Annotated in this window: 51 protein-coding genes and 1 tRNA gene (2 of these 52 only partly in view); 29 read left to right on the top strand and 23 right to left on the bottom strand. The window is 63.1% G+C overall.

Translation table 11 applies throughout. The annotated features are described in order from the left end of the window. The 3 genes in view from EOE18_RS08930 to EOE18_RS08920 are tightly spaced (each overlapping or abutting the next) and all read left to right on the top strand, a layout consistent with a single transcriptional unit that may run on beyond the window. Window positions 1-485, top strand: partial view of a fumarylacetoacetate hydrolase family protein gene (locus tag EOE18_RS08930; protein WP_127708532.1) — the 3' portion only. It extends 460 nt beyond the left edge of the window; only the last 485 of its 945 coding nucleotides appear in the window; its start codon lies off the left edge, out of view; its stop codon occupies window positions 483-485. Then, window positions 482-994: a cupin domain-containing protein gene (locus EOE18_RS08925; protein ID WP_127708529.1), complete on the top strand. Its 513-nt coding sequence runs from the start codon at window positions 482-484 to the stop codon at window positions 992-994. Before EOE18_RS08930 ends, EOE18_RS08925 begins: the two co-directional genes overlap by 4 nt. Further along, complete coding sequence (locus tag EOE18_RS08920) at window positions 991-1740, top strand: SDR family NAD(P)-dependent oxidoreductase (RefSeq protein WP_127708526.1); 750 nt, start codon at window positions 991-993, stop codon at window positions 1738-1740. The genes EOE18_RS08925 and EOE18_RS08920 overlap by 4 nt, the downstream gene beginning before the upstream one ends. 1 nt (window position 1741) lies before the next feature. Here the strand turns inward: EOE18_RS08920 and EOE18_RS08915 are convergent, their stop codons facing one another. The 3 genes from EOE18_RS08915 to alr form a co-directional block, all read right to left on the bottom strand. Then, on the bottom strand, window positions 1742-2455 hold the full coding sequence (locus EOE18_RS08915; RefSeq protein WP_127708523.1) for an SDR family NAD(P)-dependent oxidoreductase: 714 nt from the start codon (window positions 2453-2455) through the stop codon (window positions 1742-1744). After that, on the bottom strand, window positions 2448-3686 hold the full coding sequence (locus EOE18_RS08910) for an MFS transporter (protein ID WP_246027345.1): 1239 nt from the start codon (window positions 3684-3686) through the stop codon (window positions 2448-2450). Before EOE18_RS08910 ends, EOE18_RS08915 begins: the two co-directional genes overlap by 8 nt. A 77-nt stretch (window positions 3687-3763) precedes the next feature. Beyond that, window positions 3764-4891, bottom strand: a complete 1128-nt coding sequence (alr, locus tag EOE18_RS08905; protein ID WP_246027344.1) for an alanine racemase — start codon at window positions 4889-4891, stop codon at window positions 3764-3766. A 163-nt stretch (window positions 4892-5054) separates the two neighbouring features. Between alr and EOE18_RS08900 the strand changes: the two genes are divergently transcribed. The 3 genes from EOE18_RS08900 to EOE18_RS08890 are packed head-to-tail and all read left to right on the top strand — an operon-like array spanning window position 5055 to window position 11793. Then, complete coding sequence (locus EOE18_RS08900; protein ID WP_127708517.1) at window positions 5055-8405, top strand: transglutaminase family protein; 3351 nt, start codon at window positions 5055-5057, stop codon at window positions 8403-8405. 14 nt (window positions 8406-8419) lie between these two features. Next, the gene (locus EOE18_RS08895) at window positions 8420-10900 is read left to right on the top strand and encodes a circularly permuted type 2 ATP-grasp protein (protein WP_127708514.1); all 2481 of its coding nucleotides are present in this window, start codon (window positions 8420-8422) and stop codon (window positions 10898-10900) included. A gap of 8 nt (window positions 10901-10908) precedes the next feature. Next, window positions 10909-11793 (top strand): transglutaminase family protein, encoded by an 885-nt coding sequence (locus EOE18_RS08890; protein WP_127708511.1) that lies wholly within the window; start codon window positions 10909-10911, stop codon window positions 11791-11793. On the opposite strand, the gene EOE18_RS08885 is transcribed toward EOE18_RS08890, so the two are convergent. The 4 genes from EOE18_RS08885 to EOE18_RS08870 form a co-directional block, all read right to left on the bottom strand. Beyond that, window positions 11790-12413 (bottom strand): LysE family translocator, encoded by a 624-nt coding sequence (locus tag EOE18_RS08885; protein WP_127708509.1) that lies wholly within the window; start codon window positions 12411-12413, stop codon window positions 11790-11792. The genes EOE18_RS08890 and EOE18_RS08885 overlap by 4 nt on opposite strands. 25 nt (window positions 12414-12438) lie before the next feature. Further along, window positions 12439-12954 carry a DUF4337 family protein gene (locus EOE18_RS08880; protein ID WP_127708506.1) on the bottom strand — a complete coding sequence of 172 codons (516 nt, stop codon included), beginning with the start codon at window positions 12952-12954 and terminating at the stop codon, window positions 12439-12441. After that, on the bottom strand, window positions 12954-14321 hold the full coding sequence (locus EOE18_RS08875; RefSeq protein ID WP_127708502.1) for a class II 3-deoxy-7-phosphoheptulonate synthase: 1368 nt from the start codon (window positions 14319-14321) through the stop codon (window positions 12954-12956). The genes EOE18_RS08880 and EOE18_RS08875 overlap by 1 nt, the downstream gene beginning before the upstream one ends. 135 nt (window positions 14322-14456) lie before the next feature. Beyond that, window positions 14457-17270 (bottom strand): M16 family metallopeptidase, encoded by a 2814-nt coding sequence (locus tag EOE18_RS08870; RefSeq protein ID WP_246027343.1) that lies wholly within the window; start codon window positions 17268-17270, stop codon window positions 14457-14459. Between the two features lie 247 nt (window positions 17271-17517). Between EOE18_RS08870 and EOE18_RS08865 the strand changes: the two genes are divergently transcribed. The 5 genes from EOE18_RS08865 to EOE18_RS08845 all read left to right on the top strand — a co-directional run bounded on the left by EOE18_RS08865 (window position 17518) and on the right by EOE18_RS08845 (window position 20388). Beyond that, complete coding sequence (locus EOE18_RS08865; protein WP_127708497.1) at window positions 17518-18093, top strand: NifU family protein; 576 nt, start codon at window positions 17518-17520, stop codon at window positions 18091-18093. Continuing rightward, the gene (gene tsaB / locus EOE18_RS08860) at window positions 18090-18749 is read left to right on the top strand and encodes a tRNA (adenosine(37)-N6)-threonylcarbamoyltransferase complex dimerization subunit type 1 TsaB (protein WP_246027342.1); all 660 of its coding nucleotides are present in this window, start codon (window positions 18090-18092) and stop codon (window positions 18747-18749) included. The genes EOE18_RS08865 and tsaB overlap by 4 nt, the downstream gene beginning before the upstream one ends. Before the next feature lie 36 nt (window positions 18750-18785). Next, complete coding sequence (locus EOE18_RS08855) at window positions 18786-19226, top strand: GNAT family N-acetyltransferase (RefSeq protein ID WP_127708494.1); 441 nt, start codon at window positions 18786-18788, stop codon at window positions 19224-19226. A 179-nt stretch (window positions 19227-19405) separates the two neighbouring features. After that, a complete protein-coding gene (locus EOE18_RS08850; protein ID WP_127708491.1) occupies window positions 19406-19849 on the top strand; it encodes a Ros/MucR family transcriptional regulator in 444 nt (147 codons plus the stop codon). A 101-nt stretch (window positions 19850-19950) separates the two neighbouring features. Then, window positions 19951-20388 carry a Fur family transcriptional regulator gene (locus EOE18_RS08845; protein WP_127708488.1) on the top strand — a complete coding sequence of 146 codons (438 nt, stop codon included), beginning with the start codon at window positions 19951-19953 and terminating at the stop codon, window positions 20386-20388. A 65-nt stretch (window positions 20389-20453) separates the two neighbouring features. On the opposite strand, the gene EOE18_RS08840 is transcribed toward EOE18_RS08845, so the two are convergent. From EOE18_RS08840 to EOE18_RS08810, 7 genes are all read right to left on the bottom strand, one after another. Beyond that, a complete protein-coding gene (locus EOE18_RS08840) occupies window positions 20454-21467 on the bottom strand; it encodes an aldo/keto reductase (RefSeq protein ID WP_127708485.1) in 1014 nt (337 codons plus the stop codon). Window positions 21468-21740: 273 nt separating this feature from the next. Further along, entirely contained in the window at window positions 21741-22691 is a 951-nt protein-coding gene (locus EOE18_RS08835; RefSeq protein WP_127708483.1) for a Gfo/Idh/MocA family oxidoreductase, read from the bottom strand. 62 nt (window positions 22692-22753) lie between these two features. Next, window positions 22754-23596, bottom strand: a complete 843-nt coding sequence (locus EOE18_RS08830) for a class III extradiol dioxygenase subunit beta (protein WP_127708480.1) — start codon at window positions 23594-23596, stop codon at window positions 22754-22756. Between the two features lies 1 nt (window position 23597). After that, window positions 23598-24017 (bottom strand): protocatechuate 4,5-dioxygenase subunit alpha, encoded by a 420-nt coding sequence (gene ligA / locus EOE18_RS08825; protein ID WP_127708477.1) that lies wholly within the window; start codon window positions 24015-24017, stop codon window positions 23598-23600. 67 nt (window positions 24018-24084) lie between these two features. Further along, complete coding sequence (locus tag EOE18_RS08820) at window positions 24085-25104, bottom strand: amidohydrolase family protein (RefSeq protein ID WP_127708756.1); 1020 nt, start codon at window positions 25102-25104, stop codon at window positions 24085-24087. A gap of 24 nt (window positions 25105-25128) precedes the next feature. Then, on the bottom strand, window positions 25129-25959 hold the full coding sequence (locus EOE18_RS08815) for an NAD(P)-dependent oxidoreductase (RefSeq protein WP_127708474.1): 831 nt from the start codon (window positions 25957-25959) through the stop codon (window positions 25129-25131). Between the two features lie 108 nt (window positions 25960-26067). Continuing rightward, window positions 26068-27252 (bottom strand): LysR family transcriptional regulator, encoded by a 1185-nt coding sequence (locus EOE18_RS08810; protein ID WP_246027341.1) that lies wholly within the window; start codon window positions 27250-27252, stop codon window positions 26068-26070. Window positions 27253-27375: 123 nt separating this feature from the next. Between EOE18_RS08810 and ligK the strand changes: the two genes are divergently transcribed. The 9 genes from ligK to EOE18_RS08765 all read left to right on the top strand — a co-directional run bounded on the left by ligK (window position 27376) and on the right by EOE18_RS08765 (window position 36589). Beyond that, complete coding sequence (gene ligK, locus EOE18_RS08805) at window positions 27376-28050, top strand: 4-carboxy-4-hydroxy-2-oxoadipate aldolase/oxaloacetate decarboxylase (protein ID WP_127708470.1); 675 nt, start codon at window positions 27376-27378, stop codon at window positions 28048-28050. Window positions 28051-28246: 196 nt separating this feature from the next. Beyond that, window positions 28247-29308 (top strand): 4-oxalomesaconate tautomerase, encoded by a 1062-nt coding sequence (locus EOE18_RS08800; protein WP_127708467.1) that lies wholly within the window; start codon window positions 28247-28249, stop codon window positions 29306-29308. 21 nt (window positions 29309-29329) lie between these two features. Beyond that, window positions 29330-30205, top strand: coding sequence for an amidohydrolase family protein (locus tag EOE18_RS08795; RefSeq protein ID WP_127708464.1), 876 nt, complete (start codon window positions 29330-29332; stop codon window positions 30203-30205). Between the two features lie 70 nt (window positions 30206-30275). Continuing rightward, a complete protein-coding gene (locus EOE18_RS08790; protein WP_127708461.1) occupies window positions 30276-31205 on the top strand; it encodes a LysR family transcriptional regulator in 930 nt (309 codons plus the stop codon). A gap of 160 nt (window positions 31206-31365) precedes the next feature. Then, entirely contained in the window at window positions 31366-32802 is a 1437-nt protein-coding gene (locus EOE18_RS08785; RefSeq protein WP_127708458.1) for an efflux transporter outer membrane subunit, read from the top strand. Window positions 32803-32806: 4 nt separating this feature from the next. Further along, window positions 32807-33994 carry an HlyD/EmrA/EmrK family protein gene (locus tag EOE18_RS08780; protein WP_127708455.1) on the top strand — a complete coding sequence of 396 codons (1188 nt, stop codon included), beginning with the start codon at window positions 32807-32809 and terminating at the stop codon, window positions 33992-33994. Beyond that, a complete protein-coding gene (locus EOE18_RS08775) occupies window positions 33991-35544 on the top strand; it encodes a DHA2 family efflux MFS transporter permease subunit (protein ID WP_127708452.1) in 1554 nt (517 codons plus the stop codon). Before EOE18_RS08780 ends, EOE18_RS08775 begins: the two co-directional genes overlap by 4 nt. 67 nt (window positions 35545-35611) lie before the next feature. Further along, on the top strand, window positions 35612-36481 hold the full coding sequence (locus EOE18_RS08770) for a hypothetical protein (protein ID WP_127708449.1): 870 nt from the start codon (window positions 35612-35614) through the stop codon (window positions 36479-36481). A 32-nt stretch (window positions 36482-36513) separates the two neighbouring features. Then, window positions 36514-36589: transfer RNA gene (locus EOE18_RS08765), tRNA-Thr, on the top strand. Window positions 36590-36671: 82 nt separating this feature from the next. Here EOE18_RS08765 and EOE18_RS08760 read toward each other — a convergent pair. Beyond that, window positions 36672-37376, bottom strand: coding sequence for an NlpC/P60 family protein (locus EOE18_RS08760; protein ID WP_127708446.1), 705 nt, complete (start codon window positions 37374-37376; stop codon window positions 36672-36674). Between the two features lie 216 nt (window positions 37377-37592). On the opposite strand from EOE18_RS08760, the gene EOE18_RS08755 reads away from it, so the two are divergent. The 3 genes from EOE18_RS08755 (at window position 37593) to EOE18_RS08745 (ending at window position 41041) form a co-directional block, all read left to right on the top strand. Then, window positions 37593-38108, top strand: a complete 516-nt coding sequence (locus tag EOE18_RS08755; protein ID WP_127708443.1) for a hypothetical protein — start codon at window positions 37593-37595, stop codon at window positions 38106-38108. Window positions 38109-38278: 170 nt separating this feature from the next. After that, window positions 38279-39448, top strand: a complete 1170-nt coding sequence (locus EOE18_RS08750; protein WP_127708752.1) for a glycosyltransferase family 4 protein — start codon at window positions 38279-38281, stop codon at window positions 39446-39448. 264 nt (window positions 39449-39712) lie between these two features. Continuing rightward, the gene (locus EOE18_RS08745) at window positions 39713-41041 is read left to right on the top strand and encodes a replication-associated recombination protein A (RefSeq protein WP_127708440.1); all 1329 of its coding nucleotides are present in this window, start codon (window positions 39713-39715) and stop codon (window positions 41039-41041) included. Between the two features lie 17 nt (window positions 41042-41058). On the opposite strand, the gene clpB is transcribed toward EOE18_RS08745, so the two are convergent. Further along, complete coding sequence (gene clpB / locus EOE18_RS08740) at window positions 41059-43638, bottom strand: ATP-dependent chaperone ClpB (protein WP_127708437.1); 2580 nt, start codon at window positions 43636-43638, stop codon at window positions 41059-41061. 127 nt (window positions 43639-43765) lie between these two features. After that, complete coding sequence (locus EOE18_RS08735) at window positions 43766-45529, bottom strand: M28 family metallopeptidase (protein WP_127708434.1); 1764 nt, start codon at window positions 45527-45529, stop codon at window positions 43766-43768. A 144-nt stretch (window positions 45530-45673) separates the two neighbouring features. Here EOE18_RS08735 and EOE18_RS08730 point away from each other — a divergent pair, with 144 nt between their 5' ends. Continuing rightward, window positions 45674-48526 carry a M16 family metallopeptidase gene (locus EOE18_RS08730; protein ID WP_127708431.1) on the top strand — a complete coding sequence of 951 codons (2853 nt, stop codon included), beginning with the start codon at window positions 45674-45676 and terminating at the stop codon, window positions 48524-48526. A 258-nt stretch (window positions 48527-48784) separates the two neighbouring features. On the opposite strand, the gene gatB is transcribed toward EOE18_RS08730, so the two are convergent. The 5 genes from gatB to rpsU form a co-directional block, all read right to left on the bottom strand. Next, complete coding sequence (gatB, locus tag EOE18_RS08725; RefSeq protein WP_127708429.1) at window positions 48785-50281, bottom strand: Asp-tRNA(Asn)/Glu-tRNA(Gln) amidotransferase subunit GatB; 1497 nt, start codon at window positions 50279-50281, stop codon at window positions 48785-48787. Between the two features lies 1 nt (window position 50282). Beyond that, complete coding sequence (gatA, locus tag EOE18_RS08720; protein ID WP_127708426.1) at window positions 50283-51761, bottom strand: Asp-tRNA(Asn)/Glu-tRNA(Gln) amidotransferase subunit GatA; 1479 nt, start codon at window positions 51759-51761, stop codon at window positions 50283-50285. Beyond that, entirely contained in the window at window positions 51761-52063 is a 303-nt protein-coding gene (gatC, locus tag EOE18_RS08715) for an Asp-tRNA(Asn)/Glu-tRNA(Gln) amidotransferase subunit GatC (RefSeq protein ID WP_127708423.1), read from the bottom strand. The genes gatA and gatC overlap by 1 nt, the downstream gene beginning before the upstream one ends. 126 nt (window positions 52064-52189) lie before the next feature. Continuing rightward, window positions 52190-52735: an FKBP-type peptidyl-prolyl cis-trans isomerase gene (locus EOE18_RS08710; RefSeq protein WP_127708421.1), complete on the bottom strand. Its 546-nt coding sequence runs from the start codon at window positions 52733-52735 to the stop codon at window positions 52190-52192. Between the two features lie 269 nt (window positions 52736-53004). Next, window positions 53005-53211, bottom strand: a complete 207-nt coding sequence (rpsU, locus tag EOE18_RS08705; protein WP_127708418.1) for a 30S ribosomal protein S21 — start codon at window positions 53209-53211, stop codon at window positions 53005-53007. 232 nt (window positions 53212-53443) lie between these two features. Between rpsU and crcB the strand changes: the two genes are divergently transcribed. Genes crcB through EOE18_RS08680 form a run of 5 tightly spaced genes read left to right on the top strand, consistent with a single transcriptional unit; the run spans window position 53444 to window position 56690 of the window. After that, window positions 53444-53851, top strand: a complete 408-nt coding sequence (crcB, locus tag EOE18_RS08700; protein WP_127708415.1) for a fluoride efflux transporter CrcB — start codon at window positions 53444-53446, stop codon at window positions 53849-53851. Between the two features lie 10 nt (window positions 53852-53861). Continuing rightward, window positions 53862-55109: an RluA family pseudouridine synthase gene (locus EOE18_RS08695; protein WP_127708412.1), complete on the top strand. Its 1248-nt coding sequence runs from the start codon at window positions 53862-53864 to the stop codon at window positions 55107-55109. A gap of 5 nt (window positions 55110-55114) precedes the next feature. Further along, window positions 55115-55762 carry an HAD-IA family hydrolase gene (locus EOE18_RS08690; RefSeq protein WP_127708750.1) on the top strand — a complete coding sequence of 216 codons (648 nt, stop codon included), beginning with the start codon at window positions 55115-55117 and terminating at the stop codon, window positions 55760-55762. After that, a complete protein-coding gene (locus EOE18_RS08685) occupies window positions 55759-55989 on the top strand; it encodes a hypothetical protein (RefSeq protein WP_127708409.1) in 231 nt (76 codons plus the stop codon). The genes EOE18_RS08690 and EOE18_RS08685 overlap by 4 nt, the downstream gene beginning before the upstream one ends. Next, a complete protein-coding gene (locus EOE18_RS08680) occupies window positions 55986-56690 on the top strand; it encodes an ATP12 family chaperone protein (RefSeq protein WP_127708406.1) in 705 nt (234 codons plus the stop codon). Before EOE18_RS08685 ends, EOE18_RS08680 begins: the two co-directional genes overlap by 4 nt. On the opposite strand, the gene EOE18_RS08675 is transcribed toward EOE18_RS08680, so the two are convergent. Beyond that, on the bottom strand, window positions 56687-57193 hold the 3' portion of the coding sequence (locus EOE18_RS08675) for an ABC-type transport auxiliary lipoprotein family protein (protein ID WP_127708403.1). It continues 81 nt past the right edge of the window; only the last 507 of its 588 coding nucleotides appear in the window; its start codon lies off the right edge, out of view; its stop codon occupies window positions 56687-56689. The genes EOE18_RS08680 and EOE18_RS08675 overlap by 4 nt on opposite strands.

Here is a 57193-nt window from a genome sequence, read left to right as displayed (position 1 = left end):
TGGTGCAGATCAACGACTGGTCTCTGCGCAAGCTGGCCGGACCGGAAATGAAAACCGGTTTTGGCTGGATTCAGGCCAAGCCCCCCTGCGGCATGGCCCCCTTTGCCATCACGCCCGATGAATTGGGCGAATATTGGCGCAATTTCCGCCCCGCCCTGCATCTAAACGTGCAATGGAATGGCGCGCCATTCGGGAACGCCTATGGCGAACCAATGGCCTATGGCTTCCACGAGCTGGTCGCCCATGCCGCGCGCACCCGCCATCTGGTGGCAGGCACGGTGATCGGTTCGGGCACCGTCTCCAACGAAACCTACCGCGAGGTCGGCTCCTCCTGCATTGCCGAAAGGCGCGGGATCGAGATGGTCGATTATGGCGCCCCGCGCACCGAATTCATGAGCTATGGCGACAGCGTGCGGATGGAAGCCCGCCTGCCCGATGGCAGCGCCCCCTTTGGCGTTTTGGAACAAAAGGTAGTAAAAGCATGAGCGAGATGACCGATTCCGGCCTCCCCCCCGTCCAGCGCGTGGTGACCGGCCATGACGCCAATGGCCGCGCCATTTTCAAATCCGAAGATGAAACGCCCACCAGGCTGATCCCTTCGGGCGATGCGGCCATGTTGCTGGTATGGACCACCGCCACCGTGCCCGCCGACAATAATGACGAAACCGATGGCCGCGAACGCGAAGCGGGCGTGACGCTGGAAGGCGGATCGGTCATCCGCATTGTTGATATGCTGCCGGGCAAGGAAAGCCCGATGCATCGCACCAACAGCATCGATTACGGCATCGTGCTGGAAGGCGAGATCGAGCTGGAACTGGACGATGGGGCCAAGCGCACCGTGCGTCAGGGCGGGATCATCGTGCAGCGCGGGACAATCCATCTGTGGCGCAATACCACCGACAAGGTTTGCCGCATCGCCTTCATCCTGATCGAGGCACCGGCCTATCTGCATAATGGCCAGCCTCTGGTCGAAGACCGGCCTGAACATAAATGATGTTCTCTTTGCAGGGCCGCCGCGCGCTGATCACCGGATCGACGCGCGGCATCGGGCGCGCCATGGCCGAGGCGATGATCGCGGCGGGCGCGCAGGTGGTCATCTCCAGCGAGAATGAGGCCGACACTGCCGCAGCCGCTGCCGAACTGGGCCAAACGGGCATCGCCTGCGATGTGCGCGATGATGATGCTCTGGCCGCTTTGGTGTCGGGCACGGTGGAGGCGCTGGGCGGGCTGGATATTCTGGTCTGCAATGCGGGCATTACCGGCAAGGCGGGGCCCTTTGCCAGCATCGACATGGGCGATTACGCGCAGGTCATGGCGATCAACCTGCGTTCCCAAGTGGTGCTGGCCAATCTGGCCGCGCCGCATCTGGCGCAAAGGCAGGGCTGCGGCATTTTCATCGCCAGCCTGTCTGGCCTGCGCGGTAATGGCGCCATCAACGCCTATGCGCTGGCCAAGGCGGGCGTGGCGCAATTGGCGCGCAATCTGGCGGTGGAATGGGGGCCAAAGGGCGTGCGCGCCAATGCCATCTCCCCCGGCTTCATCGCCACCGAACTCTCCGCGCCCTTGCTGGCCAACGAGGCCTTCATGGCGCGGCGCATGACGATGACACCTTTGCGGCGCCCAGGCACGCCGCAGGAAGTGGCGGGCGCGGCGGTGTTTCTGGCCAGCGCGGCGGGCGGCTTTGTCACCGGCCATAATCTGGTGGTCGACGGCGGCACGCTGATTACCGACGGCTCTTAAATCACCAAGCCGTAGCGCCAGCATCCACCGCGATGTTGGCGCCGGTGACATAGCGGGCCTCGTCGCTGGCCAGCCACGTTGCGGCATGGGCAATATCCGATGGCTCGCCCAGCATTTTCAGCATATTCTTGGCCAGCACCTTGTCCTTGAATGCGGGATCGGCGGCCAGATGGGCGCGGGTTGCCTCTGTCTGGATAAAGCCGGGCGCGATCGTGTTGGCGCGTATGCCATGGGGCGCGCCCTCCATCGCCAATTGCCGCGTCATGGCCAAAACCCCGCCCTTGCCCGCGCAATGGGCCAAGGCGGGCGATCCTTCCAGCGCATGGGCGGCATTGGCGCTGGCAAAATTGACAATCGCCGCCCGCCCGCTGGCTTTCAGCCATCCCCAAGCCGCGCGCGTGGGCAGGAAGACAATATCCAGCTCGCCGGTCAAAGTGCGCTTCCACTGGGCATAGGTCATATCCTCGATCCATGCGAAAGTGGCAAAGGCCGCCGCATTGACCAGAATATCGATCCGCCCGAATTCCGCCCCCAGCATGGCGAACAAATGTTCGACCGCCGCCTCGTCCGTCAGATCGCAGTCGCAATCCGCGCCTTTCAGGTCGACGCCGATCACCCGCGCGCCCTGTCGCCGGAATTCCGCCGCGCATCCCGCGCCAATGCCATGGGCCGCGCCGGTCACTACGGCGATTTTTCCAGCCAACCGATCACCCATGCAGCGCCACCGTTCCGGCACCGGCCACAGGCCCGCCGCCACGCTTCATCAGCCCCAGCAAAGCCCCCAAAGCGCCCAGACCGGCCGCCGCCGACAGCAGGCCAAAGGCCCCCGACAAGCCGCCCAGATAGGTGCCCGAAAAAGTCACCACCACAGGGCACAGGAACTGGCCCAGCGAGAAGGCCCCCGTCCACATGCCCGCCGCACGGCTGCGGATGTCAAAAGGCAGTCCGTCCATCGCCCAGACCAGCAATGTGGGCAGCAACATGCCCGCGCCAAACTGGTTGATGAAACAGCCGCCAAGGAATGGCAGCCGCGCCCCCGCCTTACTCATCAGCAAGAAACCAAGCGTCAACAGGCCAAATTCCACCAGCAGCAGCCACGCCACGCGCACCCGCCCCACCCGCGAGTAGGCAAAGGTGCCCAGCGGCACCCCAATGCTGGCCAGCGAGGTAAGAAAGCCGATTTCGCCCGGATCGCGCAGGCCCAGCAAGGCCAGACCCTGCCCCGCCTGTATCTGTACCGTATAGAACAGCACCGAGCCATAGATGGTGATGGCAATGATCCCCGCCATGCGGCCCCAAGGGAAACCGGCCCAGCCACCATGGTGGGGCGCATGCTCGGCTTCATCTGCCGCGCAATCCTCCGCCGGTTCCCATGTAAAGGCCAGCACCAGCCCCAGCATCACCAGCGCCACGCCATAGACCCAGAAGGGCGCGCGCCAGCCAAAGCGGCCCAATTGCCCGCCAAGGTTGAAAAACAGCAGCGCCGACATCGAGGCAAATGCCGTCTGCCCCGCCAGCCATTTATCCCGCGCCGCACCTTTGAAATAATCGCCGATCATCGTGGTGGTCAGCACCATGATCAAGGCCTCGGCCACACCCACGCCCACGCGACTGATAATAATGGCCACCAGATCGGTCAGGAACACCGGCGCCACGCCCACCACGCCATAGGCCACCAAAGCGGCAATCAACAACCTGCGCCGCCCGAACCAATCCCCCAACATCCCCGCCACCGGCGAGAAGACCGCCACGCAAAGCGCGGGCACGGTCAGGATCATCGGCACCCAATATTCATGCCCCGCCACGCCCGAAAATTCCTGCAACAATGAAGGCAGAATCGGCGCCAGCAGCACAATCGCCATGGTGGACAAGGTGATGGGGATCAGCAGGGAAAGGCCGGTCATGAAACCGGGCTGATGATGGCGGCGCAAACTTGTGTCTCCCATAGCTGGCCGCTTGTTGCGGTCCTGATGCCACTAGCTAAACCGCCAGCCGCATCCGTGCTATGGCAAACCGTCGATGCCTATCTATCGACCGCCGAGATACATCCGCCTTTATAGACCCGCTGATAACGATGGCCCAATTGGGTCAGCAATTCATAGGCAATCGTGCCCGCCTCCTGCGCCACGGCTTCAATCGAGCGATGCGGGCCGATGATCTCCACCAGATCGCCTTCCGCCAAGGCGCCTGCGTGCAGCGCGGAAATATCCACTACCGTCACGTCCATCGACACGCGGCCCACAATCGGCAGCACATGCCCCCGCGCCCATGCCGCGCCACGGTTGGACAGGCTGCGCGGGAAACCATCGGCATAGCCAATGCTCAAAGTCGCAAGGCGGGTGGGCTTGGCCGCCTGCCAGCTATGGCCATAGCCCACCGGCGTTCCGGCGGAAATCTCGCGCGTCTGCACCACGCGGGCCTGCAATTGCACCACGGGGGCAAAGGGCTCGCCCCTGCCATCGGCGGGTTCCGCGCCATAAAGCGCAAGGCCGGGCCGCACCAGATCGCCATGGAAAGCCGCCCCCAGCAAAGCCCCGCCCGAATTGGCAAAACAGCGCGGCACATCGGGGAAGCCTTGCGCCAAGGCGGCAAAGGCCTTGGCCTGATCGGCATTGGCCTGATGGTCCGGCTCGTCCGAACAGGCCAGATGGCTCATCACCGCCACCAGCGGCACCGCGCGGCGGAAAGCCTCGTCCTGCGCCAGAGGCAACACTTCATCAGGCGCCAGCCCATGCCGCGCCATGCCGGTATCCACCTGCAACAGCGCAGGCAAGACCCGCCCCAACCGCTCGGCCTGCGCCTGCCAGCGCTGCGCCTGTCCCACAGAGTTGAGCACCGGCGTAATGCCCATGGCCGCCGCCGCAGCCTCGCCCCCCGCATGCAGGCCGTTGAGCACCGCCAGCAAGGCATCATCAGGCACCAAATCGCGGATCTTCTCGGCCTCACTCTGATGCGCGACAAAGAAATGCTGACAACCCGCCGCCACCAGCACCGGCACCACCTGCGCCGCGCCCAGCCCGTAAGCATCGGCCTTCACCACCGCCGCCGCGCTGGCCGGAGCCACCTCGCGCGCGATCCGCCGCCAATTGGCCACCACCGCGTCCAGATCGATGGTCAAAACCGCAGGCGCGGCAGGTTGGACTTCAAACACGCGGGAAACACCTCTTGAACATTCCCTGCCCTGCTGAACCAAGCGCGGCATTTGCGCAAGACTTGGCTTAGCCGGACGGGACGCTCGCTTTTTAGCGTAAAGCGCGCCCGTACAAAGCCTTTTCATATTGCGGCGCAACAGGCTTTCGCGCACACTCCCCTTTATGATCACAGCCGGCCTGCACCACCTCACCCGCTATCGTTACAGCAAGAAGGTCCGTTTGGGGCCGCAAGTGATAAGGCTGAGGCCAGCGCCGCATAGCCGCACCGAAATCCCCAATTACTCGCTGAAAATCAGTCCGGAAAACCATTTCCTCAACTGGCAGCAAGACCCGCATGGCAATTGGCTGGCCCGCATCGTCTTTCCCGATCCGGTGGACCATTTCAGCATAGAGGTCGATTTGCTGGCCGATATGGTGGTCATCAACCCGTTTGACTTCTTTGTCGAAGATTACGCCGAAACCGTCCCCTTCACCTATGATGAGGCGCTGAAGGAAGATCTGGCCGCTTATTTCGAGGTCGAACCACAGGGACCTTTGTTCGAGAAACTGTTCAAGCGTTTTGAAAAGACCGAATCCCGCACGGTCGATTTCCTCGTCGACGTCAACCGCGCGGTCTATGAGGCGGTCAATTATGTGATCCGCATGGAACCGGGGGTGCAAGAACCGGAGGAAACGCTGGAGATTGGCTCTGGCTCCTGCCGCGATTCGGCATGGCTGCTGGTCCATCTGCTGCGCCGCCTTGGCTTTGCCGCGCGTTTCGTGTCGGGCTATTCGATCCAACTCACCCCCGATGTGGTGCCGGTGGAAGGGCCCAAGGGCGTATCCCAGGACGTTTGCGACCTGCACGCATGGGCCGAGGCCTTTGTACCGGGCGCAGGCTGGATCGCGATGGATGCAACCAGCGGCATGTTGGCGGGCGAAGGGCATATTCCACTCTGCGCCACCCCGCATTACCGCTCCGCCGCGCCCATTTCCGGCCTTGCCGAACCGGCAGAGGTCGATTTCGAATTCGCCATGAACGTCCACCGCATCCATGAAGCGGTGCGCATCACCAAGCCTTTCACCGATGACCGCTGGGAAGCGGTGCTGGCGCTGGGCGACAAGGTGGAGGCCGATATTGTGGCGCAGGATATGCGCCTGACTTTGGGCGGCGAACCCACCTTCATTGCCGATGGCGATTTTGAAGCGCCAGAATGGAACAGCGATGCGGTTGGCCCCACCAAGGCCGCCTATGCCGACCGGTTGATCCGCCGCTTGCGTGACAAATTCGCGCCCGGTTCCCTGCTGCATCACGGACAGGGCAAATGGTATCCGGGAGAAAGCCTGCCGCGCTGGGGCTATTCGATCTATTGGCGCAAGGATGGTGTGCCGGTCTGGCGCGATGACAGCCTGATCGCGGGCGAGCGCCTGCCCGATGAGCCGCCCCCCGCTCCGGTGGCACCCAAGGCGGACGAGGCGCTGCTGCGCGAACTGGCGATCACTTTGGGCGTTGACCCCGATTTTGTGCAGCCGGTCTATGAAGATGCGGTGGACTGGATCGTGCGCGAGGCGCAATTGCCCGACAATGTAGCCCCCGACGATCCAAAGCTGGATGATCCCGAGGAACGCGCCCGCTTCATGCGTACCTTCCAGCGGGGGCTGAACAAGCCGGTGGGCTATGTCCTGCCCATCCAGCGTTGGTGGCAAAGCGCGCAGCAACCCTTGCCGCGCTGGCGATCGGAACGGTGGCGGTCGCGGCGCGGGGCGCTTTATGCCGTGCCGGGCGACAGCGTGCTGGGCTATCGCCTGCCGCTTGGCTCGCTGCCCTATGTCAGCGCCTCGGCCTATCCTTTCATCAACGCGCAGGACACCGCCGAGGAACGCGCGCCCTTGCCCGATTTTTACGGCCTTGCCGGCGAACGCGAGGCGGCCACCCGCACCCATGGTGCTTTTCAGCGCGTATCCGAAGGGATGTCCAACCCCGGCTATGTACCGCAAGTGGCCATCGAGGGCGTCGTTCGCACGGCCGTCACGATCGAGAGCAAGGGCGACCATCTTTGTGTCTTCATCCCGCCGGTGGAAAAGCTGGAGGATTACCTCGATCTGGTCGCCTCGATCGAGCGGGTGGCCGAGGATGTGCGCCTGCCGATCCGGATCGAGGGCTATCCCCCGCCGCCCGACCCGCGCCTGACGGTGTTGAAAATCACCCCCGATCCGGGCGTGATCGAGGTGAATATCCAGCCTGCACAAAATTGGCGGGAATCGGTGGAGATCACCGAAACGCTCTATGAAGTCGCGCGCGAGGAAGGGCTGACCGCCGACCGCTTCATGGTCGATGGCCGCGCCGTGGGCACGGGCGGGGGCAACCATATTGTGCTGGGGGGCCCAAGCCTGCTCGACAGCCCCTTCATCCGCCGCCCCGATCTGCTCAAAAGCTTTGTGATCTATTGGCAGCGTCACCCTTCGCTGTCCTATCTCTTCTCCGGCCTGTGCATCGGGCCAACCAGCCAGAGCCCGCGTATCGACGAAGCGCGCCATGACGGACTGTATGAGCTGGAAATCGCGCTGGCGCAGGTTCCCGGGCCGGATCAGCCGCAGCCTCTGGCATGGGTGGTGGATCGCCTGTTCCGCAACCTGCTGGTGGATGTGACGGGCAACACCCATCGCACCGAAATCTGCATCGATAAATTGTTCAGCCCCGATGGCCCCACCGGCCGCCTTGGTCTGGTGGAATTCCGTGGCTTTGAAATGCCGCCAGAAGCGCGCATGAGTCTGGTGCAGCAGTTGCTGATCCGCGCGCTGGCCGCGTGGTTCTGGCGTCAGCCGCAGGATGGGCCTCTGGTGCGCTGGGGCACGCAATTGCATGACCGGTTTATGCTGGGTCATCATGTCTGGGCCGACTTCATGGATGTGCTGGGCGATCTGCGCGGCGCGGGCTATGATTTTGACCCTGTGTGGTTTGAAGCGCAGCGCCAGTTCCGCTTCCCCATCCATGGCACAACCGAGGGCGGCGGGGTTCAGCTGGAGATCTCCCACGCGCTGGAACCTTGGAACGTGCTGGGCGAGACGGGAGCGATTGGCGGCACGGTGCGCTATGTCGATAGCTCCACCGAAAGGTTGCAAGTCCGCGCCACCGGCCTTGTCGAAGGGCGCCATATCATCACCTGCAATGGCCGCCGCGTACCCATGCTGCCCACGGGCGTTTCGGGCGAAGGGGTGGGCGGCGTGCGGTACAAGGCGTGGTGGCCCGCCAATTGCCTGCATCCCATGCTGCCGCCCCATGCGCCGCTGACCTTTGACATTTACGACACATGGAACCACCGCTCGCTGGGCGGGGCGGTGTATGATGTGGCCCATCCGGGCGGGCGCAATTACGATACCGTGCCCATCAACGCCTATGAGGCCGAGGCCCGCCGCAAGGCGCGCTTTGCCGATATTGGCCATACGCCCGGCTATCAACCGATGCCCCCGCGCGAATATGCCGGTGAATTCCCCGCCACGCTGGACTTGCGCCGACCGGCCTGGCTGGACTAACTTTGGCTGACATTATGTCTGCCAAAACGCCCGCCAAGCCCCAGCCGGAAAACCGGCTGAAGGATTATCCTGTCGACGTGGAAGCGGGCGACCTGTTCCGTCATGCCAGCCCCGATGTGGCGGAAAAATGGGTGGCTATGGCGGGTGGCCTGCTGGGTCTGGCGCAGGAATCGGGCTTGTCCGCTCAGGAACTGGTGTCACGCCAGATCACCGAACTGGGCATGAGTTTCCGCATGACCGGCGATGTGGAGGAGCGCCCATGGCCGCTGACCCCCATGCCGCTGCTGATCGGGGCTGCCGAATGGGCCAAGGTGGAAGCGGGGCTGATCCAGCGGGCGGAACTGCTCGAAGCCTTGGTGGCGGACATTTACGGCCCGCAAAAGCTGGTGCGCGAGGGCGATCTGCCCGCAGCTGTCGTGGCTGGCAGCCGCTATTTCACCCGCGCCATGGTCGGGCGGGAACGGAAAGAGCCTTACCTCCACGTCTATGCCGTGGACTTGGCACGCGGGCCGCATGGGCAATGGCGCGTGCTGAGCGACCGGCTGCGTCTGGCCAATGGCGTGGGCTATGCGTTAGAAAACCGGCTTGCGCTCTCGCGCGGAACGGGCGCTTTGCTGTCCGATATTCACGCCCGCCGTCTGGCGCAATTCTTCGGCCAATTGCGCGGGGGCCTTGCCGCAGGGTGCCAGCGCGAGGCCCCGCGCATCGCGCTGATGACGCCGGGGCGGTTCAACCAGTCCTATCCCGAACAGGCCCATCTGGCGCGCTATCTGGGCTTTCCGCTGGTGGAAGGCCGCGATCTGGCGGTGATTGACGACCGGCTCTATGTGCGCACCATTGCCGGTCCCAAAAGGGTGGACGCGCTATGGCGCTGGATCGACACCAATTCGCTCGATCCGCTGGCCTTTGATGCCCGCTCCACCATTGGCGTGCCCGATCTGTTTGACAGTTGGTCGGGCGGCAATCTGGCGCTGGCCAATGCGCCGGGGGTGGAAGTGGTGGAGGCCCCCGCCTTTGCCGCCTTCATCCCGCGCCTGTTCCGCGAATTGCTGGATGAAGAGCCTTTGCTGCCCAATGTGGCCACATGGTGGTGCGGGCAGGATGCCGAGCGAGATCTGGTGCGCGACAGGCTGGAACGGCTGATGATCGCACCCGCCTTTGGGGAAAAGGTCGATGGTCTGGCCAGCCGAAGCCCCACCCCCGGCGCACGCCTGTCGACCAAGGAACGCGAAAACCTGTTCATCGCGATGGCGCGGCGCCCGATGGATTATGTCGGGCAAGAGATCATCCAGCTATCGACCACGCCAGTGCTGGTGGGCGATGCGTTTGAACCGCGCGCCTTTACCCTGCGCGCTTTTGTGGCGCGCGGGGCGGATGGGCAATGGGTGGTGATGCCCGGTGGCTTTGCCCGCCTGTCCTCTTCAGGCGAGATGGCCAGCACCTTGATGGGCGAAGGCGATGTATCCGCCGATGTCTGCGTGGTGGATGACGCGCGCGAAAGCCGCTTTGGCGCGACCACCCTATCCGCCCCGCCCGCCATCCGGCGCGGGGGCGGCATTCTGGCGGCGCAGGCGGCGGATAATCTGTTCTGGTTTGGCCGCTATGGCGAAAGGGCAGAGCTGACCGTGCGCATGTTGCGCGCCATTCTGGGCAGCGGGATCGAAGTGGATGGCGGCGCGGTCAGTTCCCAACCCGTGCGCGACCGCTTGGTAACGCTGTTGATGGAATGGGGCGCGATCACGCCTGCCCAAGCTGCCCTGCCCGCGGCGCAAGCCTGCCGTGCGGCGCTGGGCGAGAAGGATATGCCTGGCGGTGTGGCGGCCCTGCTCGACACATTGCGGCGGGTGGGCCTGTCGCTGCGTGACCGTTTCGCGCCCGATTTCTGGCGCATTGCCAGCCGCCCCCTGCCCCCGCTCGATTCCCACCGCCCCGGCGCCTTGCTGCGCGTGGTGCGCGAATTGATCGAGCGTTTCTCGGCCATGTCCGGCCTTGGCGCCGAGGATATGATGCGCGGGCCAGCATGGTGCTTCCTCGATCTGGGGCGGCGCATCGAACGGGCGCTTTCCATCTGCCGCATCATCCGCCAATTGGGCGATGTGGGCGAGGAAGCGGACCGGCTGAGCCTGTTGCTCGACCTGTTTGACAGCCAGATCACCTATCGCTCGCGCTATCTGGCGGCGCCTTTGCGCGATCCGGTCTATGATCTGCTGCTGCTCGACCCGGATAATCCGCGCAGCCTTGCCTATCAGACTTTAGCGATCGAACGCGCGGTGGCCGCTTTGCCCGCCTTGGGCGAGGATGCCCTGCCCGAAGCGCCCCTGCGCGAGGCCCGCGCTCTGGCCGCGCCTTTGGCCAGCATGACGGTGCAGGAGGTGGATGGCGACTTGCTGAACCGGATGGAGGCGCGGTTGCTGTCTTTGTCGGATTCGCTCTCGGCCCGCTACTTCCTGCAATTTGAACGCACCGCGCCCGAACGCTCCAGCGTGCTGGGATAGGAAGCCTCATGCGCTATCGCATCCGCCATCAAACCAGCCTGACCTATGCGGGCCAAGTGCGCCTTGCCCGCCTGAACCTGCGCCTGCGGCCTGTGCCATGGCCGGGGCAAAGGCTGGAGCAATTCCTGCTGAGCGTAACCCCCACACCGGCCGAGATCGAAACCGGCAACGGGCCTTGGCTGGTGGAGCGGCACCGGATTACCCTGCGCGAGGGCTTGTCGCATTTGACCATCGAGAGCCGGATGGTGATCGAGGTGGAGGATGCCCCCTCGCTCGGCCTTGATCTGGCCGAAGCCCCCAGCCTTGATGCGGTGCGCGCCGCGGCGCTGGCCCTGCCCGATCTGTCGGCGCTGGGTCCGGCCAGCTATCTCTATGCCTCGCCCATGGCCGCGCCCGATGCCGATATTGCGCAATGGGCCGCGCCTTTGCTGGAGGATTGCGCCAGCGTGGTGGAGGCCGGCAAGACGCTGATGAGCGCGATCTTTGCCCAGTTCACCTATGATGGCAGCGCCACCAATGTGACCACCACGCCAGCGCAGGCCTTCGCCGCCAAGCGCGGCGTATGTCAGGATTTCGCGCAAGTGATGATTGTGGCCGCCCGCGCCCATGGCCTGCCCGCCGCCTATATCAGTGGCTATTTGCGCACCCGTCCGCCCGAGGGGCAGCCAAGGTTGGTAGGCGCGGATGCCATGCATGCATGGGTGGCGCTATGGTGCGGCGAAAATCTGGGCTGGGTAGGATTTGACCCCACCAATGATATGTTGGCGCAGGCCGACCATATTGTGATCGGCATGGGCCGCGATTATGCCGATGTGGCGCCGGTGGATGGCGTATTCCTTGGCGGCGGCGGGCAAAGCCTTGGCGTATCGGTGGATGTGGAGCCGCTGGATTAACGCGACTTCAGCAACAGCGCGCCAAATCCCACGAAGACCCCGCCGGTGATGCGGTTAAACAGGCGCTTGGCCGAAGGCTGCTCCAGCCAGCTGGCCAAACCACGCCCGCCCAGCGCATAGGTGAAATACCATGTGGTTTCGATCACCGCGAAAGTGGCGACCATGATGGCAAATTGCGGCAATTTGGGCAGGTTGGGATCGATGAATTGCGGCAGGAATGCCGCCACAAACAGCAAGGCCTTGGGGTTGGACAAGGCAATGGCAAAGCCCCCGCGATAGATGGCAAAGGGCGAGAGCTTGGGGTTAATCACCTCGGCCTCGGCGCTGCTTTCCTCCACCGGCGCGCGCCATGCCTTGATGCCCAAATACACCAGATAGGCCGTGCCGACATAGCGCAGCACATCAAACGCGCCGGGCAAAGCCATCAGGATCGCGGTCAGGCCAAGCGCGCTGGCCCCCATCATCACCACCAGCGCGCTCATGCAACCGGCCATGGCGGGGAAGCTGCGGCGCAGGCCCAGTTCGACGCTGCGGCTCATGATATGCAACATATTGGGGCCGGGCGTTGCCGAAACGAAAAACACCGCCACCGCAAACAACAGCCATTGATGCAAAGACATGCGCCCAACCCCTTTATGCCAAAATTCAGGCGGTCAGTAGCACGCCCACCACCGCCGCCAATACGCCACTTAGCGCCAAAGCACCGCCCAGCCAGACCAGCACCCGCCCGCCCAGCATTTGCGCAAAGGCCAGCAACAGAAGCGCCAAAACCACGCCGGTTTCGCCCAGCCCCAGCCAGCCCGAGCGATCCGCCGCCGCCTCGGCCTGCGCGCGCAATTGCTTCACACGGGCTTCCAGCTCGTCAATGCCCGCGCTGCGCATCCCCTGCCCGCCGACCGAACCCTGACGCAGGCGCTGCACTTGCGCCAGGGAATCGCTGCGCACATCGGCATCCAGCCCGCCCTGATTGGCATGGGCGATGAGCACCGTTTCGCGCGCGCTCATGCTCTGCACCATCGTGTTGGCGTCAGAAGCCGCCATCGATGCCTGCAGGCTTTCGCGCTGCGCCGCCACCGTGCCCAGATGCAGAATGACCAGCAAAACCGCCAGCCCCGCCACCATCAGCGGCAGGCGGGGCGCCTTGGTCGCTTGCTGCTCCATCAGCCCTTGCTACGCTCCTGCGCCTCGGCGTTCAGCTCCTCGGCCAGCAGGAATGCCAGCTCGATCGACTGCGCACCATTGAGACGCGGGTCGCAATGGGTGTGGTAACGGTCGGCCAGCGCGGCATCGGTAATGTCGATCAAGCCGCCGGTGCATTCGGTCACATTCTTGCCGGTCATCTCGATATGGATGCCGCCCGCATGGGTGCCCTCGGCGCGATGCACGGCAAAGAAGTCGCGCACTTCCTTCAAGATACGCTCGAAGGGGCGCGTCTTGTAGCCGCTGTCGGCCTTGATCACATTGCCATGCATCGGGTCGGACGACCACACCACCGGATGACCTTCGGCCTGCACGGCGCGGATCAGCTTGGGCAGATGGGCTTCCACCTTGTCATGGCCGAAACGGGCGATCAGCGTGATGCGGCCAGCTTCCCGCGCAGGGTTCAACTGGTCCAGCAGGCGGATCAGCAGTTCAGGGTCCAGCGAAGGCCCGCATTTTACACCAATCGGATTGCCCACCCCGCGCAGGAATTCGACATGGGCCGAATTGTCAAAGCGGGTGCGGTCGCCAATCCACAGCATATGGGCCGAGCAATCATACCAGTCGCCGGTCAGCGAATCCTGACGGGTCAGCGCCTGCTCATAAGGCAGCAGCAGCGCTTCATGGCTGGTGTAGAAATTGGTGCCCTGCAATTGCGGCACGCTCTGCGGGTCCACGCCGCAAGCGGCCATGAAGTCCAGCGCCTCGCCGATCTTGTCGGCCAATCCGCTGAAACGCTCGCCCCAGGGGTTGTGGTCCAGATGCTCCAGCGTCCATTTGTGGACCTGACGCAGATTGGCATAGCCACCGCTGGCAAAGGCGCGCAGCAGGTTGAGCGTCGAGGCCGACTGGCCATAGGCCTGCAACATGCGCTGGGGATCATTGCGGCGCGATTCCGGCGTGAAATCGCTGCCGTTGATAATGTCGCCGAAATAGCTGGGCAGTTCCAGATCGCCCTGCTTTTCGGTGGGCGCGCTGCGCGGCTTGGCGAACTGGCCTGCAATGCGGCCCACCTTCACCACCGGCTGCTTGCTGGCAAAAGTCAGCACAACGGCCATTTGCAGCAACACGCGGAACGTGTCGCGGATGGCATTGGGATGGAATTCGGCAAAGCTTTCCGCGCAATCGCCGCCCTGCAGCAGGAAGCCCTCGCCAGCGGCCACCTTGGCCAGATCGGCCTTCAGCGCGCGGGCTTCACCGGCAAACACCAGCGGGGGAAACTTGCCCAGCGTCTGCTCCACCCGGCCGAGTTCCTCGGCGTCTTGATAGACAGGAAGATGCCGCGCTTCGCAGTTCTTCCAGCTTTCGGGGGTCCAGTTGCTTGCCACTTTAATTGCCTTCCCATTATGCCGCGTTTCGCACGGCTCCATCTATAGGAGCCGTGCAGATAGCGACTGATGGACAGGAATCAAAGGGCGCGTTTGCAATTACTGTGATCGAAAAGCGGTTACATAGGCTTTTTATCAGTCCGCCTTGGCCGTTTTGCCCTTTGCCTCGGGCAGAACCTGCAGGCGGAAGGCGCGATCGGCCTGCAACCAATGGCGGGCCAAAGCCTGCAATTGCTCCGGCGTGACCTTGGTATAATCCTCCAGCAAACCGCGCGGCAATTTATAGCGGGCGCTATCCTGCGTGCCGCCTTCGACCAGCCCCATGAAGAAACCGGTGGCGGTGGAGGCCCGCGCAATCTGTTGGCGCAAAGGCTCGATCACCAGTGCCAACTCATCCGCGCCCACCGGCTTTGCGGCCAGATCAGCGGCAATGGCATCGGCGGTGGCAAAGAATTGCGGCACCATGTCCGGCTGCATCTGGGCCATGGCGGTAATCGTACCGCCATCGGGCACATCAATCGGCCAGTCTGCCGCCACTTGCGGCGCATAGGCGGCCCCTGCCTTTTCGCGCAGAGCCTCGAGCATGCGATTGGCAAAGATTTGCGACAGCACATCCAATTGGCGGCTCTCGCTCACCCCTGCCAGACCGCCCGAGGTGGGCCAGCTGATAACAGCGGCGGCCTGATTGGCGTCTCCGCGATGATAGCGCGACACCGGCTGCAGCGTGGGCGCGGCATTGGCGATAGAGCGGGACAGCACCTGCGGCGCAATCGGCGCACGCGGGGCAAGCGCGCCAAAGGTGGCCTTTAGCGCATCAATCCCCTTGGCGCGGTTGAAATCGCCATAGATCTGCACCTCGATTGGCCCCTGCGCCAAAATCGGCTCCCACATCTGGCGGAAACCTTCGGGCGTGGCCTTGGCCATTTGATCGGGCGTGGCCATGGCAAAGCGCGGATCATTGCCGCGTTGCAGGAAGCGCAGGTCGCGTTCCAGCACGCCACCGGGGCTGGAATTGAACGCTTCAAACTGGGTGCTGGCCGCCGCCTTTGCCCGCAAGACCGGCGCGGCATCCCAGCGCGGCATGGCGAATTTGGCGGCAAACAGGTAAAGCTGGTCGGCCAGATCCTCGTCGCGCGTATCGGCGGAGAATTGGAACACCCCATCCTCGATGCGGAATTCAAAGCCCATCTTGCGGCCATTGGAGATGCTCTCCAACTCCTCCTGCCCCAAGGGCCCCTCGCCCGAACTGACCAAAGCCATGCCGGCCAAGGCGGCATAGGCATTCTGCCCCGCCTCGATCGCGCGCCAGCCTGCGCCAAAGCGGACCTTCACCGTCACGCGCCCGGGATCATCCTTGGTTGGCCAGAGCTGCGCCTTAACCCCATTGGCAAAGGCCACTTCCTCAATGGCGAGCAGGCCGGTGGGCTTGACCTCCACCGGCTCCACCGGCTTTCCAATGGGCGGCAATTGGGCAAAGCTGATCGCCTTGGCCGAGGCGCGGGCGCGGGGATCGGGCACCACCTTCGCCGCCAGCGCCTTGCGAAGGGCATCGGAGGTCGCTTCCTTGTCCTGCGGCGTGATATACAGCCCGCGCAGCACCTTGCCCTCGAACAAGGCCTTGGCATGGTCATGCACCGCCTGCGGGGTGAACATGGGCAAAGACTTGCGGAAAATATCATGCACCACCGCAGGCGCGGCCACGGTTTCGTGAATATCCACCGCCTGCACCAGATCGTCGGCCAGCTTGCCGCCAGCCTGCAGCGCGCGCTGCTGCACCTGCGATTCAAAGATCACGTTGATCTCGGCCAGTTCGCGGGCGATTTCCTCCTCGCTGGGCGGGGCCTGCAACATATCGGCGATGATAGCGCGCACTTCGGTCAACGCCGCATCCCAGCGACCATCCAGCGGGGTGATGGTGACAAAGGTCCCCTCCACCGAACGCGCCTCGCTCTGTTGATCCACATGCGCCGACAGATAGGTCGCCCCCGACCGCGCCCGCGATTCCAACCGGCGGTTGACGATCATCTGCGCCACCTGATCCAGCATCAGCCCCTGATTATAGGCGACCGTATCCTGCTTTTCATGCCATGGACGCAACACGCCATAGAGCAGCGAGCGCGGCAGGCTGGGCTCGACCATCACCTGCGCATTGCCGACAGGGGCCAAGGGGTCATTGGCAGGCGGAGCCTTGGGCGCGCCAAAATCGGGGGCCGCCGTAATTGCCCCCTGCCCGCGCCAATCGCCGAACCAGCGCGTGATCAACGCCGCCATCAGGCGCGGATCAGCATCGCCCGCAATCACCACAACCGCATTTTCGGGCCGATACCAGCGCTGATGAAAGGCGCGGACGCTGGCCTCATGCGCGCCATTGATCGTCGCCTCGCTGCCAATCGTCGCATGGTCGGCCAAGGGCTGCCCCTCGGCCATCAGCTTGCGCATGGCCAGCATCAGCCGTTCCGACGTGCCGCCCCGCTCGCGCTTTTCGGCCAGCACAATCGGCGCCTCGGTGCGAATATCGCTTTCCGACAAGGTGGGCGCGATCACCATGCCCGACAGCAATTTCATGCTTTCATCAAGGCTGGCGTCACTGGCATTGGGCAGGTCGATCTTGAACGTCGTGGCGGTGGCGGTGGTTTCGGCATTGGTATCGCTGCCAAAACTGGCGCCCAGCCTTTGCCATGTGGGAATCGCCTGAGATTCGCCCAGATATTTCGACTGACGGAACACCAAATGCTCGATCAGATGGGCAAAGCCTGCCTCTTCGGGCTTTTCATGCATCGCGCCCGCGTCGATCCGCACGCGGATGGAAACCTGTCCCGGCGGCACCTGATTATACCGCACCGCCCAGCGCAAGCCATTGGGCAGCGTGCCAAAATACCATTCACGGTCATGGGGAACATCGCTGCCCTTATACAACCAAGGCGCATCCTGCTTGGGCAGTGGAGGCAAGCTGTTGGCAATATGGGACTTTTCCGGCTGTGCTAAAAGTGGCGCGGCAGGAACCGCCACCAATAATGCCAAAGCAAGTGCAAGGGTAATCGAAGAGCGGGGGCGCGCAATTGTTGTCATAAGACAAGCTATAAGGATGCTCTGGCTTAAAGGCTAGTGAACAGCCCATCGCAAATGGAGCAGCCCCAAGGGCAATTGTCCTACAATGTGCTTGACGGAGATATTGTCGGGATTACATGCGGAGCCCATGTTTATCGAAACCGAAACCACGCCTAATCCTGCCACGTTGAAATTCCTGCCCGGTCGGCAGGTGATGGTGGCGGGCACGCGCGAATTCACCGATGAAGAACAGGCCGAAAGCTCGCCGCTGGCCAGTGCGCTTTTCAGCCTTGGCGATGTAACCGGCGTATTTTTTGGCCGCGATTTCATTTCGGTAACCGCAGGGCCGGGTGTGGATTGGGCGCAGTTGAAGCCGCAAGTGGTGGCCATTCTGCTCGATCATTTCATTTCCGAAGCGCCTTTGTTCACGCAGGGCAGCGCTGCGGGAATCAGCGTTCCGGCCGAGGACGAAGACATGGGCGATGATCCGGCCGACGCCGATATTATCGACCAGATCAAGGACCTGATCGAAACCCGCATCCGCCCTGCGGTCGCCAATGATGGCGGCGACGTGGCCTATCGCGGCTATCGCGATGGCGTGGTGTTTCTGCAGATGCAGGGCGCCTGCTCGGGCTGCCCCTCGTCCAGCGCCACGTTGAAGAATGGTATTGAAAGCCTGATCAAATATTACGTGCCCGAGGTGACCGAGGTCCGCGCCGCGTGAGCGAGACGTCGAAGCCGGTGTTGAACGAAGGGCGTTGGCTGGCGATTGATGCCACGACGCAGGCCTGTTCGGTGGCGCTGTTTGAACAGGGCGCGCTGGTCGCTGGCGACTATCGCCTGCTGGGCCGTGGTCATGCCGAAGCCTTGGTGCCGATGATCGCGGGCCTTCCCGATCAGGGGCGCGCCGATGGCATTGTGGCGGGTCTTGGGCCGGGCAGCTTTACCGGCGTCCGCATTGGCCTTGCCGCCGCCCGCGCTTTGGGCGTGGCATGGGGCGTGCCGGTGCTGGGCTATCCCACCCTGTCGCTGATCGCCGCCATGGCGCAAGCGCGGCAGGCGGGCGAAGTTTTGATCGCCACCACGGGCGGGCATGGCGAATGGTTCACGCAAAGCTTTGATGCAATGGGCGCCGCCAGTTCCGCCCTGCAATCCCTGCCCCCTGCGCAGGCCGCCGAACTGGCGCCGGAACATGTCGCGGGCAATGAGGCCGAGGCCTTGGTCGCCAAGCGCGGCTTCGGCAGCGCCACCCCATTATGGCCCGATGCGCACGAAGTGCTGCATCTGCCCCAAGCCTGCTATACGCAGGACCTCTCGCCGCTTTATGGCCGCGCGCCCGATGCGCGCCTGCCGGGCGGACGGTTACCCAGCGCCGCCTGAGCCCAGCTTTCGCCCATGGATGACATAGATCGCATCATGGCCGTTATGGAGGCCGCCTTCGACCCTGCCTTCGGCGAGGCATGGAATCGCGGTCAGGTCGAGAACGCCTTGCTGCTGGGCAATTGCTATTACCATCTGATCACGCCCGACGGACAAGAAGCGCAAGCGGGTGATACAGTCGCCGGATTTGCCCTGTTACGACAGGTATTGGACGAGGCCGAGCTTTTGCTTTTCGCCATTGCTCCAGATTGGCGCAGGCGTGGTTTAGGCGACATTTTGCTGCAAAAAACGACTTCCAAGGCCGAAGATCGCGGGATTTGCACAATTTTGCTCGAAATGCGGCGCAATAATCCTGCTGAATTTCTGTATCGCAAGCATAGTTTCCGCCAGATAGGGGTTAGACCCAAGTATTATCGCGCAATTGACGGCAGCCGGATCGACGCCATCACGTTTGAACGCAAACTGGACGCAGGATAATCACTCCATATTCGTGTGAATGAATATTCACATGGATGATCTTCAAAAATTTTTGCTTTGCGGACTTGAATTAACAGTAAAACAGGATCAATAGAGATCATGCGCTACCGAAGGTGGGCGAGAGCGCAAGCACAAGAAAAAAGCATAATCGGGTCAATAACAATCAAAGGCTTACTCCCATGGATAACAGTTTGAACGATTCGAACGAGACGCTTGTCACGCTGACGTCGGACATTGTGGCCGCACATGTCAGCAACAACAGCGTTGCTGTTGAAGACATCGCAGCACTCATTTCCAACGTCTATGGTGCTCTGGCCGGTCTGGGTCAGGTTGCCGCTCCCGTTGAAGTCGCGCCGGAACCGGCCGTGTCGATCCGCGCTTCGATCAAGCCTGATCACATCGTCTGCCTCGAAGATGGCAAGAAGCTGAAGATGCTCAAGCGTCACCTGATGACGCATTACAATCTGACGCCCGAACAATATCGCGCGCGCTGGAACCTGCCCGCCGACTATCCGATGGTGGCCCCCAATTACGCTGAAAAGCGTCGTGAACTGGCCAAGTCGATCGGTCTGGGCCGCAAGCCCGGCGCCAAGCGCGGTCGCAAGCCCAAGGCTGCCGCCTAAGCTTTGCAGCCAGATTGCGGCCTCATATCCGCAGTTGCAGTTTTGCCCCGCCGCGTTCATAACCGGCGGGGCCAATTGTATTTCTAACCAGCGGAAACACCGTGCACCAATCCATCGACATTGAAGCCCTGTGCCAACAGCGCGGCCTGCGCATCACCGAACAGCGTCGCGTGATCGCCAAAGTGCTGTCCGAAAGCACGGACCATCCGGATGTGGACCAATTGCACGCTCGCGCTTCGGCGATTGATCCGGGCATTTCCATTGCCACGGTCTATCGCACCGTGCGCCTGTTCGAAGAAGCAGGTATTCTGGACCGCCACGACTTTGGCGATGGGCGCGCACGTTATGAAGCTGCACCCGAAGCTCATCATGACCATCTGATCGATGTGGAGTCGGGCAATGTGATCGAATTTGTCGATCCCGAACTCGAAGCCCTCCAGCGCCAGATTGCCGAACGTTTGGGCTATCGTCTGGTTGACCACCGGCTTGAACTGTTCGGGGTCAAGCTGGAGCGTGAGGGCGCTGCGCCCAAGAAGTAATCAGGCCACCCACCGGCCTAAAAAGGCGCCCTTCCGATCATCGGAGGGGCGCCTTTTTTATCGGATCAAACGGCGGGGAATTCTTCGGTATCCATCGTCGCCTGCATCGCGGCTGGATAGCGGGGGCCGGACACGGTATGCTGGTTGATCAAGGCATCCAGTTCCGCCAGCGTGCTGTCCGAGGGCCGCCAATCGGGGCATTCCATATTCTCGCGCAGGTGGTCCGGATTGGTGGTGCCGGGGATCACATGGACATGGTCACCACGCGACAGCACCCAAGCCAGCGACAATTGCGCAGGGCTGGCCCCTTCCCTTTCGGCAATGGCGTTAAACGCATCCACCAGCGCCAAATTCTTGGGCCAATTATCGGCGTTGAAACGCGGATGGGTGCGACGTAAATCCTGCGCCTCCAGCTTTACCGGATTGCGCACCCCATTGGCCAGCACCCCGCGCGCCAGCGGGCTGAAAGCCACCAGCGCCACACCCAATTCACCGCAAGCCTGCAACACGCCCAGCTCGGGGTTGCGGGTCCAGAGTGAATATTCGGTCTGCACCGCGGTCACCGGGCAGGTCGCATGGGCCTTGCGCAAGGTTTCTGCGCTCATTTCCGACAGGCCATAGCCACCGATCTTACCCTCCGCGATCAGGTCCGCCATCGCGCCTGCGCTTTCCTCGATCGGCACGGTAAAGTCGCGGCGGTGCATGTAATAGAGGTCGATATGATCGGTCTGCAGCGCCTTCAGACTGATCTCCAGCTCGCGGCGGATCGTCTCCGGCTTGCAATCCACATAGCGGCGCTGCCCATCGGCAATCAGCCCCATCTTGCTGGCCAGAAAGAACTCGTTGCGGCGGCCCTTCAGCGTCGCGCCGATCAGTTCCTCATTCCTGCCACCGCCATAAAGCCGCGCCGTATCCAGATGGTTATAACCCAGATCCAGCGCCAGATGCAGCAGCTTGGCCGATTCCTCGGGCGGCGGCGGGGCGGCATAGGCCCAGCTGACATTCATGCAGCCAAGGCCGACCGGCATCACATCTTTGCCACCTAGTTTGCGGGTGCCACGTTTGTGGGTGATGGTCATTGGGGTTCCTTTGGTTTGCAAAATTTTGCCTCCGGCGGGCAAAGGGACTCGTCCCTTTGCAATCCCGATAAGGGGTTGTGCTGGATGGGGAAAGAGGGCGCTATTTGAATTAAAGCCTGCGGCGCCTTTAAACAGCGCCGCAGGCTTTCAAATTAGAGGCTGCAACAATCACCACGTTATGACCATGGCACCAGCAAGTAATGGGAGCGCGAGGGACCAACCGATTTCTCTGGAGAAATCGGCATCTAAACGCCCCTCGCATCTAACCCTTACTTACTTCCCAAACGCCGCCAGCTGCACTTCCAGCTCGCCCAGCACGCGATAGCAATCGAGCACCTTGGCCACCGACGAGTTGGGCTCGCGGCCTTCGCGGATGGCTGCGATGAATTCGCGGTCCTGCAATTCGATGCCGTTCATGGAAACATCCACCTTCGACACGTCGATCGCGTTTTCGCGGCCATCCACCAGATCGTCATAGCGGGCGATATAGGTGGCAGTGTCGCCAATATAGCGGAAGAAAGTGCCCAGCGGACCATCATTGTTGAAGGACAGCGAGAGCGTGCAGATCGCGCCGCTTTCGGCCTTCAACTGGATCGACATATCCATGGCAATGCCCAGCACGGGATGGATCGGGCCTTCAATCGCATTGGCCGCCACGATCTTGCCCGCCTGATAGGCGAACAGGTCCACCGTATGCGCGGCATGGTGCCACAGCAGGTGGTCCGTCCAGGAACGGGCCTCGCCCTTGGCGTTCATATTGGTGCGGCGGAAGAAATAGGTCTGCACATCCATCTGCTGGATGTTGAACTCGCCAGCCACAATCTTGTTATGCACATATTGGTGGCTGGGGTTAAAGCGGCGGGTGTGGCCCACCATGCAGGTCTTGCCGGTTTCCTGAGAAACCTTCAGCACTTCCTGCGCATCGGCCCAGCTATCGGCCAGCGGGATTTCCACCTGCACATGCTTGCCAGCCTTCATGGCGGCGATGGCTTGGGCGGCATGCATCTGGGTGGGGGTGCAAAGGATCACCGCGTCCACATCGTCACGCGCCAGCGCGTCTTCCAGATCCTCGGAAAAATGCTTGGCGCCATATTTCTGCGCCACAGCCTCGGCCTGTTCCAGACGGCGGCTGATGATCGAGGTGATTTCAACGCCTTCGATGTTCTTCAAACCATCGAGGTGCTTTTCGCCAAAGGCGCCAGCGCCAGCAAGTGCGATACGCATGGGGGGAGAGGTCCTTCTGCCTGGATAGAACGGGGCGACCCGCTGGCCGCCCCTTGGTAAAATCAGTCTGCCGGTTCCAGCACGATATGGCCAATGGCCGTATTGCTGCAAGGAATGTGGTAATGGCGGTGCAGACACTTGGTGGTCTTGCCCAAAGCGCCGCGCATGATCAGCCACATCACCATTTCGATGCCTTCGCTGCCGGTTTCGCGCAGATATTCGATATGCGGGATGGCGCGGGCTTCTTGGCTGTCGCCCACCAACAGGTCGAGGAACTTGTTGTCCCACTCGCGGTTGAGCAGACCGGCACGCGGGCCCTGCAACTGGTGGCTCATGCCGCCCGTGCCCCAGATCTGCACGTTCAGATCCTCGGGGAAGCTTTCCACCGCGCGCTTGATCGCCTCGCCCAGCGCCCAGCAACGGTTGCCGCTCGGCACGGGATAGGTGACGACATTGACCGCCAGCGGGATGATCTTGGCGGGCCATTTGTCAGGCGTGCCAAACATCATGGAAAGCGGCACCGTCAGGCCATGGTCCACATCCATTTCATTGATGATCGTCATGTCGAAATCATCAAGGATCAGGCTCTGGGCAATATGCCAAGCCAGATCGGGATGGCCTTCCACATCGGGCACCTGACGCGGGCCCCAGCCTTCATCGGCGGGCTTGTAATGCGCGCCCGTGCCAATGGCAAAGGTGGGCACGATCTTCATGTCAAAGGCCGAGGCATGGTCATTATAAACCAGCACGATCACATCGGGCTTTTCGGTCTTTTCCCATTCGCGGGTCCATTCATAACCGGCGAAGATCGGGCCAAAATAATCGTCCTGCGTCTTGCCCTGGTCCACGGCAACACCCAGCAAGGGAACGTGGCTGGAGCCTACGCCAGCGGTAATCTTGGCCATCTTAATATCCCCCCTTGATGGAACGGTTGCCTTCCGGCGAACGCCCACCCTGCATCATCATCTCGCGATATTCCGGAAAGGTCATGTCGGTCATCGTGCTGACCGCTTCGGCAAAGCTGAGGCCGTCGGTGGAGAAGAGTTTGGAGAGGAAATAGACATTGCCGCCCAGATCGAGCAGCTTGTTATAGTCGCGGGCCAACAGGGCAGCCTTGCCCTCGTCCGAAATATCCCATTCGTCCAGATAGGCCTTTTCATCGGCCTTGAACCGCTCGCGGTTTTCCGCCTTCATCAGGCTCATCGCGAACTGGTTGATGTGATAGCCACGGCGGGCGCGGGCCGCAGTGTAAACGCGGGTGCCGGGAATATCGTCGAACTCGGCGAGATATTCGTGAATGCTCTGGGTAGGCTTCTGGTCGGCCATAGTCCCTCTCCTAAAATCAGGTGCAACAAGGGCCGGCATGGTGACCGGCCCCTATCGTATGTGTAGCTTACAAACCGCGAGCCTTCAACTGAGCATCCAGACGCGGGAACACGCGGCGGGCATTGCCTTCGAAGATGGCATGGCGCTCGGCTTCCGAAATATCCAGCGCATCGACATAACGCTTGGTATCGTCGAAATAGAAGCCGGTGGTGGGATCAATGCCGCGCACCGCACCCACCATCTCGCTGCCGAACAGAATATTCTTGTTGTCGATCACATCGGCCAGCAGGTTGATGCCGGGCTGGTGATAAACGCAAGTGTCGAAGAAAATGTTGTTCATCAGATGCGTGTCGAGCGACGGCTTTTTGAGCATATCGGCCAGACCGCGATAACGGCCCCAGTGATAGGGCACCGCGCCGCCGCCATGGGGAATGATGAAGCGCAAGGTGGGGAAGCGGCTGAACAGATCGCCTTCCAGCAATTGCATGAAGGCAATCGTGTCGGCGGCAATGTAATAGGCGCCGGTGGCGTGCATCGCGGGGTTGCAGCTGCCCGACACATGGATCATCGCCGGAACGTCCAGCTCCACCATCTTTTCATAGAAGGGGAACCAATATTCGTCGGTCATCGGCGGGAAACTGAACTTGCCGCCGCTGGGATCGGGGTTCAGGTTGCAACCGATAAAGCCCATCTGCGTCACGCAGCGCTCCAGCTCGGCAATCGAGCTGCTCATGTCCGCCTCGGGCGACTGCGGCAACATGCAGACCGGCGCAAAGGTTTCAGGGTAGAGCGAGGCCACGCGGCCAATCAGATCATTGCAGACCTGCGCCCACTTTACCGCCACGCTCTGGTCGCCCACATGCGGGGCCATGGCGCTGGCGCGGGGGCTGAAAATGGTCATATCTGCGCCGCGTTCCTTGAGCAGGCGCAACTGGTTGGCCTCGATCGTCTCGCGGATTTCATCATCGCTGATGGCGGGATAGGCAGGCGCGGCCACGCCAGCCTTGAAAGCGGCCTTCTGCTCGTCGCGCCATGCATCATGCGCCTTGGGCAGCACGGTGTAATGGCCGTGGCAGTCGATAATCAGGCTCTTCTTCTCGGTCACGCGGGCTTACTCCTGTGTTTCGATCAAGCGGTCCTTGCGCCCAGCCATATCACGCTGGCGCAGCACGGTGCCGCTGGTCATCATCGGTTCCACGCCAAGGCCGCTTAGCGTCTTGACGGATTCTTCCATTTCGGCGGCGCGGCGTAGCCCGTGGGTCACCATGCGCTCGATATTATAGGCGGCTTTTTGGCCCCAGGGCTTGGGCTTCTCGCTGGCGTCCAGACTGGCCAGCACTTCCTCCACCACACCGGCGGCTTGGGCGGCCAGCATCATCTCGGCGGTCAGCGCTTCCACGCCTTTGACCATCACAGAACGGATCATCTTGATCGCACTGGCGCGGCCCACTTCATCACCCACGATGCGGATATTGGCAAAGCCTGCCGCGCGCAGCAAAGCCTCGGCCTGCGCCGCAGCCTTGCCAGCCAGCAGCAAAGGCACGTTCAACCGCGCAGGATCGACCGGCGCCAGAATGGCCATATCGACATAGAGCGCGCCTGCCACCTCCACCGCCTTGGCCGCCTCGCGCTTGGTGTCGGGCGCCACGCTATTGCCATCGCACCACACCGCGCCCTTGGGCAACAGCGCGGCATAATCCTGCGCGGCGGGCAAAGCGGAATCGGCTGTGACCAGACTGAGCACCAGATTGGCGCCATCGAGCGCATGACCCGCATCGCTGGCCTGCGTCAGCCCGTCCTGCGCTGCCACTTCCAGCCGTTCAGGCCGCAGATCCCACACCCGCGTACCGCGATTGCCGGAGGCCACCTGCCCCCAATCGCCCGCACGCGCAAAGGTGCTGCCCGCCTCGCCATAGCCAATCAGGGTGATTGCATCCGCCACATTGCTCTCCTTGGTGAGAGACCTGTGACCAAAGGCACAAAGCGCGCCAATCGAAAGCTGGCCCAAGCCATAATTTTTCACAAATACTTTTCAGGATGAGCGAAAAACTCAAGCCCGCACCAGCCTCTCCTGCCGCAAAGCCGCGCCGCCCTCGCGCAACAGGGCGATCAAGCCCGTCTGCGTTGGCGTGGGCCGCCATCCCGCCCGCGTGGTAATGCCGATGCTGCGCGCAAAGGCCCCCGGCAAGGCGCGGGCCACTAGCACGCCTGCATCCAGTTCCACCGCCACCTGCGCGGGGCTGAGCAGGGTCAAACCATCGCCCGACAGCAGCAATTGCCGGATGGTGATGGTGGACCCGCATTCGATCGCCACACGCGGCGGCTCGGCGCCCAGATGGCGGATCATCGCCTCCCACTGGCGGCGCAAGGGCGTTTCCGATCCGGGCAGGATCCATGGATAATCGGCCAAAGCCGCACTCAGATCCCCCGCCTGCTCCAAAGGATGGCCCGCCCGCATCACCAGCACCGGCACATCGTCAAACACCGGCTCCTGCGCCAGCCCTTCCGCCTCCGCCCCATCGCGCAAGGCGCCCAGCATCAGATCGATTTCCCCATCACGCAGCGGACCAGCCAGCTCCACATGGCTGCCTTCCACCACCGCCACGTCGATCGCGGGATATTGCTGCACAAAGCGCGCAATCGCCTCCGGCAACCAGCGCGCGCGGGACAAAGGCATGGCGCCAATCACCACCCTACCCGCTTCCTTGCCTTGCCACGCCGCCACTTCGGCAAGGCCAGCGCGCAATTCCGCCATGGCAAGGCCAAAGCCCCGCGCCCGCCTTTGCCCCGCTGGTGTCAGCGTCACATGCTGCCCGCGCCGGTCCACCAGCCTTTGCGCCAGCGCCACCTGCAAATCGGCCACCGCGCGATGCAAAGAGGCCGAGGACAGGCCCGTCGCCTCTGCCGCCCCCGCATAGCTGCCCGCACGGGCCAGCGCCAACAGCGCCCGCAATTGCGTGCCCGTCACGCGCGGGCTGCCTATGTGGGCAATCGCGGCTTCGGCGCGCGGAGCCATCAGCAGCGCCGGTTCGGTGGCCAACATCCCCTGCGCGCTGCGTTCAAACAGAGTGACGCCAAGGCTGGCCTCCAGCCCCGCAATCGCCTGTGTCAGCGCGGGCTGGGTCAGGTTTACGGCTCTTGCCGCGCGCGTCAGGCTGCCATGCTGCACCGTGGCGGCCAGCGCGGCGAAATGGCGGATGTTCAACGGCCGGTCAGCCGGTCCAAGCATGGTCATGCCAAAGCGCTTAGCAAAAACTTATGCACTATGCCAAGTTCCCATTGGAGCGAGACGAGGAGCAGGGCCATGCCCTATGCCAACACGCATTCCCCCTTTGCCCCGATAAGAGAGGATTTCCCCATGTCCGGCATTGTTGTCCAGAATATTGAACGCGCGCCCCTTGATGTGATCGACGGCCTGGCCGCCGCTGGCGTGGCCACCGTGCATGAAGCCCAAGGCCGCAAGGGCCTGCTGGCCAGCTATATGCGCCCCATCTATCCCCGCGCCCGCATCGCCGGCAGCGCCGTCACCATCAGCGCCGCCCCCGGCGACAACTGGATGGTGCATGTGGCCATCGAACAGCTTAAAGAAGGCGACATCCTCGTGCTCGCCCCCACCTCCCCTTGCGAAGACGGCTATTTCGGCGACCTGCTGGCCACCAGCGCACAGGCACGCGGCTGCCGTGGTCTGGTGATCGATGCCGGTGTGCGCGACGTGCGCGACCTGACCGACATGAACTTCCCCGTCTGGTCCAAGGCGGTTTATGCTCAGGGCACCGTGAAAAACACCATCGGCTCGGTCAACGTCCCCGTGATCTGCGCCAGCCAGTTGGTAAACCCCGGCGATGTCATCGTGGCCGATGATGACGGCGTTTGCGTCGTTCGCCGCGAGGAAGCCGCCGATGTGCTGGCCAAGGCACAGGCCCGCGAAGCCAATGAAGCCGCCAAGCGCGAAAAGCTGGCCGCTGGCGTACTGGGTCTGGACATTTACAACATGCGCGAGCGTCTGGAGAAGGAAGGCCTCAAATACGTTTGAGGTTTCGCGGGGGCGCCATATGCCTCCGGCGGGGCAAGGGACTCGTCCCTTGCCAATCCCGTTAATGGGGTCGTGCTTGGCTGGCGGGTGAGCGCTTGAGGGTTTTATGGCCTGCGGCGCACAGAAATCGCGCTGAAGCCCGCCCCCCCCCCGCAAATGACCTTTCCATCGACATTTGCCAAAGGAACCAAGCCCGATGACCACCAACATCTCCGCCCCCTGTATGTGGATGCGCGGCGGCACCAGCAAGGGCGGCTATTTCCTGAAACAGGACCTGCCCGCCGATAAAGACACCCGCGATGCTTTCCTGCTGGGCGTGATGGGCAGCCCCGATGCCGTGCAGATCGACGGCATGGGCGCGGCTGATCCGCTGACCAGCAAGGTGGCGGTGGTCAGCAAGTCCGAGCGCGAAGGGATCGATGTCGATTACCTGTTCCTGCAGGTCTTTGTTGACCAACCCATCGTGACCGATGCGCAAAATTGCGGGAATATTCTGGCCGGCGTTGGCCCCTTTGCCATCGAGCGCGGCCTTGTCACCCCCACCGGCGATGAAACAAGCGTGGCCATCTTCATGGAAAACACCGGCCAAGTGGCGGTCGCCACGGTGCAAACGCCCGGCGGTAAGGTCAGCTATACCGGCGATGCCAAGATCGACGGCGTGCCCGGCAGCCATGCCCCCGTCCCGCTGGAATTCCGCGACACGGCCGGTTCCTCCTGCGGCGCGCTGCTGCCCAGCGGGAACACGGTGGATGAAGTCCATGGCGTGCGCGTCACCTTGATCGACAATGGCATGCCCTGCGTGGTGTTCAAGGCGGAGGATGTTGGCATCACCGGCTATGAGGACCGCGACTGGCTGGACGCCAACACCGAATTGAAAGCCCGCATCGAAGCCATCCGTCTTGCCGTGGGCGAGAAGATGAACCTTGGCGATGTGAAGGAAAAATCCGTCCCCAAGATGATGCTGGTCGCCCCGCCCAAGAATGGCGGCGCGGTAACGGTGCGCAGCTTCATCCCGCATCGCGCCCATGCCACCATCGGCGTGCTGGGCGCGGTCAGCGTGGCCACCGCCTGCCTGCTGGAAGGCTCGCCCGCGGCCGAAGTCGCGCAGATCCCCGCTGGCGCGCGCAAGACCCTGTCGGTGGAACATCCCACCGGCGAAATGACCTGCGTGCTGGAAACCGACGAGAGCGGCGCGGTAAAGTCCGCCGCCCTGCTGCGCACCGCGCGCAAGCTGATGGATGGCACCGTATTCGGCTAAAGCCCATAAATGGAGAGAGTCATGTCTGACCGTATCATCTCTTGGCACGGCAATCCGTCCAAGCCGACCTTTGTCCCGCCCGCTGGCGCGATTGATGCCCATTGCCATGTGTTTGGCCCGATGGCCGAATTCCCTTTCAGCGCGAAGGCGAAATATCTGCCCGATGACGCGGGGCCGGAGCAGCTTTTTGCCCTGCGTGACCATTTGGGCTTTGCCCGCAATGTGATCGTGCAGGCATCCTGCCATGGCACCAACAATGCCGCCACCTTGAACGGCATCGCCAAGTCGAACGGTAAAGCGCGCGGCGTGGCCGTGGTCGATCCGGCCATCAGCGACGCGGAAATTGCCGCCCTGCATGAAGGCGGCATGCGCGGCATCCGCTTCAATTTCCTCAAACGCCTTGTCGATGACGCGCCCAAGGACAAGTTCCTCGAAGTGGCCGCCCGCCTGCCTAAAGACTGGCATATCGTGATCTATTTCGAGGCCGATATCCTTGAAGAGATGCGCCCCTTCATCGCCGCCCTGCCGCGTCTGGTGGTGGTGGACCATATGGGCCGCCCCGATGTGACCCAAGGCCCCAACGGCCCCGATATCAAGGCCTTCCGGTCGCTGCTGGAAAGCCGCGATGATATCTGGTTCAAGCCGACCTGCCCTGATCGTTTGGACCCCACCGGCACGCCATGGAACGCCTTTGCCGATGCCATCGCGCCTTTGGTGGCCGATTATCAGGACCGCGTGATCTGGGGCACCGATTGGCCGCACCCCAATATGCAGGACAATATCCCCGATGACGGCCATCTGGTCGACATGATCCCCCGCATCGCGCCAACGGCAGAGCTTCAACAAAAGCTGCTCGTCACCAATCCGATGCGGCTCTATTGGCCCGAAGAATTGTAAATCCATCCAAGGGGGGGGCTGCACTCGCGGCCCCCTTTCCTTTGCGGCGCTTTTGCCGCAAACCGGCGCCATGCCGCACCGCCTCCCCGATCTTGAAGCATGGGCCATTTTCGCCAAAGTGGCCGAATGCGGCAGCTTCAGCCGTGCGGGCGAGGAATTGGGTCTGGCCAAGACCACCGTTTCCAAAGCGATCACCCGCCTTGAAGCACGGATGCGCACCAGCCTGTTCCACCGCACCACGCGCAAGCTCAGCTTGACCGAAAGCGGGCGGCAATCGCTGATGCGCGCCACCCGCATCATGGCCGATGGCGCGGCCATCGAGGCGGATATTCTGGAGGAAGCCGCCTCCCCGCGCGGGCTGGTGCGTCTGGCCACCATCAATGCCATTGGCATCGAAATGATCGCCCCGATCCTGCCCACCTTTTTAAAAGCCTATCCCGATATTGAAGTGGATATGGTGCTGACCGAAAATCAGGTCGATGTGGTGGCTGAAGGCTTTGATATGGCCATTCAGGTGGGCCATGCGGGGGACTCGGCCTCCTTGCGCATCTTCCGCATCTTCTCGCTGCGCCGTCCTCTGGTGGCTGCACCTGCCCTGATCGAACGACTGGGCGCGCCGCATAGCCCGCTGGACCTGCCCCGCTATCCCGCTGTTTTGCCCAGCCACATCCCCAATTCGGGCGAATGGCAATTTGCCCGTGGCGAGGAGGATCCGGTCAGCGTGCATATGACCGCCCGCTATCGCGCCAACCATGCCGAGGCCTTGATCCCCGCCTTGCTGGAAGGGGTGGGCATCGGCCTGATGGCGGAATATTTCATCGCCAGCCATTTGCGCGAAGGCCGCCTTGTCGAACTGCTGCCCGAATGGAGCGCCCCGCCCGGCCCGCTCAATCTGGTCACCCCGCCCGGCAGAGCGCGACCGGCACGGGTCCGCGTGCTGCTGGAATTCCTGCGCAACCATTTCACCTCGCGCGACTGGTCGCGGGTGACGCGGGACTAGATCCGATTATGCCCTGAACGGCATCACTATTATGGCCATATGGTGGCTAATACATGATCGCGCGACCGGCTATAGCCGCGAACATCATGGCGCATCCCGCGCGCATCTCGCCGCATCGGCCATTTGGCCCCTGCGACCAGCCATGGAAATGACGAAATATATGACCGCAAGTTTGCGCAAATTTTCCGGCGCTGCCCTCATGCTGCCTGCCCTGCTGGCGGGCTGCGTGGCCGTGCCCAAAGGCGAGCAACAGTTCAAACCCGCCAGCGCCGCCCAGATGGGCCTGTCGGGCATTGCAGTGCCGGTTGCGCCCGATTGGTGGCAGGCCTTGGGCGATGCGCAATTGAACCGGATCATGGACGATGCGTTGACCGGCAATCCCTCGCTTGAGGAAGCCACCATCCGCTTGCGTCTGGCCGAGGCAGCCATTGCCAATGCCAAGGCTGGTTTGATGCCACAGGCCTCGGCCAATGTGTCGGCCATGGATCAGCGCCTGTCCAACGCCTATATCTACCCCGCGCCTTTGGGCGGATCATGGCGGTGGATTTCCAATGCGCAGGCAGATCTCAGCTGGTCGCTCGATCTGGCCGGACGGCAAAAGGCGATGGTCAAGGCCACCGGTCAATTTGTACAGGCCAGCCGGTTGCAGACCGCCGCCGCCCGCGTGTCGATTTCGGGCGCGGTGGTGCAGGCCTATATCAACCTTGCCCGCGCCGAGGCGCAGGCGCGCCTTGCCGCTGAATTCGTCGCCTCGCGTGAGGCTTCGCTAAAATTGCTGACCGCCCGCCGCGCATCGGGTCTGGGCACAGAGCTGGACCTTGCCTCCGCCCGCACGCTGCTGGCCGAGGCGAAACAAGCGCAGGTGCGGGCCGATGGTGCGCGAGCGATCATGCTGCATGCGCTGGCCGCTCTGGCCGGACGGGGCACGGATTACTACGCCAGCATCACCCCCACCCATCTGGGTTTTGACACGGCCCTGCCAGTGCCCGAAGCCCTGCCCGCCGATTTGCTTGGCCGCCGCGCCGATCTGCTGGCCGCGCGGGCGCAGGTGGAAATGGCGTTGAGCGCCAAGGATATTTCCAAGGCCGATTTCTATCCCGACATCTCGCTACGCGCCTTTGTCGGGTCGCAGGCCTTGGGCATTGGCAAGGCCTTTTCGGGCGAGGCCTTAACCGGTGGCTTTGGTCCCGCGCTGCATCTGCCGATCTTTTCGGGCGGGGCGATCAAGGCTCGCTATGCCGCCAGCGTGGCGGGAGCAGACAATGCCATCGCGCAATATAATGGCGCGGTGGTCAAAGCGGTGCAGGAAGCGGCTGATGCGCTTTCCTCGCTGGAAACCAACCGTACCGATGCCGCGCGTCAGGGCGAAGTGGTGGCGGGCCTGCAACAGACCGTGGCGCTGGACCGTGTGCGGCTGGAATCGGGCCTGTCCACGCGGCTCGATGTGTTGAACGCGGGCGAACGCTTGCTGGCCGCGCGTCAGAGCCAGCTGGATCTGGCCGCCGATGGCGCGCTGCGCCGTGTGCAATTGCTGGTGGCGCTGGGCGGGGGCTTTACCCCCATTGCCGATACGCCGGCACCGGCTGCGAAAGATTGATCCGATGAACCAGAACACACCTGTCGACCGCGAAAAGGCCCAGAGCTTGACCGACGAAACCACCACCAAATCCTCCGCCCGTACCAAGGGCTTCCTGCTGCTGGGCGCCGCTGTTGTGATCGCCGCTGGCGGCTATTATGGCCTCAAGGCGCTTGGCACGGACCATCAATCCACCGATGATGCCTATGTGGCGGGCAATATCGTGCAGGTTGCCGCGCGCGATGCGGGCACGGTGGTGGCCATCCACGCCGATTCCACCCAAAGCGTCACCAAAGGCCAGCCTTTGGTCGATCTCGACCCTGCATTGGCCGATACGCAATTGGCCGCGGCCGAGGCGGAACTGGCCCGCGCGGTGCGCGGCGTGCGATCGGGCTTTACCAAGGTCAACACCGCCAGCGCCCAGATCGCGCAGGCGCAAGTACGGCTGGATGCCGCCCGCGCCGATCTGGCCCGCCGTGAAAGAGCCGTAGCGTCAGGCGCCATCAGCGCCGAAGAAGTGGCCCATGCGCAGGAAGCCGTCCACATGGCCAGCGCCGCGCTGGAACTGGCCAACAGCCAGCGCGCCGATGCCGATAGCAGCGTGGGCGGCACCGATGTGGAGAGCAACCCTGCCGTGCTGGCCGCGATTGCCGCGGTGCGCCGCGCCGCGCTGCAACGCGCCCATATGCAGATTGTCGCGCCCGTGGATGGCGTGGTGGCCCAGCGCCCCGTGCAATTGGGGCAGCAGGTCGCGCCGGGCACGCCCTTGGTCACCATCGGCCAATTGCAGCGCCTGTGGGTCGACGCCAATTTCCGCGAGACCCAATTGGCGCAATTGCGCGTGGGCCAGCCGGTCACCATCCATGCCGATGCCTATGGCAAGGATGTGACCTATCACGGCAAGGTGATCGGCCTTGGCGTCGGTTCGGGCAGCGCCTTTGCCCTGTTGCCCGCGCAAAATGCCAGCGGCAACTGGATCAAGATTGTCCAGCGCGTGCCTGTCCGCATCGGGCTGGACCCCAAGGAACTGGCCGCGCATCCCTTGCGCATTGGCCTGTCGGTGGATGTGGATGTCGATACCAAGGGGCATGAGGGCACGCCCGTGACCGCCCTGCCCTCGCAACCGCAACCCGCCGCCGCCTTCGACGCTGTTTCGCCGCAGGTAGAGGCGCGGATCCGCCAGATCATCGCCGCCAATGCGGGGCGCCGATGAGCAGCGAGCAAGCTGCCCCGCCGCCGCTGCATGGCGGCGCGCTGGCCATTGTGGCGGTGGCGCTGGCCTTGGGCACCTTTATGCAGGTGCTCGACAGCACCATCGCCAACGTCGCGCTCAACACCATCTCCGGCAATCTGGGTGAGGCGAGCAGCACCGCGACATGGGTGATCACCGCCTTTGCCGTGGCCAATGGCGTGACTGTGCCGCTGACGGGTTGGTTGATGCGCCGCTTTGGCGTGGTCAACACTTTCATCGCCTCGGTCAGCCTGTTCACGCTGGCATCCTTTCTGTGCGGCATCGCATGGAGCCTGCCCTCGCTGATCGCTTTTCGCCTGTTGCAGGGCGCGGTGTCCGGCCCGATGATCCCGGGCAGTCAGGCGCTGTTGCTGGCCATTTTCCCGCCCGAAAAGCGCACCGTGGGCCTGTCGATCTGGTCGATGACCGCGCTGATCGGGCCGGTCTTGGGTCCGATCCTTGGCGGCTATATTTCGGACAATTACCACTGGGGCTGGATCTTCCTCATCAACGTGCCGGTGGGTTTCCTCACCGTGGGCGTGTTGATGGCCAAGATGCGGCCCTACAACACGCCTCCGGTCAAGATGAAGCTGGATGTGGGCGGAGTGGCGCTGCTGATGCTCTGGGTCGGCGCGTTGCAGGTCATGCTCGATCTGGGCAAGGATGAGGACTGGTTCAATTCTCCCTTCATCTGCGGCGCGGCGGTGGTGGCCGTGGTGGGCTTTATCGCATGGCTGATCTGGGAATTGACCGAGGAAAATCCGGCGGTGGATCTCAGCTTGTTCAAAAGCCGGAATTTCGCGATTGGCACCTCCTGCTTCTGCCTTGGCTATGGCTTTTTCTTTGCCAGCAATCTGCTGATGCCGCTCTGGCTGCAAACCCAGCAGAACTATACGGCAACTTGGGCGGGGATCGTCTCGGCGCCTGCGGGCATGGTGGCCTTTTTGCTGGCGCCCTTTGTGGCGCGGGCGGCAGGCTCGCTAGATCTGCGCTATGTGGCCACCTATGCGTTGCTGGCGTTTACCGCCTCCTATTTCCTGCGCACCGGCTTCACGCCGGACACTGACCTGTGGCACCTGCTGCTGCCCAGTATTGTGCAGGGCACGGCCATGGGCACGTTCTTCATGTCGATGACCACCCTGTCGTTTGACCGGCTGCCGCCCCACCGCATCCCATCAGCCTCGGGCATTTCCAATTTCGCGCGGATCACCGGCGGGGCCTTCTCCGCCTCGATCACCACCACCTTCTGGGACCGGCGCGAAACCCTGCATCAAAGCCGACTGGCCGAAAGCGCGCATATCGCCAATCCGGCCTATGTGCAGGCGATGGACCAGTTGCAGCATGCGGGCATGACCAAGCTGCAGGCCACCGGCGCGCTGACCCGCACGTTGATCAACCAGAGCTATCTGATGGCCTCCATCGACATCTTCTGGTTTGCGGGCGTGGGCTGCATCGGCATTCTGGGCCTGCTATGGATGTCGCGCAAGCCCGCGCCCCAGCCCAAGGGCGCGGCCCCCGTGGCGGCGGATTGACAGGATGAGGGGCCACATGCCCGTGTGGCCCCTTTCTTTTGGCTCGATCCAGCGCCAGTAATGCCCGATGCGAGATTTTTCCCATTTTGCCGCCGTGGACTGGTCAGGCGCGGCGGGCGAGTTTCATCGCGGCATTGCCGTGGCCATCATCGGCGGGCAGGAGGATGCCCCCACCCTGCTGCGCCCCGACCATCGCTGGTCGCGGGGGCAAGTGCTGGAATGGATCATCACGCAATGCCCGCCCGATACGCTAATCGGCTTTGACATGGGCCAGTCCCTGCCCTTTGCCGATGCGGGCGCTTTCTTCCCGCAATGGCCCAACAGCCCGCCCGATGCGCGCAGCCTATGGGCCATGGTGGACAGCCTATGCGCAGGCGAACCCCATCTGGGCGTCAATGCCTTTGTCGACCATGCCGAAATCAGCCGCCATTTCCGGCGTCACGGCAATCGACAGGGCGACCTGTTCCCCGCAGGCCGTGGCCGGATGCGCGTGACAGAATTGGCGCAGGCCGCCATGGGCGCCAACCCCACCAGCAATTTCAGTCTGGTGGGCGCGGCGCAAGTGGGCAAGGGATCGCTGGCGGGTATGCGCCTGTTCCACCGCCTGCCGCGCGATATTGCCATCTGGCCGATGGACCCGTTGCCCCCACGCGGCAAGGTCGTGGTGGAAATCTACACCACCATCGCCGCCATGGCCGCAGGGCGCAGCGCCCGCGCCTCCAAAATCCGCGACTGGGATGAACTGGCTCGCGCCCTGTTTGCGCTCGGTTGCCGCCCCGCCGATCTGCCATCCGGCCCCGTCACCGACCATGCAGCCGATGCCATGATCACCGCCGCATGGCTGCGAACCCATTCTGCGCGACCGGAATTATGGCGACCAAAAGCCCTTACCCCGCAAATTGCATTAACGGAGGGCTGGACCTTTGGCGCAGTTTAAGGCATGGGGCTTTTCCACGTCGCCCGAGACGCGCCGGCTTAGCTCAGTTGGTAGAGCACCTGATTTGTAATCAGGGGGCCAGGGGTTCGAACCCTCTAGCCGGCACCACCTTCATAACAGAACGATCCAGCAGAGACCCTGCCCTGCCCTGTGCAACGCCCATCACGGCAAGGCCTCCGCTAAACCTGAATCACGCCTCGCGCAGTTTGAGCGTGCTTTGACGCGTCAAATGAACCGGCCCCGCCAAAGTCTGCGGAAAGCTGCGTGGCCAACGCGCCGCGATCAACTGCGATTTAGCCTTCCACGCAAAGCACACGCTGTTGTTCTGGTTCCCGCCCAGAACGTAATAGCCTGTCGCGTCCTCGCCGATGTAAAAGGCAACATGCCCTTCGCCTCGGGCATTGGCGGCCGGATCGTTGCGTTCAAACACCATGATCGCACCGCGCGTCGGCTGGGTGCTCTGGCCGAAACGGGCCCAATTGCGCGCCCGCAAGGGACCGGCAGGCAGCACTTCGTCGGGCAGGGTAGAGCCAATGCAATGGGCAACGAACAACCCGCACCACGGCGTTTCATCGGAATCATAATGGATGTCGAGATCGCGGGCGAAATCGATGATGGTCGGATTATCACGCGGCCCGGGATATTCCGTCAAACCGATATAGCGCTTGGCCTCTTCCAGCCAGACCAGCGGATAGCCATCGTCGAAATCCCCTCCGCCCAGCGCGGCGACCAAGGCCTGTTGGGTTTGCGGACCGGCAACTCCATCAACAGCCAGCCCTTCATATTCCTGAAATTCACAAACAGCGCGGATGGTTTCGCGCCCCCAAATGCCATCAATGGGCCCGGGATTATAACCCAGTCTTGCCAGCGATTCCTGAATTTCAAAAATATTCATAAGCCCTCCATATTTATCCGGAAAGGCTACGGTAAAATACTTATATTTCAAGGGCAAAACACAGCATGCCGCCCCCGCCTCTCGCAACACAGGCGTCACAAAGCTGAACAGAAGCTGCAACACTCGTCGCTGTTGCGTTCAGGCAGGTTCATCTAAAACCCGAATCACAGACGGAGCGGCGCCACCTTGAAGCGCATTTCGTCAGGGGAGGTTTTTATGGGCAAGAAGTTGAAAGCGACGATCACCGCTACGGCCCTGGTGGCCAGCACCATGGCCGCTCTGGCCGCAACGCCTGCCATGGCCCATGGTGGCGATTATGGCCGCCGTGGTGGCGGTGGGGGCGATGCTCTGGCCGCCGGTGTGATTGGTGGCATTGTCGGCCTTGCCATTGGTGCCGCTGTTGCTTCGGATCGCCCGCGCCGCGTGGTGGCCTATGCGCCGCCGCCGCCGCCTCCGCCGCCCGCCGTGGTCTACCACTCCTATTACGCCCAGCCCGCCCCCGTGGCAGTCTATGCCCCCGCCTATCGCGTGCATCGCAGCTGGGTGTGGCGCGATGGCTGGTACTGGGATCGCGGCGGCAACCGTTACTATCGCGATGGCCGCCCCTGCGATGAAGAAGGATATGGCCGCCGTGGCTATGATGATCGCGGTTATGACCGTGATTACGGGCGCGGTTATGATCGGGGCTATGATCGTGGCTATGATGGCCAGCGCGACTATCGCGGCCGCTAACCTCTCTCTCCCTGCATCCCGTCTCTCGGTATAACCGACCCCTTACCTTCGCGGGGCGGGATGTGGTCTGGCGCATGGTGGCTCTGGCAACAGGGCTGCCATGCGCCTTCTTTATGCGCAAAACGGGGGTGATGCTGGCCAAGAGCCGCATCAGCCGCTATGGGCGCCCGATGCAACTTCCTACCCGAACTTCCGACCTGCGCGTTGCCCTGTTCAGCGGCAATTACAATATGGTCACCGATGGCGCCAACAAGGCGCTCAACCGTCTGGTCGGCTATCTGCTGGCACAGGGCGCGCAGGTGCGCGTCTATTCCCCCACGGTGGAAAATCCCGCCTTCCCGCCCACGGGCGATCTGGTCAGCGTGCCCAGCTTTGCCATTCCGGGCCGCGCGGAATATCGCATCGCCACCGGCCTGCCTGCCTCGGTGCGGCGCGATCTGGCCGAATTCGCGCCCAATATCGTGCATGTCTCCAGCCCCGATCCCACCGCGCATCGCGCCGTAACCTGGGCGCGCGAACAGGGCCTGCCCGCCTTGGCCAGCGTCCACACCCGTTTCGACACCTATCCGCGCTATTACAATATGGCTTGGGTGGAGCCTTTGCTCACCGCCATTTTGCGCCGCTTCTATCGCCGCTGCGATGCGCTGGTCGCCCCTTCGGAAAGCTTTGCGCAAGTGCTGCGCGACCAGCGGATGAATTACGACATCTCGCTATGGTCGCGCGGGGTGGACCGCCATATTTTCGACGCCAGCCGCCGCGATATGGCATGGCGCCGCAGCCTTGGCATTGCCGATGATGAAGTGGTGGTCGGCCTGTTCAGCCGCCTTGTGATGGAAAAGGGCCTCGATGTCTTTTCCGACACGATTGACGAGCTGAACGGCAAGGGCGTCAAACATCGCGTGCTGATCGTGGGCGATGGCCCCGCGCGCGAATGGTTCGAGGCACGCCTGCCCAACGCGGTCTTCGCCGGCTATCAGGCAGGCACCGACCTTGGCCGCGCCGTGGCCAGCATGGATGTGCTGTTCTTCCCCTCGGTCACCGAAACTTTCGGCAATGTCACGCTGGAGGCCATGGCCTGCTCGCTGCCCGTGGTCTGCGCCGAGGCAACCGGTTCGGAAAGCCTTGTCGACAATGGCGTATCGGGCCGCCTGATCCCGCCCGGCCGCATCCACGCCTTTGCCGAGGCCGTGCGCGCCTATGTGGAAAGCCCCGAGCTGCGCGCCGCCCATGGCGCCGCCGGCGAGGCCCGCAGCCGCGATTTCAGTTGGGACCGGATCAACCAATCCGTGGCCGACACCTATCTGCGGTTGATCCGGCAGAAAGTGGCGGGGCGGAAGTAAGGGGTTTTCATGCGAGGGACTCGTCCCTCGCGCTCCCTTTAACGTCTTCCGGCGAGAGGGCAGGCGGCATACCAAACCGTCGCCTATAAACGCCCCGCCGCGCAGCGGCCTTAAAAGCCTCCGGCGGTCAAGTGACACGCAACGCCGATGACCCTCCCATTATCGGGATTGTTAAGGGCCCCCGCCCTTAACCCGCCGGAGGCATTATAAACTCCGCCGGAGGCATCCTTCCCTTTCCCCCCAAACCATCCTAAACCCAGCCTTATGGACCTCTTCGCCCCAGACCCAGCGGAAACACCCCCTTCCCCGCCGCCGCCAACAGGGGCCATTCCGCTGGCCGAACGCTTGCGGCCCGCGCATCTGGGCGAGGTGATCGGGCAGGAGCACCTGACGGGGCCAGAAGGCGCGATCGGGCGAATGGTGGCGGCAGGGCGGCTGTCCAGCATGATCCTGTGGGGCCCGCCGGGCACGGGCAAGACCAGCATCGCAAGGCTCTTGGCCGCCAGTGTGGGGATGCGCTACGCCAGCGTCAGCGCGGTGTTTTCCGGCGTGGCGGATTTGAAACGCATGTTTGCCGAGGCCGAGGGCGCGCTAGCGCTGCATGGCCGCCCCACCCTGCTGTTTGTGGACGAGATCCACCGGTTTAACCGCGCGCAACAGGATGGCTTCTTGCCCTATGTGGAGCGCGGCACGGTGACCTTGGTGGGGGCCACCACCGAGAACCCTTCCTTCGCGCTCAACGCCGCTTTGCTCAGCCGCGCGCAGGTGTTGATCCTGCACCGCCTCTCCCCCGAAGCGCTGACCGCCTTGTTAGCGCGAGCGGAGGAGGCCGAGGGCGTGCCCCTGCCCCTCACCGCCCCTGCGCGCGAGGCCTTGATCGCCAGCGCCGATGGCGACGGGCGCTTTCTGCTGGGTCAGGTCGAAACGCTGTATAATGCGCAATTGGCGCAGCCGCTCGATCCGGCAGGGCTGGGCCGTTTCCTGCAACGCCGCGTGGCGGTTTACGACAAAGACCGCGATGGCCATTACAATCTGATCTCGGCCTTGCACAAATCCCTGCGCGGCTCCGATCCACAGGCCGCGCTTTACTATCTGGCGCGCATGCTGACCGCAGGGGAAGAACCGCTTTACGTGCTGCGCCGCCTCGTCCGCTTTGCCAGCGAGGATATTGGCATGGCCGACCCGCAGGCCTTGCAGCAATGTTTGCTGGCGAAAGATGCCTATGATTTTCTGGGCAGCCCCGAAGGCGAATTGGCGATAGCCCAAGCCTGCCTCTATTGCGCCACCGCGCCCAAATCCAACGCCGCCTATAAGGCATGGAAGGAAGCCGCCGCCAGCGCCCATGCCACCGGTTCGCTGATGCCGCCCGCCAATATCCTCAACGCGCCGACCAAGCTGATGAAGGACATCGGCTATGGCGCGGGCTATGCCTATGACCATGACGCGCCCGATGGTTTTTCCGGCGACAATTACTGGCCCGAAGGCATGGCGCCCCAGCAATTCTATCGCCCTGTCGAACGCGGCTTTGAACGCGAAGTGCTAAAGCGCCTTGAATGGTGGGACCGCAAAAGGCGCGAAAGGGGAGCGGAATAGCCGCCCCCCTTTTGCGATCACACGACGCTGAACACCAGCGCCCCGTCCCCCTCGTCCAACCTCACCGTGCTGCCATCCGGCACGTCCCCGCCCAGCAGCTTTTCGGCCAGCGGGTCCTGCACATAGCGCTGCACCGCGCGTTTCAGCGGCCTTGCGCCATAGACCGGATCATAGCCGACCCGCCCCAGCCAGCGCTTGGCTGCATCGGAGAGGTCCAACGTGATCTTGCGGTCCTTCAGCAGTTTTTGCACGCGGCTCACCTGCAATTCCACAATCGGGGCCATATGTTCCGCGCCCAGACGGTGGAACAGGATGATCTCGTCCAGACGGTTGAGGAATTCGGGGCGGAAATGCCCGCGCACAATTTCCATCACCTGCGGCTCGACGCTTTCCACATCCTGCCCGTCGTCCAGATTGGCCAGATATTGGCTGCCAAGATTGCTGGTCAGGATGATCAGCGTGTTGGTGAAATCCACCTGACGCCCCTGCCCATCGGTCAGGCGGCCATCGTCCAACACTTGAAGCAGCACGTTGAACACATCGGGATGGGCCTTTTCCACCTCGTCAAACAGCACCACCTGATAGGGACGGCGCCGCACCGCCTCGGTCAAAACGCCGCCCTCGTCATAGCCGACATAGCCCGGAGGGGCACCGATCAGGCGGCTGACCGCGTGCTTTTCCATGAACTCGCTCATGTCGATGCGCACCATGGCATTGTCATCGTCAAACAGGAAACCGGCCAGCGCCTTGGTCAATTCCGTTTTGCCCACGCCCGTGGGGCCCAGGAACAGGAAGCTGCCCAAAGGCCGGTTGGGGTCTTGCAAGCCCGCCCGCGCACGGCGCACCGCCTTGGACACGGCGACCACGGCATCCTTCTGCCCGATCACGCGCTTGCCGATCACCTCTTCCATCTTGAGCAGCTTTTCCCGCTCGCCCTGCAACATCCGGTCCACCGGCACGCCGGTCCAGCGGCTGACGACACCGGCAATATCATCGGCGGTCACTTCCTCGCGCAGCATGGCGTTTTGCGCCTGAGACTGCGCCTCGGCCAGTTGGCGCTCCAGTTCGGGGATGCGGCCATAGGACAGCTCGCCCGCACGGGCCAGATCGCCCTTGCGCTGCGCCTGTTCCAGCTCCAGCCGCGCCGCATCCAGCGCTTCCTTGATCTTGCCTTCCGCGGCTATCTTGTCGCGCTCGTTCTGCCAACGGGTGGTCAGCTCCGCGCTCTTCTGCTCCAGATTGGCCAGTTCCTCGCGCAGCGCCACCAGCCGGTCCTTTGAGGCGGCATCGCTCTCCTTGGCCAGCGCCATTTCCTCGATCTTCAACTGGATGATCCGGCGGTCGAGATTCTCAATCTCCTCCGGCTTGCTCTCCACCTCCATCCGGATACGGCTTGCCGCCTCATCCATCAGGTCGATAGCTTTATCGGGCAGGAAACGGTCGGCAATATAGCGGTTGGACAGCGTAGCCGCCGCCACAATCGCATTATCGGCAATCCGCACGCCATGGTGCAGCTCGTATTTTTCCTTAAGCCCGCGCAGGATCGAGATCGTATCCTCCACCGTGGGTTCGCCCACGAAAACAGGCTGGAACCGGCGCTGGAGAGCGGGGTCTTTCTCGACATATTTCTGATATTCATCCAGCGTGGTAGCGCCAATGCAATGCAATTCGCCCCGCGCCAGAGCAGGCTTCAACAGATTGCCCGCATCCATCGAGCCCTCGCCCTTGCCCGCGCCGATCAGCGTGTGCATTTCATCGATGAACAGGATGATCTCGCCTTCCGCGCCCTTCACCTCGTCGAGCACAGCCTTGAGCCGCTCTTCAAACTCGCCGCGATATTTGGCCCCCGCGATCAGCGCACCCATGTCCAGCGACATCAGGCGGCGATGCTTGAGGCTGTCGGGCACATCGCCATTGGCAATGCGCAAGGCCAGCCCTTCGGCAATCGCGGTCTTGCCCACGCCCGGTTCGCCAATCAGCGCGGGGTTGTTTTTCGTGCGGCGGGCCAGAATCTGCACCGTGCGGCGGATTTCCTCGTCGCGCCCGATCACAGGGTCCAGCTTGCCATCCTTGGCCGCCTGCGTCAGATCGCGGGCATATTTCTTCATCGCGTCATAGGCGTTTTCGGCGCTGGCGCTGTCCGCCGTCCGCCCGCCGCGCAGGGCGGTGATCGCGGCCTCCAAAGCCTGCGGCGTCACATTGGCAGCCTTCAATGCCTGCCCCGCTGCGGTCGTCGTAGCCAGAGCCAGCGCGACCAGAATGCGCTCCACGGTAACAAAGCTGTCGCCCGACTTGGCGGCCACCTGCTCGGCGCTGTCCAGCACGCGCACGGCGTCATTGTCGAGGCCCGGCTGCGCTTGCGCGCCCGATCCGCTGACAGCGGGGATCTTGGCCAGCGCCTTGTCCACCTCGGCCACAGCCACGCCAGCGTTCCCGCCCGCGCGCTGCAACAGCCCGCTGGCCATGCCCTCGCTGTCTTCCAGCAAGGCTTTGAGAATATGTTCGGCGGTGATGCGCTGGTGGTTGAGGCGAATGGCCACCACTTGGGCGGCTTGCAAAAAGCCCTTGGCGCGGTCGGTGAATTTTTCGAGGTTCATGGGGTCGGTTCCTCCGTTACCGCAAGAGATGGTGTGACCATTTCGCCACACAAGCCCTTGCAGCAGAAAATTACCGCCCCATGTTCTATCGCCCTCGCGGCCAATCGACTTTGACCAGCCTCAATCCTTACTTGCGCTCTGCCTTGGGCGCTTGGGCGGCAAAGGTCGCGCCAAAGAAATCGCCCTTGAACCAAAGCGGCGGGGTCGCCCCGTCGGCCATGGCGCGGGTGATGCGGTAATTGGCCTCGGCAAAGCGGGCGCCCGCGCGCCAATTCCATGCCTGCGCCATATCATCATTGGGCTGGTGATAGGTATGGGCCAGAAAATCGCCGAAGGCCTTGGCCCCGCCATTGGCCCATCCGGTGGCCAGAAACACCGCCGGCACGCCCTTGCGCACAAAGCGGTAATGGTCGGACCGTACAAAGATGGTTTCGGCGGGCATGGGATCGGGCGAGAGGCCCACCTGCATCGGCTTGACCGCATCGGCCACAATCGGCCCCAGCGTGGAATGGTCCGCGCCATAGGCAATCACATCGGTAAAGGGATAGAGCAGCACCGGCATATCCAGATCGACATTGCCGACAATCTTTTCCGCCGGAATGGTCGGATGGTTGGCGTAATAATCCGCGCCCAACAGGCCCTTTTCCTCCGCCGTGGTGATCAGGAACACCACCGAGCGACGCGGGCCAGCTTTATCTGCTGCCATCACGCGGGCCACTTCCAGCGTGGTGGCCGTGCCCGCGGCATTGTCCATCGCGCCATTGTAAATGCGGTCCTTGTCCGCCGGTTCGCTTTCCTTCACCTTGCCCACGCCCAGATGGTCCAGATGGCCCGACAGCACCACAAACTGGTCCTTCAGATCCGATCCGGGCAGCATGGCCACCACATTGGGGCTAGTCACGCGGCTGGACTTGGATTGCACAAAGGCATGCAGGCTGGCCTTCAGCGCAAAACCCTTGGGGCGACCGCCTGCCTTGTCCGCCTCGGCGCGGATCTGCGACAGGCTCTTGGGCGCGCCTTCCAGCAAGGCGGCGGCGGCCTCGTCGCTGACCGAGATGGCGGTGCGGATGCCGGGCGCGCCCTCATTGGCCTTCCCATCCGGCCCCACCCAGGCATAGCTGGGGCTGAAAGCGGTCTGCACGCTCTTTTCCCAAGGGCGCACCTTGGCCGAGGCATTGGTGGCCACCGTAATCACACCAATCGCGCCATGGGCCTGCGCCATTTGCGCCTTGGTGGCGGAAAGATGCGCGCCCTCCTCGCTGGGCATGCCCGCCGGATAGCCGCGCAGCAAGACCACGATCTTGCCCTGCACATCCAGCCCTGCGTAATCATTGATACCCAGCGCCGCATTGTCGATGCCATAGCCAACAAACACCAAAGGCGCGGTCAAGTCCAGCTTGGGCTCATTGGCGCTGGCGGCAATCATCACCTGCTTGCCATGGGCGAAGGCACTCTTGCCCTTCGGCCCTATCACCTCCACGCCAGCGGGCGCATCGGCAAATTCGGTCTTTTGAAACGTGATGCGTTGCAGCCAACCACGCTGAGCATCGGCGCCCATATCGCCCATCGGCACAAGGCCCAAGGCGGCAAAGCGCTGCGCCACAAAGCGGGCGGCGATTTCATGGCCGGTGCTGCCCACGTCCCGACCCTGCAACAGATCATCGGCGAAAAAGCTGATATCGGCCTTGATCCGCTCGGCCGAGAAACGCGGGTCCAGCGGCAGATCCGCCTCGGCGCGCAAAGGGACGGCAGGCTGGGCAGTTGCGGGCGCAGCAGGGGCACCGGCCTCGAAAGCCTCGTCACTGGCCTCCTCGGTTTCGATCGCGTGCAGCGGAGCAGCGGCCAGCAGCGCAAAGGCGGGGATAAGCGCGCGCAAGGTTGATTTTCGCATGGGAACCGGACAATCCTGACAGCAATGTTAATAATGCGGAACGGATAACCGGCCAAACCGCCCATGGCAACCAAGCCCTGCGGTTCATGCTTGCGACAGGCTGCCCGTGAAACTAGCTTGGCCACAGATTTTCAGGGGATTTTCATGCGACAAATTCTGCCCGCCCCAATGTTGGCCCTCTCGCTGGCGCTGGTGGCCCAGCCTGCCTTGGCAGCGCCTGCTCCAAAGACCACAGCAACACCCGCCCAGCCCGCAACCGCCAAACTGGCCGATCTGGTGCGCGCGGTCGACATCCCGTACGAACGCTTCCAACTGGCCAATGGGCTGACCGTGCTGGTCCATACCGACCGCAAGGCGCCCATCATCGGCGTCACCACCTATTACCGCATCGGTTCCAAGCATGAGCCGCGCGGCAAGACCGGCTTTGCCCATCTTTACGAGCATCTCTTCTTTGGCGGCAGCGAGAATGTGCCCAATTTCGACATTCCGCTCGAAGGCGCAGGTTCCACCGCCACCAATGGCAGCACTTGGTATGACCGCACCAATTATGTGGAAACCGTGCCCAAGGGCGCGCTGGACCTCGCGCTGTTTCTGGAAAGCGACCGCATGGGCCATCTGCTGGGCGCGGTGACACAGGACAAGCTGGATAAGCAGCGTGGCGTGGTGCAGAATGAAAAGCGGCAGGGCGATAACCAGCCCTATGGCCTGACCCGCTATGCGCAGACCGATGGCCTGTTCCCCGTGGGCCACCCCTATCGCCACCAGACCATCGGCTCGATGGCCGATCTGGACGCGGCCTCGCTGGGCGATGTGCGGGCTTGGTTCAAGGAGCATTATGGCCCCAACAATGCGGTGCTGGTGTTGAGCGGCGATATTGATGCCGCCACCGCGCGCCCGCTGATGGAAAAATATTTCGGCGATATTCCGGCAGGGCCTGCGGTGAAACCCGTGGTGGCAGGGCCGGTCACACTAAAGGCTCTGGTGCGCCAGACCATCACCGACAATGTGGCCACCACCCGCCTTGTCCGCCTGTGGAGCGGGCCGGGCCTCAACCACAAGGACACTGCGGCGCTGCAGGTGGGCATGAGCGTGCTGGGCGGGCTGGCCTCCTCGCGGCTCGACAATGCTCTGGTGCGGGGCAAGCAGGTGGCCGTCTCGGTCAGCGCCGAGTTGGAAAGCTATGAACAGGTGAGCGTGCTGGAAATCAGCATGGATGTGAAACCGGGCGTAAGCCGCGCGGTGGCCGAGGCTGCGCTGGACGCGGAAATCGCCAAATATCTGGCCAGCGGCCCCAATGCCGACGAGGTGAAACGCGCCGCCACCCGCGAAGTATCGGGCCAGATCGGCGCGCTGGAAGTGGTGGGCGGCTTTGGCGGCAAGGGCGCGACCTTGGCCGAGGGCTTGCTCTATTCCGGCGATCCGGCAGCCTATAAGCGCGATCTGGCAGCCATAGCCTCGGTCACGCCCGCACAGGCCAAGGCCGCGCTCAACACATGGCTCAAACGCCCTGTGCTAGCTATTGCCACCGTGCCGGGCAAGCGGACGATGAGCGGCGACCAATTGGGCGGCTGGGGCGATGAGGCCCAGCGCCCCGCACCCAAACCTGATGCCAAGGCCCCCGTGCCCCCCGTTCCGCAATCCCCGCCCCGCAGCGCTCCCCCTGTGGCGCCGGTGGGCGAACTGGCCTTTGCCGCGGTGGAACATGCCACGCTTTCCAACGGCATCCCCGTCAGCCTTGCGCGGCGCAGCGCGGTGCCCAAGGTGGTGATCAACCTCGCCTTTGACGCTGGCATCGCGGCAGATTCGCTCAACACGGCGGGCACGCAGGGGCTGATGCTCTCCATGCTGAAAGAGGGCACCACCAGCCGCGACGCCACCCAAGTGCTGGAGGAGGAGGAGCGCCTTGGCGCCTCGCTGGAAAGCGCGGCGGGGATGGATACGACCGCCGTCACCCTGTCGGCGCTGTCGGCCAATCTGGCGCCATCTTTGGCGCTGATGGCCGATGTGGTGCTGCACCCCGCCTTTGCCCCGTCCGAGGTGGAGCGGGTCAAGCAGCAGCGTCTGGCCCGTCTGGCGCAAACTCTGGCCAATCCGCAGGGCATTGCCATTCGCGCCATCAACCCTGTGCTGTTTGGCAAAGACCATCCCTATGGCCTGCCCGCCGATGGGCTGGGCGATGCGGCCAGTCTGAAGGCGCTGAACCCGCAAGACTTGCGCGCCGCCCATGCCCAATGGCTGCGCCCCGATCTGGCGCGCATCACCGTGGTGGGCGATATTGCCATGGGCGATCTGCTGCCCCAATTGGAGCGCGCCTTTGGCCAATGGGCCAAGCCTGCCAGCCCCAAGCCTGTCAAGGCGGTTAGCGCTGCGGCGCCGACTCCCAACCCGCGCATCATCCTGATCGACCGGCCCGGTTCGCCGCAATCGGTGATCGTGGCGGGCCGCGTGCTGCCCCTATCGGGCCGCGATGGCGGGCAGGAAGCGCTGGATCTGGCCAATGAGGTGCTGGGTCAGGGCCTGCTCTCGCGCCTCAATGCTGACATCCGCGAGGACAAGGGCTGGTCCTATGGCGTGCAATCGGTGGTGCGCCAGCCTTTGGGCGCGCGCAGCCTGTTAGTGGTCGCCCCCGTGCAGACCGACCGCACCGGCGATGCGATCAAGGCCATCATCACCGATATGAAGGCCCTGCCCGCCGCCAAGCCGGTGACCGAGGAAGAATTGCAGCGCGTGACCGATGGCAACATCCGTGGCCTGCCCAACCGCTTTGAAACCAACGCGCAAGTGCTGGGCGCCATTGCCGCCAACGAACGCTTTGGCCGCCCCGATGATTATTACACCAAACTGCCTGCCCTCTATCGCAGCATCGATGCCAAGCTGCTGAACGAGAAAGCCGCGCAATTCCTCCAGCCCGAGGGCCTGACCTATGTGGTGGTGGGCGACCGCGCCAAGGTGGAGGCGCAGGTCAAGGAATTGGGGTTGCCGGTGGAGGTTCGGTAAAAAGTTTTGCCTCCGGCGGGCAAAGGGACTCGTCCCTTTGCAATCCCGTTAATGAGGTGGCGCTTCGTCCTCGGGCGGGGCGCCATTTCTTTTTAAAGCCTGCGGCGCCCATATAAAAACCGCTGCGTAGCGGCCTTAACAGCCAACCACGCGACGGTCCTGTATCACCACGTTTTCGTTACGCCATCGCCGGAAGACGTAACGGGGTTGTTAGGGGACCAGTCCCCTAACCCGCCGGAGGCAACCCCCTTTAACCCCTCAAGCCAAAGCCTTCTTCAGCAGTTCATTGATGATCTGCGGATTGGCCTTGCCCTGCATGGCTTTCATGGTCTGGCCGACGAAGAAGCCGAACAGGGCTTCCTTGCCGCCCTTATACTGCTCCACCTTGTCGGCATTCTTGGCGAGGATATCGGCAATCGCCGCCTCGATCGCGCCCGTGTCATTGGTCTGCTTCAGACCTTCACGCTCCACAATCACGCCCGCGCCATCGCCGGTCTCGAACATCTTTTCCAGCACCTGCTTGGCGATGGTGCCCGAAATCGTGCCATTGCCGACCAGAGCCAGCAATTCGGCCGCCGCTTCCGGCCCGATCGGGCTGGAGTGCAGATCCTTGCTCAGCTTGTTGAGCGCGCCAAAGAATTCGGACAAGAGCCAGTTCGAGGCCTGCTTGGCCACATCCGCCTCGCCCTTGCCCTGCGCCTTGGCAGTCGCCGCCAGCAGAGCTTCAAACCAGCGCGCGGTTTCCACCTCTGCCGTCAACACGCCCGCATTATAGGCCGACAGGCCCAGCTCACCCACATAGCGGGCGCGCTTGGCATCGGGCAATTCGGGCAGCGAAGCGCGGCATTCCTCGATGAAACCATCTTCCAGCACCAGAGGCAGCAGGTCAGGATCGGGGAAATAGCGATAGTCATGCGCATCTTCCTTGCTGCGCATGCTGCGGGTCTCGTTGCGGTCGGGATCATAGAGGCGCGTTTCCTGCACCACCTGACCACCATCCTCGATCAACGCCACCTGCCGCTTGGCTTCGGATTCCACCACAGCCATCACGAAACGCACCGAATTGACGTTCTTCGTCTCGGTCCGCGTGCCGAACTCGTCACCGGGGCGGCGGACCGACACGTTGACGTCGGCGCGCATGCTGCCCTGATCCATATTGCCATCGCACGAACCCACATAGCGCAGGATCGAACGCAACTTGGCAAGATAGGCGCCAGCCTCTGCCGGGCTGCGCATATCGGGGCGGCTGACGATTTCCATCAGGGCCACGCCGCTGCGGTTCAGGTCGACATAGGACATGGTCGGATGCTGGTCATGCATCAGCTTGCCCGCATCCTGCTCGACATGGATGCGCTCGATGCCGATCACCTTGGTGTCCGCATCGGGGTTCTTGTCGTCCAGACTGATCAACAGCTCGCCTTCGCCCACGATAGGGTGGTAAAGCTGGCTGATCTGATAGCCCTGCGGCAAATCGGCGTAGAAGTAGTTCTTGCGGTCAAAGCGCGAATATTTGTTGATCTGCGCCTTGATCGCCAGACCGGTGCGCACCGCCTGACGGATGCATTCGGCATTGGGCACGGGCAACATGCCGGGCATGGCCGCATCCACCAAAGACACCTGCGAATTCGGCTCGGCGCCAAAAGCGGTGGCCGACCCCGAAAACAGCTTCGCCTGCGTGGTGATCTGGGCATGGACCTCAAGGCCGATCACGACCTCCCATTCACCCGTGGCGCCCTGAATACGATAATTGCTCATCTTACCACCATTTCTCGGGCTTGGCCGCAAATTGCGCGCGCTGTTCAATCGCAAGGCCAGCGTTCAGCACGCCCTGCTCGTCAAACGGGCGGCCCACAATCTGCAGGCCCAGCGGCAGGCCACCGGCATCCAGACCAGCGGGCACGCTCATCGCGGGCAGACCGGCCAGCGAAGGCGGCACGGAGAACACATCGCCCAGATACATGTCGATCGGGTTGCTCTTTTCCCCCAAAGCATAGGCCGAAGTCGGCGCGGTGGGGGTGAGGATCACGTCAACCTGCTTAAAGGCTTCTTCAAAGTCGCGGGCGATCAGCGCACGCACCTTTTGCGCCTTGGTGTAATAGGCGTCGTAATAGCCTGCCGACAGCACATAGGTGCCGATCAGGATGCGGCGCTTCACCTCGTCGCCGAAACCGGCGGCGCGGGTGGCGGCATACATCTCCTGCAAATTCGCGCCATCGGGCAATTCGCGCAGGCCATAACGCACGCCATCGTAACGCGCGAGGTTGGACGAGGCTTCGGCAGGGGCGATGATGTAATAGGTCGCCAGAGCATATTGCGTATGCGGCAGCGAAATATCGACCACTTCCGCGCCCGCATCCTTCAGCCACGCAATGCCCTGTTCCCAGGCCTTGGCCACATCGGCGTTCAATCCGTCGAGGCGGTATTCCTTGGGAATGCCCACCTTCTTGCCGCGCAAATCCGCATTCAGATTGGCGGCCCATTCGGGCACCGGCAGATCAAGGCTGGTGGCATCCTTCTCGTCAAAACCGGCCATGGCTTCCAGCATCACGGCGCAATCGGCCACATTGCGCGCCATCGGGCCAGCCTGATCGAGGCTGGAGGCGAAAGCGACAATGCCCCAGCGCGAGCAACGGCCATAGGTCGGCTTGATGCCGGTGGTGCCGGTGAAGGCCGCAGGCTGGCGGATCGACCCGCCCGTATCGGTGCCGGTCGCCGCAGGGCACAGACGCGCCGCCACCGCTGCCGAGGAACCGCCCGAGGAACCACCGGGCGTCAGGGCCTTGTCCTCACCCGCACGGCGCCATGGGCTGACCACGGGGCCAAAGGCGCTGCTCTCGTTGGACGAACCCATCGCGAACTGGTCAAGGTTGAGCTTGCCCAGCAGGCCCGCGCCCGCGTCCCACAGCTTCTGGCTGACGGTCGATTCGTATTGCGGCTTGAAACCGGCCAGAATCTTCGAAGCCGCCGAAGTCTGCACATCGCGCGTGGCGAACAGATCCTTCATGCCGATCGGCACACCCGCCAGCTTGCCCAAAGGCTGGCCAGCGGCACGCGCGGCATCCACCTTTTGCGCGGCATCCAGAGCCGCTTCGGGCGTGGCCACGATAAAGGCGTTCAGCGCGCCAGCTTCCGCAACCGCAGCGTTGAAGCTGGTCGCCACTTCCACGGCGGTAAATTCGCCCTTGGCCACGCCGTCGCGGATCTCGCACAGCGTCTTGTCGGTCATCTCGCTCATTATTCAATCACCTTGGGCACGCCAAAGAAGCCATGTTCGGCCGCCGGCGCATTGGCCAGCACCGCGTCACGCTTGTCACCACCGGTTTCGGGAATGGCATTCACCACATCCGCGCGCAGGCGCAGCACATTGGGGATCACCGCCGTCATCGGCTCCACCCCATCGGTGTCCACTTGCGACAATTGTTCGACGAAATCGAGGATGCCGTTAAGTTCGGGCACCATTGCGGCCACTTCGGCCTCGCTCACCTTGATACGGGCAAGGCTGGCAATCTTGGCCACTGTGGCGGTATCGACCGACATAGCAAAACCTTCATGGTAAAAGACGAAAGAGGGCGGCGAGCCGGACGCCCGCCGCCTGATAGACTTGCGCTAGCACTGCCCGCGCGCCGCTTCAAGCTGGGGCGAATCCGCCCCGCGCTTCAAAGCTTACTGGACAGGCGCCGCTTCGGGCGAGCCTTCAGCCGCCGGAGCGCCATGACCGGCCGCACCGCCACCCTGTGCGCGCATCATCTGCTCCATCATGCGCTGCTGGGCTTCCAGCTCGGCACGGTTGCGGAAATCGATCACTTCCAGATCAAACGTGATGTCCGAATTGGCGGGAATCGGGCCAACGGCCTTGTCACCATAGGCCAGCTTGGCGGGGATCTTCACCAGATAGTGGCCGCCACGCTGCGTTTGCGCCAGCGCCTTGGCAAAGCCGGGCACCACGCCCTGCATCTGCATCACCACATTCTTGTTCTGGTCGAACACAGTGCCATTATCCAGCTTGCCGACATAATTGATCATGATCAGATCAGCCGCGGTCGGATTGGGGCCTTCGCCAGCTTTCAGCGTCTTGACGCCCACCAGCGGGGGCTTTGCCGCCACAGCCACCACGCCGCCCAGCAGCACAGCCGCCAGCGAGCCAAGCCAAATGCGGGACACCGAGCCCTTGGCGAGCGGTTGCAGGGGAACGCGGGTGATCTCGGTCATCTTGGGCTTCCTGTCACAACGGATATGTCACAATGGATAGAGCGCCTGAGTCGGACACATCTCTGCCCCGCATCGGCACCCCAGAATCAGATGCCTCTTGGCGCAAGCGAAGCGCTTGGGCAAGCCCTGTTGCCCGATATCACAGGCCTTTGCCGCCCTGCACCATCGGCTATCGGCGCCAAAACGCAAAAAACCCGCCAGCCCAGCAAAGGGCGGCGGGTCTTTTTCTGCCGGAGTGGAGTTACCCCCACCCCCAGCTGATGACAGCCTTACTTGGCGCCATCACGCTCCAGACGCTTACGCTCCAGCTTGCGTGCGCGACGGACAGCGGCAGCCTTTTCACGGGCGCGCTTTTCCGACGGCTTTTCAAAGTGGCGGCGCAGCTTCATCTCGCGGTACACGCCCTCACGCTGCAGCTTCTTCTTCAGCGCGCGAAGAGCTTGATCGACATTATTGTCCCGAACGAGAATCTGCATAAAAAGAACCACCTCACGAATTAACCGGCCTGAACCCCGCTATGATCAAGCAGCGCGGGGGAACACCTGAAGGATTACAACGAATTTAACGCCGAATCCGTCACCGGTCGGCTGGAATTGCGCGCCGCTAGCAGAGTCGCGCCGGAAAGGCAAGGCAAACCGGCCGCAAGCGTTGCCTGAACCGACCTACCGGAGCTTTCCCGTTGGGCGCGCTCATAGTAAGAGTGTGGCCATGACACAAGTTCCTTCCTTGCCTTTAGGCTCCGCGCTGGTCTTTCTGGGCGGCGGCACTGGCGCATGGGCGCGCTATATGACAGGGCGTATCTGCACAGCGCTGCTTGGCCCTGCGGCGGCCACCTTCCCCTATGCCACGCTCGCCGCCAATGTGCTGGGCGCGCTCGCGATGGGGATTCTCACCGGATGGCTGGCCCGCCATGGCACAGCAGGCGAGCCTTGGCGGCTGTTGCTTGGCGTGGGAATTCTGGGCGGCTACACCACTTTTTCCAGCTTTGCGCTGGAGTTTGCCCTGTTTGTCGAACGCGGCCAATTGGGCCTTGCCGCGCTTTATGTGGGGCTGACCATGCTGGCCGGCTTCGCGGCTTTGTTCATGGGCCTATACCTTATGCGCAGCTTCGGGTAACGGGCCTGTTATGAGTGAACAGAAAAAATCCGCATCGAACACGGTTCGTCAATTTACCGTGGGCAGCGATGATGAAGGTATCCGCCTTGACCGCTGGTTCAAGCGCCACCTGCCGCAGGTGGGCTTTGCCACGATTTCGCGCTGGGCACGCACCGGCCAGATCCGCGTGGATGGCAAGCGCGTCGGCCCCGAAGACCGCCTGACCAAGGGGCAGGTTTTGCGCGTCCCCCCCGGCGACAGCCATATTTCCGGCAGCGGCGGCAGCAAGCCCGTCCGCCAGCGCAAGCCTTTGACCGAAGCGCAGATGGAATTGGCCGACAGCATCGTGCTGCATCGCGATCCGGCCGCCATTGTCATCAACAAGCCCCCCGGCCTTGCCACGCAGGGCGGCAGCGGCACGTATGAGCATGTCGATGGCCTGCTCGACGCCTATGCCACCACCGGCCCCCGCCCGCGTCTGGTCCACCGTCTGGACAAGGATACCTCGGGCGTGTTGCTGGTCGCCGCCACGCCGGGCAGCGCGGCCTTCTTTTCCAAGCGTTTTTCAGGGCGCAGCGCCAAGAAAGTCTATTGGGCGCTGGTCGCTGGCGTGCCCAGCATTGAACAGGGCCTGATCGACCTGCCTTTGGCCAAGCAGCCGGGCACGGGCGGTGAAAAGATGATGGTGGACAAGAGCGAGCAGGGCCAGCCCGCCCGCAGCCGCTATCGCGTGATCGACCGCGCAGGCAACAGCGCCTGCTGGGTGGAACTGCAACCCTTGACGGGCCGCACCCACCAATTGCGCGTACATATGGCCGCGATTGGCCACCCGATTGTGGGCGATGGCAAATATGGCGGTCAGGACGCTTTCCTGACCGGCAGCATCAGCCGCAAGATGCATCTGCATGCCCGCCGCCTGATCATCGAGCATCCCGATGGCACGCCGCTGGATGTCGAAGCGCCCCTGCCCGACCATTTCGCCGCCAGCCTGGCCCAGCTGGGCTTTAACGAGGCCGATGGCGAATATATCCCCGATCCCGATGGCGATTTGAGCCGCGAGGAAAAGAAGGCCGCAGCCAAGGCCCATGCCAAGGATTACCGCAAGGAGCGCAAAGGCGAACGCCGTGGCCGCGCCGAAACCGGCCGCGCTCGCAATGATTCGCGGATTGCCCCCGGTCGGGCCGGTGCCGGTGCCATGCGCAAGCTGGGCCCGAAAAAGGGCGTTGGCAGCGTAAAGAAGGGCCCCGCCGGCCCCCGTGGCCCCAAGGGCCGTCCATGAGCGCAGTGCGTCTGGCGGTTTTTGATTGCGATGGCACGTTGGTCGATGGCCAGCATGACATTGCCATGGCGATGGACGAGGCGTTTGCCGCGCTGGGCCTGAACTCGCCCTCGCGCCTGTCGGTGCGCCGTATCGTGGGGCTCAGCCTGCCGCAGGCGATGCGCAAGCTGGCCCCCACCCAAACGCCCGAGATCCAGACCGCCCTGGTCGAAGCCTATAAGAACGCCTATCGGCAGGCGCGGATCGAGGGGCGCATTGGCGAACCCTTGTTCCGTGGCATCCGCGAGGTGCTGGACGGGTTGCGGGCCGATGGCTGGGATCTGGGTGTCGCCACGGGCAAGAGCGATCGCGGCCTGGCCTATTGTCTGGCCACCCATGGGTTGAGCGATCATTTCATCACCTTGCAAACCGCCGACCGCCATCCGTCCAAGCCCCATCCCTCCATGCTGACTCAAGCGATGGATGATGCGATGGCGCAGGCGCAAGATTGCGTGATGATCGGCGACACTTCCTATGACATGGCCATGGCCCGCGCCGCCGGTGTGCGCGCCATTGGCGTGGCATGGGGCTATCACACCACCTCGGACCTGCTGGCCGCAGGGGCCGATTGCGTGGTGACCACTCCGGCACATTTGCAAGAGGCATTATCTTGAGCAAGAAGCTCTCTCCTGAAGATCTGGCCAAGGCGCGTTTCAAGCGGTTGAGCACCGTGCGCTTCTTTGGCGTGTTCATGGGCATCGTCGGCGCGGCGATCATGGCGGGCAAGGTGGATCTGCCGCGTCTGGTGGGGCTGCTGGTCCTGCTGGGCGGGCTCTATTATGCGCTGCTGTTCCCCGCCCAACTGGTGCGCCGGTGGAAGAAACAGGACGCGGCCCAATGAAGCGGTTCTACAAACAGGTTTCCTTTGCGGAAGAGGCAGAAGGCTGGCGCGTGCTGCTCGATGGCCGCGCGATCAAGACCGTGGGTGGCCGCCCGCAAGCCCTGCCCAGCGCCGCTCTGGCGCAGGCCATGGCGCAGGAATGGGCCGATCAGGGCGAAGAGATCGACACCACCCGTTTCATCTATCGCGACATGGCCGATTACGCGCTGGACATGGTGGCGCAGGATTCAGCCGAGGCGATTGAAAGCCTGCTGCCCTATGCCGAGACCGACACGCTCTGCTATCGCGCCGATCCGGACGAGGCCTTGTTCGAAAAGCAGCAGCAAGTGTGGGAACCGGTGCTGACCAAGGCCGAGGCGCGGCTTGGCCTACGCTTTGAACGGATCAGCGGCATCATCCACCGCCCGCAACCTGCCGCCACTTTGGCCGCCTTGCGTGGCTTGCTGGAGGCGAGCAGCCCGTTCCGACTGGCCGCCTTGCGCAACCTGTCCAGCCTTGCCGCCTCGCTGATCATCGCGCTGGAAGCGTTGGAACCCGATGCCGATGTCGCGGGCCTATGGGCAGCCGCCTGTCTGGAAGAGGAATGGCAGGCCGACCTGTGGGGCCGCGACTGGGAGGCCGAGGAGCGCCGCGAAAAGCGCGCCAAGGCCTTTGCCGCCACGGTGGAATTTGCCCGTCTGGCGCAGGCAGAAACGGTTTAATTCAGCCAATCATCCACTTCGCCCGCCACTTTCTGCGCCGCAAGGTTCAGGGCGGGCGCAACGGCTTCGGCGCGGGGGGCGACATTGCCCTCCACCGCTTCGAACCGGCGCTGGCTCAATCGACCATCGGCCTCGCGGCGCAGGGCATCGTAACGCACCACGGCGGCATGGCGCTGCGCATCATAGCCGATGAAGGCCAGACGCCCCGACAGGCGCTGCCCCGCGCCCACCGCCTCCCCATCATCGACCAGCACCAACCTTTTGCCGCCCTTGCGCAAGGTTTCGGCCAGCATGTTGCGGAACAGGCGCGCAGGGCGATCCGACCACATGCCATCCTTCATATAGGCAAACTGGCCCGCCCCCATCTGCACCGCAATGCGCGGCACGGCCAGGGCACGCTCGGTTTCCGGCTCGGCCACCAGCACAGCCTTGTCAGCGCTGACGCTGACCGCAGGGCCAGCGGGAGCTGTTTGCGCAGCACTCAGGCCATAAAGCTGCTTGGG

Origin of the sequence: Novosphingobium umbonatum, from assembly GCF_004005905.1 — a bacterium.
Lineage (GTDB): Bacteria > Pseudomonadota > Alphaproteobacteria > Sphingomonadales > Sphingomonadaceae > Novosphingobium > Novosphingobium umbonatum.
The sequence above is the reverse complement of the archived record's forward strand: the minus strand, read 5'-3'. Positions and strand labels throughout refer to the sequence as shown.

Excerpts from the sequence above, each read along its gene's own strand:
- EOE18_RS08925 (WP_127708529.1), top strand. The coding sequence starts at position 482 with ATGAGCGAGATGACCGATTCCGGCCTCCCCCCCGTCCAGCGCGTGGTG.
- EOE18_RS08920 (WP_127708526.1), top strand. The coding sequence starts at position 991 with ATGATGTTCTCTTTGCAGGGCCGCCGCGCGCTGATCACCGGATCGACG.
- EOE18_RS08915 (WP_127708523.1), bottom strand. The coding sequence starts at position 2,455 with ATGGGTGATCGGTTGGCTGGAAAAATCGCCGTAGTGACCGGCGCGGCC.
- EOE18_RS08910 (WP_246027345.1), bottom strand. The coding sequence starts at position 3,686 with ATGGGAGACACAAGTTTGCGCCGCCATCATCAGCCCGGTTTCATGACC.
- EOE18_RS08900 (WP_127708517.1), top strand. The coding sequence starts at position 5,055 with ATGATCACAGCCGGCCTGCACCACCTCACCCGCTATCGTTACAGCAAG.
- EOE18_RS08895 (WP_127708514.1), top strand. The coding sequence starts at position 8,420 with ATGTCTGCCAAAACGCCCGCCAAGCCCCAGCCGGAAAACCGGCTGAAG.
- EOE18_RS08890 (WP_127708511.1), top strand. The coding sequence starts at position 10,909 with ATGCGCTATCGCATCCGCCATCAAACCAGCCTGACCTATGCGGGCCAA.
- EOE18_RS08885 (WP_127708509.1), bottom strand. The coding sequence starts at position 12,413 with ATGTCTTTGCATCAATGGCTGTTGTTTGCGGTGGCGGTGTTTTTCGTT.
- EOE18_RS08880 (WP_127708506.1), bottom strand. The coding sequence starts at position 12,954 with ATGGAGCAGCAAGCGACCAAGGCGCCCCGCCTGCCGCTGATGGTGGCG.
- EOE18_RS08865 (WP_127708497.1), top strand. The coding sequence starts at position 17,518 with ATGTTTATCGAAACCGAAACCACGCCTAATCCTGCCACGTTGAAATTC.
- EOE18_RS08855 (WP_127708494.1), top strand. The coding sequence starts at position 18,786 with ATGGCCGTTATGGAGGCCGCCTTCGACCCTGCCTTCGGCGAGGCATGG.
- EOE18_RS08850 (WP_127708491.1), top strand. The coding sequence starts at position 19,406 with ATGGATAACAGTTTGAACGATTCGAACGAGACGCTTGTCACGCTGACG.
- EOE18_RS08840 (WP_127708485.1), bottom strand. The coding sequence starts at position 21,467 with ATGACCATCACCCACAAACGTGGCACCCGCAAACTAGGTGGCAAAGAT.
- EOE18_RS08835 (WP_127708483.1), bottom strand. The coding sequence starts at position 22,691 with ATGCGTATCGCACTTGCTGGCGCTGGCGCCTTTGGCGAAAAGCACCTC.
- EOE18_RS08830 (WP_127708480.1), bottom strand. The coding sequence starts at position 23,596 with ATGGCCAAGATTACCGCTGGCGTAGGCTCCAGCCACGTTCCCTTGCTG.
- ligA (WP_127708477.1), bottom strand. The coding sequence starts at position 24,017 with ATGGCCGACCAGAAGCCTACCCAGAGCATTCACGAATATCTCGCCGAG.
- EOE18_RS08810 (WP_246027341.1), bottom strand. The coding sequence starts at position 27,252 with ATGACCATGCTTGGACCGGCTGACCGGCCGTTGAACATCCGCCATTTC.
- ligK (WP_127708470.1), top strand. The coding sequence starts at position 27,376 with ATGTCCGGCATTGTTGTCCAGAATATTGAACGCGCGCCCCTTGATGTG.
- EOE18_RS08800 (WP_127708467.1), top strand. The coding sequence starts at position 28,247 with ATGACCACCAACATCTCCGCCCCCTGTATGTGGATGCGCGGCGGCACC.
- EOE18_RS08795 (WP_127708464.1), top strand. The coding sequence starts at position 29,330 with ATGTCTGACCGTATCATCTCTTGGCACGGCAATCCGTCCAAGCCGACC.
- EOE18_RS08790 (WP_127708461.1), top strand. The coding sequence starts at position 30,276 with ATGCCGCACCGCCTCCCCGATCTTGAAGCATGGGCCATTTTCGCCAAA.
- EOE18_RS08785 (WP_127708458.1), top strand. The coding sequence starts at position 31,366 with ATGACCGCAAGTTTGCGCAAATTTTCCGGCGCTGCCCTCATGCTGCCT.
- EOE18_RS08780 (WP_127708455.1), top strand. The coding sequence starts at position 32,807 with ATGAACCAGAACACACCTGTCGACCGCGAAAAGGCCCAGAGCTTGACC.
- EOE18_RS08775 (WP_127708452.1), top strand. The coding sequence starts at position 33,991 with ATGAGCAGCGAGCAAGCTGCCCCGCCGCCGCTGCATGGCGGCGCGCTG.
- EOE18_RS08770 (WP_127708449.1), top strand. The coding sequence starts at position 35,612 with ATGCGAGATTTTTCCCATTTTGCCGCCGTGGACTGGTCAGGCGCGGCG.
- EOE18_RS08760 (WP_127708446.1), bottom strand. The coding sequence starts at position 37,376 with ATGAATATTTTTGAAATTCAGGAATCGCTGGCAAGACTGGGTTATAAT.
- EOE18_RS08755 (WP_127708443.1), top strand. The coding sequence starts at position 37,593 with ATGGGCAAGAAGTTGAAAGCGACGATCACCGCTACGGCCCTGGTGGCC.
- EOE18_RS08750 (WP_127708752.1), top strand. The coding sequence starts at position 38,279 with ATGCAACTTCCTACCCGAACTTCCGACCTGCGCGTTGCCCTGTTCAGC.
- EOE18_RS08745 (WP_127708440.1), top strand. The coding sequence starts at position 39,713 with ATGGACCTCTTCGCCCCAGACCCAGCGGAAACACCCCCTTCCCCGCCG.
- clpB (WP_127708437.1), bottom strand. The coding sequence starts at position 43,638 with ATGAACCTCGAAAAATTCACCGACCGCGCCAAGGGCTTTTTGCAAGCC.
- EOE18_RS08735 (WP_127708434.1), bottom strand. The coding sequence starts at position 45,529 with ATGCGAAAATCAACCTTGCGCGCGCTTATCCCCGCCTTTGCGCTGCTG.
- EOE18_RS08730 (WP_127708431.1), top strand. The coding sequence starts at position 45,674 with ATGCGACAAATTCTGCCCGCCCCAATGTTGGCCCTCTCGCTGGCGCTG.
- gatB (WP_127708429.1), bottom strand. The coding sequence starts at position 50,281 with ATGAGCAATTATCGTATTCAGGGCGCCACGGGTGAATGGGAGGTCGTG.
- gatA (WP_127708426.1), bottom strand. The coding sequence starts at position 51,761 with ATGAGCGAGATGACCGACAAGACGCTGTGCGAGATCCGCGACGGCGTG.
- gatC (WP_127708423.1), bottom strand. The coding sequence starts at position 52,063 with ATGTCGGTCGATACCGCCACAGTGGCCAAGATTGCCAGCCTTGCCCGT.
- EOE18_RS08710 (WP_127708421.1), bottom strand. The coding sequence starts at position 52,735 with ATGACCGAGATCACCCGCGTTCCCCTGCAACCGCTCGCCAAGGGCTCG.
- rpsU (WP_127708418.1), bottom strand. The coding sequence starts at position 53,211 with ATGCAGATTCTCGTTCGGGACAATAATGTCGATCAAGCTCTTCGCGCG.
- crcB (WP_127708415.1), top strand. The coding sequence starts at position 53,444 with ATGACACAAGTTCCTTCCTTGCCTTTAGGCTCCGCGCTGGTCTTTCTG.
- EOE18_RS08695 (WP_127708412.1), top strand. The coding sequence starts at position 53,862 with ATGAGTGAACAGAAAAAATCCGCATCGAACACGGTTCGTCAATTTACC.
- EOE18_RS08680 (WP_127708406.1), top strand. The coding sequence starts at position 55,986 with ATGAAGCGGTTCTACAAACAGGTTTCCTTTGCGGAAGAGGCAGAAGGC.